We start from the raw sequence: 57671 nt of genomic DNA, 5'->3' as shown, positions 1-57671 counted from the left end.
AGGGCTCAGATGCTGCGGATCGAGGCAGCTGACACGCTCCGATCGCATCCCCGAACCCGCATGGGGATCCAGATCGCCGACGATATCGCCCTCTCCGATCTCGGAGAGGGCGCCGCCCGCCGCCGAGCGGCTGAGCGCGAGCTCGGTCCAGATCGCCGCCGGGTAGCGATCCTGCCCCTGCGCGTCATGGGTCACGCGTGCGAGCACCACCCGATCGACCAGATCCGAGACGCGGCCGAACTCATCGCGCAGCCTCGCGACGGGCTCGAGGGCGACGACGGTCCGATCGAGCCGCTCGGCGATCGAGGCGAGGGGCCCCTCCTCGCACGAAAGGGGATAGCTGCTCTGGTCCACGTCGGCGAAAAAGACGCCGCGAACCGAGCCCGGCTCAAGCAACGCGGCCTCCGCAGGCGTCACAAACAGCGCTTGACCGCGGTATCGCGTGTCGACGGCGCTCGATGCGCTCACGGAAAGCTCGACAGTGAGACCGGTGAGCACGGTCGCGGCAACGGTCTGGTTCACACCCAGATCGCCGGCCGCCATGTCGAGCGCATCTGCTGCGCGCGTCGCCATGGTCTGCTCCAGAAGCGCCCTGATCCGACCGTCCGCGGTCCCCATGGCCGAGGACGGAAGAGCGCGAGCCACCTCCGCGATCGCACGCAACGCGGATATGTATCTGCCTTCGGTGATGCGTCGAAAAACATCGGCGCAGATCGTCGGAACGCCCGACCACGGATTCGTGGACGCCAGACGGTCGCGCGCCGAGCGGGTACGGCTCTGCACACCCTGAAGATCGCGCAGGACCCTCTCGGGGTCGAGCGCCCGCTTGGATCGGATTCTCTTGTCGAAGCGACATGCCGCGTCCGCGAGGGCACCCGACAGCGGCGAGCGCAGCCAATCCGAGAGCTCCGGTGCGGGCCACCACTCCGATGCGCTCGCGATACCGCGATCGAAGTCCTCCATGCGCGATGCGAGATCGGTGAGAGCCGCGAGGTGACGTCCGACACTCGTTTCGGAAAATGCGGCGACGATTCTGGCTCTCGAAGCGATTCCCAAAGCCGCCAGTCTCGGAGCGAGAGCCTCGAAGAGGGCGCCCGGGCCGGTCGAGACCACCGCGATTCGCATCTGCTGCGCGTCCTCGGCGTCCATCATGTCCGCGATGGCGCGCGCGTATGCGGCATCGCGAGCATGAGGACCTGCGACCTCGAAAAATGTCAGCGGTGTCTCTTCGCCCGTCTGCGCAGACGAGATCGCGGCCGTCTCGATGAGCGCATCGTCTATCTCGATCCGCACCTCTGGATCCGCGCCGAGAAACGCGGGACGCAGATGCGCGATCAGGGGCTCCTGTTCTTTGTCGATCAGGATGCAGACATCGCCGTGCGCCGCGACGGCTGCCAGAAGACTCACCAGATACGCGGGGAACTCCGTCACATCCCGAAGCACGATGACGCGCGCGCGAGCCGGCAGCTCGCGGGCGAACGAGGTGCTCAGAATCCCGGCAGCCGCTGCGGGCTCGATCGAATCCAACTCGCCGAGCAGCCTGGTGTACTCTTCCATGAGGGAGCGAATGCACTCCAGGGAATTCGAGGTCGGTGCCGTATCCTCTAAGATATAGGCAGATAGATCGCACGCCATGCGCGCTATCAGATGAACGGTGCCCGCGGTGTCTGTTAGCGGCGCGAGATCAGCTGAGGTGCGCTCGCTGAAGATGCGCGCGATCAGAAACTCGCGCTCCAGAGACGTGATCGGATGGGTGCCGTCCCCGAAAACCTCCCACAGCTCGCAGATCCAGGATATGGGCGTGCTGACCTCAACGCCCATGCCGATACCCGCGCGGGCGAGCTCGCGACGACGCGCATCGCGTGCGGGGGCAGATGGGACGAGCAGCGTGATCTGAGCGTCGCTCGCCCGTCGCTCAGAGATGAATGCGAGCTCTTCAGCTGTGAGCCCTGCGCGAGCGCGTGTGCGCGAGAAACGAACAGACATGATCCTCCATCTTCGGTGCGCTTCAGTTCCCGCTCGCAGCCGCGAGCGAAGAGGCGCTGCAGCCATGTGTGGTCTCACGAGATGTCATGAGATGGTCCGGTGCATGCCGGAATCGAGGAGACCCTCGCTTCACCAGCTCCCGTCCTCGAGTTTGACCAGCAGCCTTCGATACCCTCCGCAGCTGCCGTTCAACGCCTTGGACACGCGGCAGACGGTCGTCGAGGAGGCACCCGTGCGCGCCTGCACTTCAACATAGGGGGCGCCCTCGTCAAGAAGACGGGCGACCTGAAGGCGCTGTGCGAGCTCGCAGATCTCGCGCGGCGTGCAAAGATCGATGAGCAGGGCGGCGCAGTCTTGCACGTCGCTCAAAGAGCAGAGCGCGCATGCCAGCTGCTCCACATCGGAGCGCTCAAACAACCTCTCGTTGTCCATGGAAGATACCACCGCATCTGTTCGGGAAATGACTCGACGCGATCGCCGGCACCGGCTGCACCTTGCATGCGCAATCCGCGCGAGCGCTTGCTGAAAGGCAGTTTAGCACACCGAGATGCCGACGCGGGCGCGGCAGCACCGCCGATGCCGAACCGATCTGAAACGCCGCGCCCGTCCATGGGAACAAGGCGAGTGAGAAGAAGCTGCGGAGATGCGAGCTCGTGGTCACCGGCGTTTGCCCGGGGCGGCCGGGCGCTTTGCTATAATCAAGATCCTCGATCGTTTGGAGACGACCACCTATGAGATTTCTGCTCAACTGGATCACCACCTCGCTGGCGATCGCCATCGCCGTGAACGTCGTTCCCGGCATCGTTCCGTTCGGCTCTGCCGAGCCTTGGATGAGCTTCTTGTTCGTCGGGCTGTGCCTGGGTATCGTTAACGCATTCATAAAGCCGATCGTGACGATCGTGTCGCTGCCCTTCACGCTCGTGACGCTCGGCATATTCCAGCTTTTTATCAACAGCTTCATGTTCGAGCTGGCAAGCTGGCTCTCAAAGAACCTGTTTGGAACCGGCATCATCATCTCGAGCTTCTCCGCGGCCTTTCTCGGAGCGCTCGCCGTGAGCGTCATATCAAGGATCCTGCACGCGATCATCAGAGACTGAGACCTCACCTGGTCGCGCTGTCGTCTGTCGCGCATCAGGTGCGGCGATCGCCATCTTGGGGCTGCGCATGAGATCTGCGATGGTGACACCTTCGAGGTAGGTCCTCACCAGAGAATCAAGCCCCTCCCACATCGCAAGAGTGCGACATCTCGATGCCCGATGGCAGCCTGTGGATCGCCCCTCAAGACATGGAACCGCCGAGATGCTGCCCTCGGTGAGGGTCAGCACCGACATGACCGTGCAGCGCCGAGCGTTTCGAGCGAGCCGGTATCCTCCGCCCCGACCGCGTCGACCCAACAGAAGGCCGTGCTGGACCAAGCTCGACAGGATGCTCTCGAGATACTTCTCTGAGATGCTCTGGCGATCCGCGATCTGCTTCAAGGGGATGTAGCCTGCGGCTTGATGCTCTGCGAGATCGACGAGCGCTCTGAGAGCATGGCGACCCTTCGTCGAGACCAGCATCGGCACCTCCCATCCCATCTCACCCGACGCCGCTGCGGGCGCACGCCGTTGGCGCGAACGACGAGCACAAGATGCTCGACGCGCTCGGCCGACGCCCTCGCTTGACATGTCTGCGGGGCCAGTGTTTAATCATCCGTATAAACCTATATATCTATAGAATTTATAGGTATAGATTAACGCATCGAGCAGGAGGCTGCAATGAGCGCCCTTCGCACATCTATCGACCAGCTGATCGGTCGCACGCCGATGCTGGAACTCACCCGCATCGAACAGGAGTACCACCTGAAGGCGCGCATTCTCGCCAAACTCGAGCTGTTCAACCCCGCCGGTTCAATCAAAGACCGGGTGGCTCGAGCGATGCTGGATGACGCGGAGCGCAGCGGTCGCCTGCGTCGAGGCTCAGGTGCCACCGTTATCGAGCCCACATCAGGCAACACCGGCGTCGGCATCGCTTCGGTCGCAGCGGCCCGCGGTTATCGCGTCATCATCACCATGCCCGATTCGATGAGCGTCGAGCGGCGGCGTCTCATGAGGGCATACGGTGCCGAGCTGGTGCTCACCGAGGGCGCCGCCGGAATGAACGGTGCCATCGCCAAAGCCGAGGAGCTTGCCGCGCGCATCCCGGGGAGCATCATCTGCGGACAGTTCACCAACCCGGCGAACCCCCGTGTCCACTATGAGACAACGGGGCCGGAGATCTGGCAGGATACGGATGGTTCCGTCGATGTATTCGTTGCCGGCGTGGGAACGGGTGGCACCATCACCGGCGTGGGACGCTATCTCAAGGAGCGCAACCCGCGCGTTCGCGTCGTCGCGGTGGAGCCCGCCGGATCGCCGATGCTCTCGCGGGGCGAATCCGGTGCGCATGAGATCGAGGGCATCGGCGCGGGATTCGTCCCCGAGGTGCTCGATACGAGTATATACGACGAGGTCATCACCGTAGACGACGATCGCGCTCTCTCAATGGGCCGCCGAATCGCCCGCGCAGAGGGACTGCTCGTCGGGATCTCCTCGGGCGCGGCCGCATGGGCGGCGATGCAGCTCGCGAACCGCGCTGAGAACAGCGGCAGAACCATCGCGGTCGTGCTGCCCGACACCGGAGAGCGATATCTATCGACATCGCTGTTCAGCGCTTGAGCGCTTGTCGCGCGCGCTGAGATGGAGGGCTCCGCCAACCGCAGCGGGTCACAAGCGCTTTGCGCGTCGTTCAGCGGATCGCGCATGCAAAGATGTTTTGAGGGGGATCCGAATGACCAGAAAGCAGAGCGTCCTCGTCGCGATGAGCGGCGGCGTCGATTCCAGCGTCGCCGCCCATCTTCTGCTTGAGAGGGGCTACACCTGCATAGGTGCGACCATGAGCCTCTATGACGAGACCACCATGGGACGCGATCCCGAGGGCATCTGCGGTTGCGCCGATGATGTCGCAGACGCCCGCGCGGTCTGCGCCCGCTTGGGTATCGAACACCGCGTCTTCGATTTCAAGGATCTCTTTGAGCGCAGGGTCATCGATCGGTTCGTCGAGCAGTACCTGAGCGGCAGGACACCGAACCCCTGCGCGGATTGCAATCGCGCGCTGAAGTTCGGCGCGCTGCTCGATCGCGCGCTCGAGATTGGGTGCGACTTCATCGCAACGGGGCACTACGCGCGGATCGAGACCCGTGAGGACTCCGAAGAGGGAACGGGAGAGGGCGCGCGCCTGCTGCGCTGCGCGACCGATATCTCGAAGGATCAGAGTTACATGCTCTACTCGCTGGGACAGGAGCGGCTGCGTCGCGTGCTCTTGCCCTTAGGCGAGCTGATCAAATCACGCGATGTGCGCCGCATAGCACGCGAGCAGGGATTTCCCAACGCAAGAAAAAAAGACAGCCAGGGGATCTGCTTCATCGCGGACAGAGACTTCGCCGACTTCATCGAGAGGCGGGTCGGCGCCGCCTTGCCAGCGGGAGACATCCTCGACGGTACCGGAGCGGTGCTGGGGCGTCATCGAGGCGCGATCAGATACACGATCGGCCAACGAAAGGGTCTGGGTGTCGCAGCCGGGCACCCTCTGTTCGTCACAGCGCTCGATGCGCGATGCAACACGGTGACCCTGGGAGAGCAGCGGGAGCTTCGCGCTGACGCACTCATCGCCGAGGGGTGGATCTGGACCATGCCCGCGGAGGAGATGGAGCATCGTCTCGCACGCGAGCGGGAACAAGGTCTTCATGTGCTGGCGCGAACGCGCTACCACCAACGCGCTCAAGCGGCGCGTATGAGCCGGTTGGGGCGAGACGATCTGATGCGAATCGTGTTCGATGAGGCCCAGTACGCTATCGCCCCCGGACAGGCGGTGGTCGTCTATGATGACGACATCGTGCTCGGCGGAGGAACCGTGCGCTCGACTGCGGGCTGAGTGCAGCGGAGCGGCTCAGCTGCAGTGGCGCCACTCGCTATCGGTCAACATGCGCGCCAGCGCGATTCCCATCGGCAAGAACATGAGGATCATGGATGCACGGACGATCCACTCGGTTGCCTGGAGCACCTGAAACGCTCCCATGCAATACACCGCTCGGTACATGTAGAGCCCGGGAACCATGATGACGATGGAGGGCACGGTGATCGAGATGCGCGGGAAAGATGTGCGCGAACCGATCGCAGAGGCCAAAAGTCCAGCCATCGTCGCTCCCAGCAGCGCACCCATCTCTGGAGTCACGAAGGTGTAGTCGACCAAGGTGAGGCGCACGACATTGGAGATCGCGCCGACGACGGCGGCGGTGAGCGCGATGGAGCGCGGCGAGTTGAACAGGAACGAGAACCCATATACGCCGATGAAACTCATAACCGCTCGCAGGCCGGCCTGCTGGATCGGACCGAGACCAGAGGGCGCGAAGTCATCGGGATGAAGATGCACGAGCGTGGCGATCAACCAAGCGACCATCGCTGCGACGATCATGGCCGACAAGGCGTAGAACATTCGCTCGATACCCGATCTCATGTCAAGCTTGGCGATGTCGAGACCGCTCGTGATGAGCGGAAATCCCGGAACGATGAACAGAAGCCCTCCGATGTATCCCGCCTCGTGCTCCATGGCATCGGGGATGAAAAGCGACGCCGCACTCAGACAGCCCAGATAGACCAAGCAGGCAACCGCGACGCTCATGCCGATGCAACCGAAGTGGGTTATGCGCCTATCCGTCATGATCTTGCGCGTAGCGCATCCGAGACCCGAGGCGAAGAAGGCGCAGACCGTCTCGAGCACGCCGCCTCCGAGAAGCAGAACGAATGCAGCGCAGGCGAACGCGACGACCAGGGAGATCCGCCAAGGAGCGTAGCTCAGAGGCCGGTGCTCGATACCATCCATGAGCCCATGGAACTCGTTGACTGAGAATTCCTTGCCGAGCACGGAAACCTCGTTGACGAACTTGGCCATGTACCAGATACGCTCGGTATTGATAGCCGGAGCGGGAATGTTGACCACTTCGGAGAACGCCCCGCTGGCATCGAAGCAGGTGCACTCGATCGCGGTCAGCCCCACGTTTGCCGTGCAGGTGACGCCGAGCACCTGCGCGACGCTGTTCATGGAGTCTCGGACGCGCCAGCTGCCCGCACCGCCGCCCAGGAGCAGCAACCCGACGCGGCACACGATCGAGGACTTGTCCGCGATACTCGCCTCGACAGCAAGCTGCTCGCCGTCATCGAGCACCTCATGCCACTGCACAGACATGTGATTGCTGCGCTTCGGATGATGAATTCTCTCCTCGGGCACACCGCGCATGTGGTCGAGGGCCACGCGCATGATAGCCGCCGCGTGGCCGCGTGCACCGAGGCCACCCTCGGATACGCGCGCCTGCTCGGCCCGACCGCGCTCGGAGCGCGCGGCGGCTCGTCTTCCCTGCTGCGCTGTTCTGCTCGCCTTCATCGCCATACTCCGCCCGCCATGTGTCAGCCCCCTCTGCTTTCGTGCTCTGCCATCGTCTTCGCTGATTCGTTGTGCGCCTCGGTAAATGAGATCTCCTGAAGCCTAGCGCCTTCCGCCGCCGTCACCGGGACGACGACTCGCGCCGCCCGATCGCCCGCGTGGGGAGCCGCCGGTATCCGTGCGCCCCCCGCCGCCAGAACGGCCACCGCGTCGCGTGCGCTCCTCGGGCAGATCGCGATTGCGCCAATCATGATCGCGCGAAGGCCGCTCTGCTCGCCTGGACCGGCCGGCATCGCCACCGCGAGCGCCCTCGCGACGAGTGCGCGAGCGATCGGAACGCGGCGAGCGATCGGAACGGCTGCTGCGGGCCGCGGCGTCGCCATCAGCAGCACCTGATCGCACTCGCGCCCTGCCCGGCCGCTTCGGGCGAGATGGTCTCGGTTGAGCGGACTCGCGATGCTCTCCCACCGAAGCGGCTTTGCCAGCCGACTCCGAGCGGCGGCGCGGCCGAGATTCCTCGCTGGATCCGCGTCTGCTTCTCTGCGTCTTTGCGCCTGAGCGCGATCTGCTCCGTTTCGTGCGGCGCCTGCCCCCGCGAGCGAGCGGAACGCGCTCAGGGTCGATCACGGGGGCATTGCCTCCCACGTCGATCCCTTGCGCATCGTAGATCTCCGCAGTCTTGCCCATCAGGGACTCGATGTCGTAAAACTCATCGATGTCTTGGCGGGTCACGAACGTGAGCGCCCAGCCGACCTCGCCGGCGCGGCCGGTGCGGCCGATGCGGTGGATGTAATCGATGGGCTCGCCGGGAACGTCGAAGTTAACGACGTAGCGGACGTCGCTTATGTCGATGCCGCGCGCGATGACATCGGTTGCCACCAGCACGTCGCTTCGGCCGTCTCGAAACGCCTTGAGCGCGCGCTCCCGCTGTGCCTGAGATCGATCGCCGTGGATGGCGGCAGCCGAGATCCCCGCATGGGTCAGGCGGCGGCAGCAGGAATCAGCTCGGTGCTTGGTGCGCATGAACACGATGACGCGGCTCGCGCCCTCGCGCTTGAGCACCTCGACGAGCACGTCGTTTTTAGAGTCGAATGAGACCGGCAAGACGAACTGGTCCACCGTGTCAGCGGTCGAGGTGGCAGCCGCGATCTCGACGCGCACAGGGTCGCGGACCAGATCCCTGATCGATCCCAACGTCTTCTCATCCAAGGTGGCAGAGAACAAAAGCGTCTGTCGCTCAGGCGGAGTGAGAGCAACGATCTGTTTGACCGAAGGAAGAAATCCCATGTCAAGCATGCGATCAGCCTCGTCTATGACGAGAATCTCGACTTCGCTGAGATTGCAGACACCCTGGTCGATGAGATCGATCAGGCGACCGGGTGTGGCAACCAAGATATCGCAACCACGGCGCAGCGCGCTCTTCTGCGGATTGTAACCAACACCCCCCACCACGGTCACGGCGATGTGCTTGGTACGGGTCGCGATCTGGGTGCACACGCTGTCGATCTGCTGGGCGAGCTCGCGTGTCGGGGTGATGATGAGCATCTTGGGGCCCCGCCCCTCAGCCGATCTGCGGCTGCGGCCCTGGTGGACCACATGGCCGAGATTGCTCATCGCAGGCAGCAGAAACGCCGCCGTCTTGCCCGTTCCGGTCTGGGCCGCCGCCAGTATATCCCGTTTGGCCAGCACGCTTGGAATCGAGGCGGCCTGCACGGGGGTGGGCGTCGTGTAGTGAAGGCCGCGAACAGCCTTCAGAATGATGTCGGGAAGACCCAGGTCTTCAAAACCCGGCTCCTTCTTTCCCGGTGCAGCGTCCTCGGCTCCATCGACGCCGAGCGCTTCGCTCGTCTGCGGCGAGGCGATCATCTCGTCGGCACAAGCTTGCTCGACCATCGCGGCATCGACCTCTTCGGCGATCTCCGTCGGATCGAGGGGACCTTCGTGTTCAATTTCATGCATGTAGACTGTTCCATTCCGCGCCGGGCGAAGGCGCGCATGCGCGTGCATGCGAGCGGCGATACGGCGCCTCTAGGTATATAGGGATGCTGTTCATACGCGGCGGATCACAGAGACGCGCATGCCGGTGGAGAGACGCGCACCGGTGGCGCGGGACATGCGATGGAGCAGGTTCCGCCGGAGCAGTAGTATAGGGGTTTGCTCGATCGACGTGGTGACAGTGATGTGGAGATCACCCGAATCCCATGTTTGATGAGAGGGCGCTCTGGTCAGTGCTTGCCCTTCCAACCCTGTCGTTTGCGTCCGCCGCCGAACACCGAGCCCTTGCGCGACCGTGCGCGCAGCCGCTCGATGATCTCGTCTTCCGAGCCGCCCTCCACGATAGCCCGCAGGTGCACGATGCCGTCGCGCAGCCGAGCGGCCTCCTCGAAATCCATGCCCTCCGAGGCTGTCTTCATATCCTCTTCCATCGTGGCGATGATGCGCACGAGATCATCGTGGGGAAGCTCTGCAAGCTCCTCGGCGAGCCTGCGGCCGGCCGTCTCGTCAAGCTGCTCGTCTGAGCCCTCCCCGGTCGGCGTGAAGAACTCGCCGTGTCCGAGCGAGTCGCCGCGAGAGCGATCGCGCCGACCGACGCTCTGCGCAGCCTCGGATATGAAGCTTGAGATATCGTTGATGGCCTTGCGCACGGTCTCGGGCCTGATGCCGTGCACCTCGTTATAGCGCTCCTGCAGATCGCGTCGACGCGCCGTCTCCTGAATCGCCTCGCGCATCGAGTCGGTGATTCTGTCCGCATACATGATGACCTCACCGCCGGCGTTGCGCGCCGCGCGTCCGATCGTCTGGATGAGCGATCGCCGGTTGCGCAGAAAGCCCTCCTTGTCGGCGTCGAGGATCGCCACGAGCGATACCTCGGGCAAATCGAGCCCCTCGCGCAAAAGATTGATGCCCACCAGCACGTCGATCGAACCGCGTCGGAGATCGCGCAGTATCTCGACGCGATCGAGGGTCGCCGTATCCGAATGCATGTAGTTGACCTTCACGCCGGCATCCAGGAAGTGGTCGGTCAGGTCCTCGGCCATGCGCTTGGTCAGCGTGGTCACGAGAACCCGCTCATGCCGCTCGGCGCGCTCCTTGATCTCGTCGAGCAGATCATCGATCTGGCCGCGCACCGGCCGAACGCTGATCTTGGGATCGAGCAGCCCGGTCGGTCGGATGATCTGCTCGACGTTGTTCTGGCTCACGCGCAGCTCGTAATCGCCCGGCGTCGCGGAAACGTAGACGAACTGAGGGATCCGCGCCTCGAACTCATCGAAGCGCAGCGGGCGGTTGTCGAGGGCCGAAGGCAGCCGGAAGCCGTGCTCGATCAAGGTCACCTTGCGCGAGCGATCCCCCTCGTGCATGCCGCGGATCTGCGGCACGGTCACATGGCTCTCATCGATGATGCAGAACATGTCCTTTGGAAAATAGTCGATGAGCGTATAGGGTGGCTCCCCCGGTTTGCGACCGTCCAGATGACGCGAGTAGTTCTCGATCCCGTTGCAGAATCCCATGGTCTCGAGCATCTCGAGATCGTAGTCGGTGCGCTGCTGGAGGCGCTGCGCCTCGAGCAGCTTGTCCTCGGCCTTGAGCTCGCCCACGCGCTCGGAGAGCTCGGCCTCGATCGTCTTGAGCGCGGCGGCGACCTTGGGCTTCTCGGTCACATAGTGCGACGCCGGCCACACGGGAATCGCATCGTACTCGCGTGTGATCTCACCGGTCACTTCATCGATCTCAGCGATGAGCTCCACCTCGTCACCGAAGAACTCGAACCTCAGAGGATGCTCCGCGTACGGGGGAAACACGTCCACCACGTCACCGCGCACCCGGAACGTGCCGCGCGCCAGATCGAAATCGTTGCGATCGTATTGGATGTCGATAAGGGCATGGATGAAGTCGTCGCGCTCGAGGGGCTGGGTCTTGTCCACGTTGGGCGCGAGCCCCGCGTAGTCCTCGGGGCTGCCGATGCCGTAGATGCATGATACCGAAGCGACAACGATGACGTCGCGGCGCGAGAGCAGCGAGGCGGTCGCCTGATGTCTGAGCATCTCGACCTCCTCGTTGATGGAGGAATCCTTCTCGATGTAGGTGTCGCTCGAGGGCACGTAGGCCTCGGGCTGGTAGTAGTCATAGTAGGAGACGAAGTAGACGACGGCGTTGTTCGGAAAGAACTCGCGCAGCTCGCTGGCGACTTGGGCGGCGAGCGTCTTGTTGGGCTCCATCACCAGAGCCGGCTTGCCGAGTGCCTCGATGGTCTTCGCCATCGTGTAGGTCTTGCCGGACCCGGTGACACCGAGCAGGACCTGATAGCGATCATTGTCGCGGATGCCCTCGACGAGCGAGGCGATGGCCTCCGGCTGATCGCCGGACGGCTCGAAGGGAGAGACGACTTCGAACCTCGCCGACTCGCCGGTCACGCCGAAACGGCGCAGCTCACCGCCGACTCGTTCGACCTCTGAGGATTCCATGGCCCGACCTCTCCTGTCCGTCTCGTGCGCCCCGCCGCGACCGGTGGAGCCGATGCGCGCTCGAAGGCGGCGCGGCTAATCTGCGAATTGATCCGAATGCAGATCAACGTATCTGGACTGCGCGGTTTTGACGCGGAGCAGATATGTCTGCGTTTCCGGGTAGGTGATCGCGTTGACCAGCACCGTATCCTCTTTTGCCCAAACCCTCACCTGTTCCATACCGGCATTGTATGCCAAGATCGCAAGATCGGTCGACCCATGAAAGCAAGTGATCAGATATGAGAGGTAGGCGCAGCCGAATTCGATGTTCGTCGCGGGATCATCGAGTTCGGATGCGCGATAGCTCCGGGAACTGACGATGCCGCGCTCGACCATCTCTTTCGCTGTGTCTGGCATGACCTGCATCAGTCCTCGAGCATCCTTTTGAGAGGTCACCGTGGGATTCCAGTTTGACTCAGCGCTGATGACCGCGCAGACAAGATAGGGATCGATGTTATGCGCCGCGCTCGAGCGCCTGATATACGTCTCGTATCTGATCGGGTAATAGGATCTCATCATAGACGCCGGAGCGAACGAGTACGTAGCTGCCGCCACTCCGAATATCGAGATGGCAACGAGCGGCAGCACCCGATACCAAGCGACGTTCCAAACCCACCTAAACATCACCTCTCACCTGCGCGAGAAAGCACGGCGAGCCATGCGTCGAGCTGGCGGACGAGACATCGGCCATCTTGGGAGTTGTCAAGCACGAAGCTCGCCTGCGCGCGCAACTCCGACTCGCTGGGCTGAAGGGCGCAGCGCCTATCAAAATCCCGGGGATCCATGCCCCGTCGCAGCGCGCGCGCACGTCGCACCTCCAAGGGTGCCGTGACGGCGACGACTTCATCGGCGACAGCACGGATATCACCTAGCGCGGAGGGCACCGAGACCTCGACGACCACGAGTCTGCTCGCGGCTTCATCCTCAGCAGCCGAACCCTGATCGTCGATTGTCTCAAGAAGCTCGCGGAGCCTTTCCCGAACGATTGGGTGGACGATCGCGTTGAGACGCTCCAGCTGCTCAGCTGACGCAAACGCACGAGAGGCGAGCTCAGACGTTCTGAGAGCGCCCTGCGCATCCAAGATGGCCTCGCCGAACGCACCAGCGAGCTCGGCCACGATATCCGATCCAGGACGATAGAGATCCTTTGCCACCTCGTCCAGATCGATCGTGCTCGCACCGAGATCCCTCAGATGGCGAACGACGGTCGATTTCCCCGAAGCCAGATTTCCAATGACAAAAACTTTGAACAAGTTTCATCCCTTAACGAAGCGGGCGGGCGCAGCAGCGACCAAAAAGCAGGTCATTCGTGTGTATTCTCACGCAACCCGCAAGCAAAGACCACCTCTTCGAGAGCATTCCCTCTGAACTACATGTCGGGGTCAGCAAATGAGCTCATCATGCTCTCAGGTATCTTGAGAGTTATTTCTACCCCCCGCTGCAGCTGAGCGCCGTCCTTGACCGAACGGAGATGATCTCGAGTTTCGATCAACAGCGAACAACCGCTCGGAGTGACGGAGCGGCTCTCACCGGGGAGGTCCGGCTAGCGCATGGCGCGCCGCGCGAGCGCCGCGGCGGCCACCGCGGTCCCCGCCGCCGCCAGCGCGCAGAGGCCCTGCGTCGGGACCGGTGCCGTCGCGCCGGTGCCCGGCAGCTCCGGGGCCCTCTCGTAGACCATGGTGAGGCGCACCGGGTCGCCCTCGACGGGCTGCCCGTCGACGAAGGCGTGATCGCGCTCGTCGATCACGATCTCATGCGAGCGCTCGGCTCGCTGGTAGCCCGCCGGCACCTCGGTTCCGAACAGGTGGTAGGTGCCCGGGACCAGACCGTAGAGGCGCAGCTCGCCGTCGGCGCCGGAGCGCTGCGGCCAGGACGCCCGCTCGGTCCTCGCCTCGTCGGTGTAGGCCTCGACCCCGGAGGCGGCGTCGCCGTCGCGCGAGCCCAGGACGTAGGCGGCCCCGGCCACCGGGGCGTCGCCCTCGGTGAGGCTGCGCACAATCAGAGACTTGGACACGGTGGTCTCCCACTGGGCATAGAGCACCTGGGAGCGAGCGGCGAGCACGAAGGGGTCGCCGGGGACGTAGGAGGCCCCTGAGCCGTCCGGCTCGGTGCTCCAGCGGGTGAACCGGTCGTAAGGTCGGCGAAAGCCGCACGCGGAGACGCTCACCGTGGCACCGGAACCCCCTCTGGTAGGAGCCGTGGAGCCGGCGGCGTCATCGGCGTTGGCCTCGTAGACGAGATGGAACGCCGGCTGCCACACATAGGCGTCGGCCATCGTCTTGCCATCGTAGGTCTCCATGAGCTCCTTCGCGCTGAGGACCCGCCCGAGCGGGACGGCCTCGGTGCCCTCCCCGATCGCTTGCCACATCCCGGTGTGCCCCTCGTCAGAGCGCGCCTCGCGAAGCTCGCACGACCCGCCGCTCTTGAACGCCCACCGCGCGCCGAGATCGATGCGCGACAGGGAGCGACAGTCTCGGAACATCCTAGACATGTCCGTCACCTTCGAGGTGTCGAAGTCGGTAAGGTCCAAGGAGGTCAGAAGGGAGCACCCGCAAAACATTTCGAACATGCGCGTCACCTGCGAGGTGTCGAAGCCGGAGAGATCCAGAGAGGACAGCTTGGAGCAATAGACGAACATCCAAGTCATGTCCTTCACCTTCGAGGTGTCGAAATCGGAGAGATCCAGAGAAGTCAGGGAGGAGCAGCGGTTGAACATGGATTCCATGCTCGTCACCTTCGAGGTGTCGAAGCCGGAGAGGTCCAGAGAGGTCAGGGAGGTGCAGCCGGTGAACATGGTGGACATGCGCGTCACCTGCGAGGTATCGAAGCCGGTGACATCCAGGGAGGGCAGGGAGGAGCAGTCGGTGAACATGTTGGACATGACCGTCACCTTCGAGGTGTCGAAGCCGGTGACATCCAGAGAGGGCAGGGAGGAGCAGCCGTAGAACATGAAGGACATGTCCGTCACCTGCGAGGTATCGAAGCCGGTGACGTCCAGAGAGGGCAGGGAGGAGCAGCTTTGGAACATCCGGGTCATATCCGTCACCTTCGAGGTGTCGAAGCCGGTGACGTCCAGGGAGGGCACCTTGGAGCAGCCGTAGAACATATTATCCATGGTCGTCACCTTCGAGGTGTCGAAGCCGGTGACGTCCAGGGAGGGCAGGGAGGAGCAGTCTTCGAACATGTAGGACATGCTCGTCACCTGCGAGGTGTCGAAGCCGGTGACGTCCAGGGAGGAAAGGGAGGAGCAGCCGGAGAACATGTAGGATATGTCCGTCACCTTCGAGGTGTCGAAGCCCGAAACGTCCAGCGAGGGCAGAGAGGAGCATCTGCAGAACATGTAAGACATGTCTTTCATGCTTGATGTGTCCCATCCCGACACATCCAAGGCGGTCAGCGATTTGCAATCGTAGAACATGGAGGAGGCGTCGGCGCACGCGGACATGTCCAGACCGGTGGCCTCGAATGCAACGAGTTTGCTCTTGTTGTAGTCGGTTCCCGCGAACCACTGCCGCGTGGACTCAGGGACGATGCCCTCGGTGCCGGGGTCCCCCTGAATGCGGACGCGCGTCAGACGCTGCTCGCGATAGTAAGCCCAAGGCGTCTCGTATCCCGCCTGGGTCATCCTCCCATGGCCGGAGATGGTGAGGACGCCGGCGTCATCGATGCGCCATCTCACGTCGCCCCCGTCGGAGGTCGCCATGATGCCCGAGGCGATCTCGGAGACGCTCTCTCCCCCCGGCTGTGCGTCCGGCGAGCGGTCAGCGCTCTCATCCGACTGATCGGCCCGCTCGCTCTGACCGGCGCCCGTTGCGCGCGCGGGATGCTGCGCGACGGACATGTCCACTCTCGTCTGCTCCGTCTGTCCGCTCTGAGCGGGATCGGCGCGAGCGTCGTCTCGATCCGCATCGTCGGCGGCAGCGGGCCGCGGATCCGCGTCGCTCCTCGCTTCTCGTTCGCCGCGGCGCAAATCGGAGCGCTCGATGGACGACTCTCCGCCTGCGTCCACTCCGTCGGCGACCTCAGCTGCAGCGGAACCATGCATCGAAACGATGAGGCCGACCGCCAGCACGCAGACAGCCGCGAGGACGAGCGCTCTGGCGAGCGCCCGTCTGACGCGGACGGCTCTTCTCATCATCATCGCTCCCCTCTCAGCGGCGCGCTCGCGGGTGCCCCTCCTCGATGCGCTCGACGGCGTCGCGGCATCTCCGCGATATGCTTCCTGCTCGATGGGATATTATACTATCATACAGTTCCGCTCAATCAGGACTCATCGTATCGTTCATCGCCCGAAGCTCCTCGTCCGAGCTCAGAGGGTGCGAGCTCGATTCAAGCATTTGTTGTCTTTGTGCATATGTCCATATTCATATTCCACTCATCAAGCGAGCAGCCTTTTGTCGCGCGCGCGATCCGAGCGCAGCGGCGCTGCAAAGTCGCAACAACACGGAGACGCCACCGCGATCCTGAAATCGGATTGGGTTCCTGCTGAGCAAATGATTGTAAAGATCGGTGAGTTGCGCGCGGAACGCGCTGGTATTCGATTTGAAGCATGCTGTAAACTTGACCGAGAAATGATACGTCGCCGTCGGCCGCACGAGCAACGCGAGAGCGGGCGGCGCAACGACCGCATCGATGGCCGCGCGCGCTCTGCGCCCGCGAACGGACGCGAAACGAGAAAAAGGGACCTCCCGCGATGCGGGAGGTCCCATCCTCTTCGGCTTCCGGCGTCGGTGCCGTCCACCGGTCAGCGGCGTCCTGCTCTCCCACGGGCTGACCCCGCAGTACCATCGGCGCTCGGGGGCTTAGCTTCCGGGTTCGGAACGGTTCCGGGCGTGCCACCCCTGCTGTGACCGCTGACCGGTGGGCGGCGCCCCGCCCGATCGGTCTGTCCGGGGATCTCCCCCGCGCCCCCCTGGGGGCCGCACAGCACATGAGAAGGGAGACCCGATCGGGATCTGATGGTGTATCGCGGCACCCTCGGGCGTGGCGCCCTCGGGGCCCTTGTGAGGGATGCGGGTAAGAGCTCGGGCGATTAGTGCCGCTCGGCTGAGGGGCTCGCGCCCCTTGCACCTGCGGCCTATCGACCAGGTGTTCTGCCTGGGCCCTTACCATAAGGAGAACTCATCTCGGGAACGGCTTCCCGCTTATATGCCTTCAGCGGTTATCCGTGCCGGACGCGGCTACCGGGCGATGCCGTTGGTCGACAACCCGTGCACCGGAGGTCCGTCCACCCCGGTCCTCTCGTACTGGGGGCAGCCTCCCTCGATTCTCCTGCGCCCGCGGAGGATAGGGACCGAACTGTCTCACGACGTTCTGAACCCAGCTCGCGTACCGCTTTAAACGGCGAACAGCCGTACCCTTGGGACCTGCTCCAGCCCCAGGATGCGATGAGCCGACATCGAGGTGCCAAACCTTGCCGTCGATGTGGACTCTTGGGCAAGATCAGCCTGTTATCCCCGGAGTACCTTTTATCCGTTGAGCGACGGCCCGCCCACATGGGGCCGCCGGATCACTAGAGCCTGCTTTCGCATCTGCTCGACGTGTCCGTCTCGCAGTCAGGCCCGCTTGCGCTCTTGCACTCTCAAGGACGGTTGCCGACCGTCCCGAGCGGACCTTCGCGCGCCTCCGTTACTCTTTAGGAGGCGACCGCCCCAGTCAAACTGCCCACCTGGCACGGTCCCTGCGCCGGATCGCGGCCGCAGGTTAGGACGCCGGGCGCGCGGGGGTGGTATTCCAAGGGCGGCTCCGCCGGGGCTGGCGCCCCGGCATCGATGCCTCCCACCTATCCTCTACGCGCGCGCTCGGCGGCCAATGCCAAGCTGCAGTGAAGGTTCACGGGGTCTTTCCGTCCTTCCGCGGGAAGGTCGCATCTTCACGACCAGTGCAATTTCACCGGGACCATGGTCGAGACAGCGCCCAAGTCGTTGCGCCGTTCGTGCAGGTCGGAACTTACCCGACAAGGAATTTCGCTACCTTAGGACCGTTATAGTTACGGCCGCCGTTTACCGGGGCTTGGCTTCGGGGCTTCGCGCTCGCGCGCTGACCCCTCCGCGTGACCTTCCGGCACCGGGCAGGCGTCAGACCCTATGCGTCGCCTTTCGGCTTGTGCAGAGTCCTGTGTTTTTGGTAAACAGTCGCTTGGGCCTCTTCACTGCGGCCGCCTCTCGCTCGGGGGGCTGAGCCCCTCCACGATGACGCGGCACCCCTTCTCCCTAGGTTACGGGGCCATTGTGCCGAGTTCCTTGACCATGGTTGACCCGATCGCCTCGGTATGTTCTACCCACCCACCTGTGTCGGTTTGCGGTACGGGCGCGCGCGCGCCTTCCTTAGGGGTTTTTCTCGGGACCCGGGCTCGCTCGCTTCACTCAGTCGCTTCGTCCGGAGCCTCGCCCTCATGACGGGGGGATTTCCCTCCCCGTCGGGCCGCGCTCCATCACGGGGACGTCCAGAACCCCGCCGAGCTACCCCGATCCGTCGCCCCGTCGGTCACGCGGCGCGCGCGCGGTGCAGGAATATTCGCCTGCTGCGCATCGGCTACGCCTTCCGGCCTCGCCTTAGCCCCCGACTGACCCTGGGAGGATTAGCCTCGCCCAGGAAACCTCGGGTTTACGGCGGACGAGTTTCTCTCTCGTCTCTCGCTACTCATGCCAGCATTCTCGCTCCCGGGCGGTCCACCGGCGGTCGCCCGCCGGCTTCGCCCCGCTCGGGACGCTCCCCTACCACGACGCCACGTCAGTGGCGCCGTCCGCCGCTTCGGTTCCCGGCTTAGCCCCGTGTATTGTCGGCGCATGTCCACTCGACCAGTGAGCTGTTACGCACTCTTTCAATGCGTGGCTGCTTCTGAGCCAACATCCTGGTTGTCTGCGCGGACGCACATCCTTTGCCACTCAGCCGGGAATTGGGGACCTTAGCGGGCGGTCTGGGCTGTTTCCCTCTCGAGCGCGCGGCTTAGCCCACGCGCTCTGACTGCCGCGCTCGCGGCCGCCGGCATTCGGAGTTCGGTTCGGCTCGGCAGGCGGTGAGGCCCCCTCACCGATCCGGTGCTCTACCTCCGGCGGCGATCGCGCGACGCTAGCCCTAAAGCTATTTCGGGGAGAACGAGATATCTCCGGGTTTGATTGGCCTTTCACCCCTATCCGCGGGTCATCGCCGCCGTTTTCAACCGACGTGCGTTCGGCCCTCCACGGGGTCTTACCCCCGCTTCAGCCTGCCCGCGGATAGCTCACCCGGCTTCGCGCCTGCGGCGCGGGACTTCACGGTCGCCCTGTTCGGACTCGCTTTCGCTGCGGCTCGCTTCAAAGCTTCGCCTCGCCCCGCGCCGGCAGCTCGCTGGCTCATTCTACAAAAGGCACGCCGTCACGGCTCCCGAAGGGGCCGCTCCGACTGCTTGTGGGCGCACGGTTTCAGGTGCTGTTTCACTCCCCTCCCGGGGTGCTTTTCACCTTTCCCTCACGGTACTCGTTCGCTATCGGTCACAGGGGAGTATTCAGGCTTGGATGGTGGTCCACCCAGATTCGGACCGGGTTTCACGTGCCCGGCCCTACTCAGGGACCGCGTTCGGGGGACATCCGAGGGTGCGCCTACGGGACTCTAACCCTGTGCCGTCGGCCTTCCCATGCCGTTCGGCTCCCCTCGATGCCTCCCCGGGCAGGGCGGAAGGCCCTGCCGCGCGCGGCCCTGCAACCCCCGGGGCGCCGGGCCCCTCCGGCCCGTCGGCGCTCCCAGGTTTGGCCTAGGCCCCCGTTCGCTCGCCGCTACTTGGGGGATCTCGAAATTGATTTCCTCTCCTCCGGGTACTTAGATGTTTCAGTTCCCCGGGTTGTCCTCCCGGGCCCTATGTGTTCGGGCCCGGGATGCATGGACTGCTCCATGCGGGTTCGCCCATTCGGAGATCCGCGGGTCGCAGGGCATGTGCCCCTCACCGCGGCTTATCGCAGCTTGTCGCGTCCTTCGTCGGCTCCCTGTGCCAAGGCATCCGCCGTGCGCCCGTGACATCTTCCCGTCCCTCGGACGGGCCCTGGCCACGTTCGCGCCATCATCGGCGCCTCGTCTCGTCTCTCGGCCGGCTCCCGCCGGCCGCTCAATCGAATCTTGGGCGCCCCTCGTCGGGGCGCCCGGGTGTCGCATACCGCACCCCCTCTCGGGGGCGCGATCAGATCTCTCTCAATTCCTGATGAATCATAAGTCGAAGATGATCTTCCACTCGCTTTTCAAAAAAATGGAGAATCGATCGGGTCCGATGCCTCTCGGGCATCGGCCCTTCTCGTGCTATGCGGCTCTCAGGGTGCGCGGGGTCGACCCCCGGGGACCGGACACCGCGAGGATGCTGCCAGGACAGAACCGGCCGGGCGCGCTGCGCCGAGAAACGGTCCTGAGTATCGAGTATCTGTCTTCTAGTTCGAGGTCTCTCCCTAGAAAGGAGGTGATCCAGCCGCACCTTCCGGTACGGCTACCTTGTTACGACTTCACCCCCCTCGCCCTCCACACCTTCGACGCGTCCCCCCATCGCTGGTCGGGCCCGCGGCTTCGGGTGCAGACGACTCGGGTGGTGTGACGGGCGGTGTGTACAAGGCCCGGGAACGCATTCACCGCGGCATGCTGATCCGCGATTACTAGCAACTCCGACTTCACGGGGGCGGGTTGCAGCCCCCGATCCGAACTGGGGCCGGCTTTGTGGGATCCGCTCCGGCTCGCGCCATCGCATCCCGCTGTACCGGCCATTGTAGCACGTGTGCAGCCCAGGGCATAAGGGGCATGATGACTTGACGTCGTCCCCGCCTTCCTCCGGCTTGACGCCGGCGGTCCCGCATGGGTTCCCAGCATTACCTGATGGCAACATGCGGCGGGGGTTGCGCTCGTTGCGGGACTTAACCCAACATCTCACGACACGAGCTGACGACAGCCATGCACCACCTGCGCAGCCTCCTTCCGGCCACCGGGTCTCCCCGGCTTCAGCTGCATGTCAAGCCCTGGTAAGGTTCTTCGCGTCGCTTCGAATTAAGCCACATGCTCCGCTGCTTGTGCGGGCCCCCGTCAATTCCTTTGAGTTTTAGCCTTGCGGCCGTACTCCCCAGGCGGGACGCTTAATGCGTTGGCTGCGGCACGGGGGGATCGTCCCCCCACACCTAGCGTCCATCGTTTACGGCTGGGACTACCAGGGTATCTAATCCTGTTCGCTCCCCCAGCTTTCGCGCCTCAGCGTCGGTACCGGCCCAGAGGGCCGCCTTCGCCACCGGTGTTCCTCCCGATATCTGCGCATTCCACCGCTACACCGGGAATTCCACCCTCCCATACCGGACCCGAGCCGGGCGGTTCCGGGCGCGAGCGGGGGTTGAGCCCCCGGATTTGACGCCCGGCCTGCCTGGCCGCCTACGCGCGCTTTACGCCCAATGAATCCGGATAACGCTTGCCCCCTACGTATTACCGCGGCTGCTGGCACGTAGTTAGCCGGGGCTTCTTCTGCAGGTACCGTCTGATCTCTTCCCTGCTGAAAGCGGTCTGCGACCCGAAGGCCTTCCTCCCGCACGCGGCGTCGCTGCGTCAGGGTTCCCCCCATTGCGCAAGATTCCCCACTGCTGCCTCCCGTAGGAGTCTGGGCCGTGTCTCAGTCCCAATCTGGCCGTTCGGTCTCTCAACCCGGCTACCCGTCGTCGGCACGGTGGGCCCTCGCCCCGCCGTCTACCTGATGGGCCGCGACCCCATCCCGCGCCGCCGGAGCTTTCGCCGGGCCGCCATGCGGCGGTCCGGCGCATCCGGTATTACCCGCGGTTTCCCGCGGCTATTCCGGAGCGCAGGGCAGGTTGGTCACGTGTTACTCAGCCGTTCGCCACTCGCTTCCGCCCGAGGGCGGGTGCCGTTCGACTTGCATGTGTTAGGCGCGCCGCCAGCGTTCATCCTGAGCCAGGATCGAACTCTCCGTCCAATGAGCGGCCCCCGAGGGGGCCGCGATTCGGCGAGGCGCCCGACCGGCCAGCGATGAGTTCTCGCTGATCGGATCCATCTCGTAAAGTCTCATCAGTCCCTGGAAAGGAATCGTTGCGGGGCCGCCCCGTGGGGCGGCTCGCAAAGATCTTCTCACAGTTCATAACATTTGAACAAAATGGTCTGTCTGTCCTGGCGGGACCGGCATCTCGCCGTGTCCCACCTCGCAGTATCCGGTTCTCAGGGTACCCGCCGCGGTCTCCCTCGCGTCAAGCTCGGGGCCACGCGGCAACGTAATACTCTACTGGAGCGCGCGACCTGAGTCAAGAAGAATCTTTCAACTCATGTCGTTCACATCGAGGGACATACGCGTCATCTGAATCTTCTGAAACGCGATCGAATCTCTTCGTGAACTCCAGCGGCTGCTTATAATAAGCCATCGCGCACCGTTTTCAAGCGTCAATTTCATTTTACAAAAAAATAAATCCCCCAAAGGGCGCATCGGTGCGCTTAAACCGCTGCGATGGGTCGCTCAATATGAAACAGGGCGCCCTCGGCGCCCTGTCGCATGCAGATCCCGCTGATTCGAAAGCTGCTCTAAACCTCGAGCGCCTTCTTCGCGATGCCGGTGAGCTCACTGAAGGACTCCGGGTCCTCATAGGCCATCTGAGCCAGGACCTTGCGATCGAGCTCGATGCCAGCGAGCTTGAGCCCGTGCATGAACTGCGAGTACGACAGGTCGTCCATGCGCGCCGCCGCGTTGATGCGTGTGATCCACAGACTGCGGATGTCGCGCTTCTTGGTGCGCCGATCGCGGTACTGGTACTGGAGCGAATGCTGAACCTGCTCCTTGGCGTGCTTGTATGTGCGCGAGGCCGCACCGTAGTAGCCCTTCGCGCGACTCATTACGGTCCGGCGCTTCTTCTTGGCAGAAACTGCGCGTTTGACACGTGCCATATCTCATCAACTCCTACTCGGTGATTGGAACGATCGGGAAGCGTCGCCTAGGCCAGACGAGCCTTTATGACTTTGCGGTCAGCAGGGGAAACCTCTGTCTCCTGCCGATACCCGCGTTTGCGGTTCTGGCTCTTTTTGCCTGTGAGGTGGCTCTTGAACGCCTTGGCACGCATGATCTTTCCGGTGCCGGTGAGACGGAAGCGCTTCTTGGTTCCGCTATGGGACTTCATCTTGGGCATGATCATTACTCCTTATCGGTTGCGAAACGTTACTCGTTGCCGCCTGCCTCGGCCTGCTCCTCGTCAAACGCGCCCTTGATGGGAGCAAGGACCATGAGCATGTTTCGGCCCTCGAGCTTGGGTGCGGACTCGACCACAGCGCAGCTTTCAAGATCCTTGGCGAGTCTCTCCAGCACGTTCAGGCCCTGCTCGGGATGGGCCATCTCGCGGCCTCGGAACATGATGGTGATCTTCACGCGGGCGCCCTTTTTGAGAAACCTCAGGACATGGCCCTTCTTCGTCTCGAAATCGCCGACGTCGATCTTGGGACGAAACTTCATCTCCTTGACCTCGACCCTGGACTGGTTCTTGCGGGCGGCCTTGGCTTTCATAGCCTGCTGATACTTGAACTTGCCGTAATCCATGACCCGGCAGACCGGGGGCTCCGCGTTGGGAGCGATCTCGACCAGATCGAGGCCCTGTTCATCAGCGATGCGCTGAGCGTCGCGGATGCCGAAGACCCCGAGCTGGGATCCGTCGACGCCGATCAGCCGACATGTCGTCGCCGTGATGTCCTCATTGATGCGCGTGTCGTCAGACTTAGCTATTTTCCTTACCTCCTTTTGATGGCCAATAAAAAAACCCGGGGCCATGAGCGGCGTCCAGGTTCTCACAGATCCTCGAAGGCGAGGCATACGGCCCGCCCTCGATCCTCAATTGTGAAACCAGCCAGCTGCCCGATAGCGCCGAAAGGTGGAGACCGCACGGATCTCGCTTCGATTGCCTCGCATGAGCGATGCGGATGCATCATAGCACAACATCTGTGAATTCATGCGTTCATCACGGATATGCGCACCAGAGGGTCAATTGCGCGGGTGAGACGCGCGGGTGAGACGCGCGGGTGAGTCGATCGGGACTCTGCGCGCATGGTGCCCGAGGTGAGATTTGAACTCACACGATGTCGCCATCGGAGGATTTTGAGTCCCCTGCGTCTGCCGTTCCGCCACTCGGGCCGCATTTCCGCGCCGGACCATAGTAGCACAGATCGAAGCTCGCCACGAGTCCGGATGCAGCCCGCATCCGTTTCAAACGGATGCGGGCTGCGCGCATGACGTACGATCCGCCGATGCCGTTACGCCTTGCCCACAGAGCCGAACTCGCCCATGAGCTCCTTGGTGCGCTCGACTATCGCATCGCGACCGGGCTTGAGAAGCTTTCTGGGGTCGAAGCCCTTCTCTCGCAGATCATCTCCCGCCTCGATATAGCCCCGGGTGGCACGAGCGAACTCAACCTGCAGATCGGTATTGACATTGATCTTGGCCACGCCCATCGTGATGGCGCGCTTGACCTGGTCGACCGGGATGCCGGTGCCGCCATGAAGCACGAGCGGCAGATCGCCGACCTTCTTTTTTATAGCCGCGAGCGTGTCAAACGACAGACCCTGCCAGTTGGCCGGATACAGTCCATGGATGTTGCCGATGCCGCAGGCGAGGAAATCGACTCCCAGCACGGCGATCTGAGCGCAGCGCTGCGGATCGGCGATCTCGCCCATTCCGGTGACGCCATCCTCGGTGCCGCCGATGCCGCCGACCTCAGCCTCGACCGAGATGCCCTTGGCATGGGCTATCTTCACGATCTCGGCCGTGCGATCGAGGTTGACCTGAAAGTCTTTTTCGTGGCTGCCGTCATACATGACCGAAGTGAAGCCCGCTTCGATGCATTTGAAGCAGTTCTCATAGGTGCCGTGATCAAGATGCAGAGCGACCGGCACGGTGATATCGAGCGTCTCCATCACATCGACGACCATATCCCGGCAGACCTTGAAGCTCGACATCCATTTTGCCGCACCGGAGGTGCACTGGATGATCAACGGTGATTTCGCCTGCTGCGCCGCCGTCAAGATGGAGATGGTCCACTCCAGGTTGTTCGTGTTGAAGGCACCGAGTCCGAAATGGCCCTCCTCAGCCTTCTTGAGCATGTCCGTTGCATTGACGAGCATAGAAAACCTCCCATGATAAGGTTGCACCCATAACTCATCCAGCATACCACGCACCGATGTTTTCCGCTGCCGGGGCGGCAAGGGGCGAAGGCGGCTTCAGACGGATCAGGAGGCTGACATGAACGGGTTGAACTCGAGTTCCTCGGCCATCGTTGTACTGCGACCGTGTCCGACCAGACAGTGGGTGTCGGCAGGCAGCAGCCGGGCGAGCTTCGTCAGCGAGTGCAGCATCGCGCACTCGTCGCCCCCCTCGAGATCCGTGCGACCGTGGCTGCTCGGAAACAGCGTGTCGCCGACGAAAGCGATATCGCCCTGATCGGTCGCCGTGAACAAAACGATGCCGCCGGGCGTGTGACCGGGTGTCTCGATCACTTGGAGGACCGCGTCACCGAACTCTATGGTGTCGCCCTCGGCGAGCAGACGAGAGGGCTCACCGGGATCCTCCACGGTCACGCCCCAGCGCTCCTTCATGCTCTTGATGGCAGTCCCTATCAACGCGGCATCGGCGGCCGATATCAGAAACGCCACGTCAGCCCCCAGCTCCTTGCGCATCGCGGCCACACCGCCCACGTGATCGGCATGACCATGCGTCGAGATGATCGCGCGAATCGTGACGCCCGGGTAGCCCTTCTCGAAATCACGGGTGAGCTTCGCGCCATCCCAAGCCGGATCGATGACCACCGCCTCAGCGCCCGAGATCACGAAATACGTGTTCGTCTCGATGGGACCGTTCACCACAGTCTCAATTTGGATGCTGCCTTTCGGATCGGTATCGAGCTCCATGCTAACTCCTCCGTTTCATCTGCTCGCCGCCTTCTCCGGGCATGATCCGGCGAGCATCGTATACGCTTTCTACCCGTGTGATCGCCGCAAACAGAGGGTCGAGGCCACTCGCGTCAGAAATCTCCACCAAATAGCGGAGCACGGCTATCCCTTCTCTGGTCGTCGATGTGGAAGCAGACAAGATGTTGCCTCCCGCGTCGCCGATGGCGATGGTGACGTCCTTCAGCAGACCCATGCGATCGAGACATTCGACGACGACTTCCACGCGGAACAGCGCATCGGCCGCGCAGTCCCACTCCACTGCCGTCATACGCTCGGCGTGCTCCATCAGACCCTTCACATTCGGGCAGCTCGCACGGTGCACGGAGACGCCCCTGCCGTGCGTGATGAATCCCACGATATCGTCTCCGGCGACGGGGTTGCAGCAATGCGCCAGATGAATGAGGATGTCGCCGCTATCGGAACCCTTCATGCGAACCCCGCAGCTTCTATGTTGCTCCTGCTGAGGGGAACGCCGGGACCCGCGGGAGGGCGCGGGAGTGCTCAAGGCCCCTCCCGAGGCCGTCTTCTCGCCGAGCGGTTTGGGATCGAGCAGGCGCTCCACCTTGTTGCCGACCGAGCGCGCAGCGAGCTTTCCTGCGCCGATCGCCGCGAACAGGTCTGCAAGCTGCTTGTACTTGAGCTGTTCGGCGATCTGCGTGAGCGCTCGAGTCGATCGTGCCGTGGATATGCCATAGCCTCGACGTCGCAGATCACGCGCCAGGATATCCCTGCCCGAAGCCGCGTCGTCGTCTTTGGTGGCCATCGCGAAGTAACGTCGGATCTTCGACTTCGCAGAGGGGGTGTTGACGATCGCCAGCCAATCCCGTGAGGGCTTGGCCGACTTGTTCGTGAGTATCTCGACGCGCTCGCCCATCGAGAGCCGATGCGTGAGCGGCGCCACGGCTCCGTTGATCTTTGCGCCTACGCAGTGATTGCCCACCTCGGTGTGGACGGCGTAGGCGAAATCGAGCGGTGTGGCACCGGCGCGCAGGCTCATGACCTCGGCTTTTGGCGTGAAGACGAAGATCTCCTGATCAAACAGGTCGGCCTTGAGGGTGCGCAGGAACTCCTTGGCGTCCTCGATGTCGTCGGAGGCCGCCCAGTCGAGCGAATGCCTGAGGGTGTTTATCTGCTCGTCTTGCCGCTGCGCCTCCTTCGATTTGAGAGAGGCGCAACCTCCCGACTTCTTGTAGAGCCAGTGCGCGGCGATGCCGTATTCCGCCTGCTCGTGCATCTCGGCGGTGCGGATCTGAATCTCAAGCGGACGCGCCGTGGGGCCGATGACGGTGGTGTGGAGCGAGCGGTAGTTATTGAGCTTCGGCGTGGCGACGTAATCCTTGAAGCGGCCGGGCATCGGATGCCACAGCGAGTGGATCGCACCGAGCGTGAGATAGCAATCATTCATGGAGGGCGCGATGACCCGGAGCGCGACGAGATCGTATATCTCGGAGAACTCCTTGCCCTTGCGTCTCATCTTCTGATGGATGGACCAGTAGTGCTTCGAGCGACCGCTGATTTGATAATCGCCCATCCCCATCTTCTTGAGCTCGTCGGTAAGCGTCTTTATCGTCTCGCTGAGAAAGCGCTCCCGCACCTCGCGTGACTCCGCGACCATCCGAGAGATGCGCTGGTAGGCCTCAGGATCGAGATAGAAGAACGACAGGTCCTCGAGTTCCCATTTGATCGAGGACATACCGAGCCGATCGGCGAGGGGCGCGTAGACATCCATGGTCTCGCGCGCCTTGAACAGACGCCGATCCTCGCTCAGAGCGGCCAGCGTGCGCATGTTGTGCAGGCGATCAGCGAGCTTCACGATGATCACGCGGATGTCGCGACTCATGGCGAGAAACATCTTGCGCAGATTGAGCGCCTGCTTCTCATCCATTGAGCCGACCTCGATATTCGTAAGCTTGGTCACCCCGTCGACGAGCTCGGATACGGTCGAGCCGAACAGACTCGCGACCTCATCGAGCGAGGTCTGCGTGTCCTCGACCGTGTCGTGCAGCAGCGCCGCGCACAAAACGTCGCAGTCCATCTTGAGCTCCGCTAAGATTATGGCGACTTCGACGGGATGGTTGATATACAGCTCGCCCGAACGGCGCTTCTGGTTCTCATGCCGCTCGGCGGCGAAGCAGTAGGCGCGCTCCACGAGATCGCTGTCCTCGACGCTCATATACCTTCGACAGAGCTGAATTAGCTTCTCGCAGTTGTCTGCTATGATCTCGGGCGGCAGATCATCCGCGCGCGTGTAATTCATCATCTCCGAGAAGGGTTGCAGCGACGCATCATGCTCGGCGCGTGTCTTCGCATCCATAGTGCCCCTCCCTATCCGATCGCATGTTCCGCCCGAGGGGTGATCGGGCGATTCATTCGAGCCAGCATATCACGTGACGGCGCATCGAGCGCCCATTTCATGAATGAGGAGAACGCCAGCCGCGCATGAAGACCCTCGAGATAGAGAATCGAGCGCGTGAGTTCGACGCGCACGGACGCCGAGCCCATCTCGATGGCGCGATGCTCGTCGAATCCGATGACGCGCAGAAGACCGAGCTCCTCGAAGATGGAGATGCCCGCGTCGACGCTGCGTTCATCGATGCGGCATGTTGACCGAATGGCATGGCACATCTGCGCGATCTCCCCGTCAGGCGCGCGAACGCTGACCCCGTCGGCTCCCCCCCGGCCGCTCTGTCGCAACGTCTGAAGCGCCCGATACAGCACCGCGAGCTCTTCTCGAGGGGGCGCTGCGGCATCGAGCAGGTTCTCGTTTATGCGCGCGTCGCGGCGCGTATACAGCAGATGGATGCAGGCCGTCTCCCCATCGCGACCGGCTCGTCCGCTCATCTGATTGAACTCCACGGCGCTGAACGGCATGTGATACAAGACGACATGGCGGATGTCGGGCAGATTGACGCCCTCGCCGAATGCGGAAGTCGAGACGATGCAGACGAGCGTTCCCTCGCGAAAGGCGTCCTCGACGCGGCAGCGATCAAGACGCGAGAGACCGGCGTTGTAGTACGCGATGGCGACAGCGATGTCCGGAACGCGCTTGCGCAACATGCGCGTCAAGGCGACGGAGCGATCACGTGAGTTCACATAGACCACGCACTTCTCGCCGCGAGCGACGATCGAGACGAGGCGATCCTCTCGGCATGCCAGGTCGCGTCCGTCCTCGAGCCGCAGGTTGGCGCGGACCGACTCATCGACGACGACGCGCTCGATGTGCAGCAGCGAGCAGATCTCGGAACTCACGTCGGCATCAGCCGTCGCAGTCGTCGCCAGAACGGTCGGCGCGTCCATCTGATCGAGAGCCCTTGGCATATCGAGATAGGCGCTGCGCTGCCCCGACTTCGCGAGACCGGCGTGATGCGCCTCATCGATGACGACGAAACCGATCCGCCCTGAGGCCGCGAAGCGCTCTGCATGGATGGTGAAAAACTCCGGCGTGGTCAAGACGATATCGAGTCCGCCGGAGGCCAATGCGTCAAACGCGCTCTCACGAGCAGAGGAATCGGTCTCACCGGTGAGGACTCCGACGGTGAGACCGAACGACTCGCATGCCCCGACGAGATGGAAGGCCTGGTCTGCCACGAGCGCCCGCAGCGGATAGACCAACACGCTCGCGCGACCGCGGCGCAGCGCCTCCCTGACGGCATGCACCTGGAATACAAGCGACTTGCCGCGGCCGGTGCCCATGATCGCAAGACAGCTCTGCGCCTGCGACAGCGCATCGAGCGCTTCGCGCTGCGCTCGGTGGAGCCGGCCGTCGCCGATGAACGCCTGAAGCAAGGCGGTCGTGAGCTCCTCCTGCGTCAGCGCTGCGAATCGCGCCCGCCGCGCGGACGCCTCCTCAGCGTCTGCGCGAGGCGCGACCGACTCACCCGTTTCGACGACGAGCGGCGAGCGCGGCTCCGCGGTCGGTGCGCTCGACCGAATCGGCGCGGGTGAGCGCACCAGGATATCCTTTACGAGCAACTTGGTCTTGACCTGACCGCGCCACCGCTCGGCGATCGCCTGAAACACGAGGTCGACGGCGCTCTCACATGCGCACAGCTCCTGCACGTCCGGAGCCCTGAACATGATGGCCGGCACCGTCGCGATCCCGTCGGTCGCCCGGAAACGCATGTGATCCGCGCTCCTGCCGACTCCGGCTCGATCGATCATCGTGACTCCGCGCGCCGCGAGCAGAGGCGCCGCGTTGCCGCGACCGAACGGCTCGAGCACCGATATCTGCGCCACCGTCTTGACATCGAGTTCGGAGAGAGCAACCTCCGTCGCGATCTCAGCTCGATCCTCAAAGGCCTCAGCTGGCAGCTCATCGAGAATCTCCGCGAGACGCTCGCGAAGGTCGGGCAGTCGGGCGGCATCCAGGGTGGCGCCGACGGCACCCGCATGGCCGCCGAACCGGATCAGCAGATCCGCGCAGCGACTCATCGCATCGAACAGGTTCACGGAACCGACTGAGCGCCCCGATCCGCGTGCGATGCCACCCTCGATCGAGAAGAGCACGACGGGAACATGGAAACGGTTGACGAGCCGACTCGCCACGATGCCCTTCACGCCTTCGTGCCAGCCCTCCTTGCCCGCGACGATGACGCGGCCGATACAGGAGGCCCGTCCCACCAGGGCGAGGGCGTCCTCAGCGAGCTCCGCCTCGAGTTCACGGCGGCGGGTGTTGATCTTCTCCAGCTCAGCGGCGCGCCGACCCGCCTCGACGGGATCCCACTCGAGCAGGAGATCGAGCGCGAGCGCGGGATCGGCGAGGCGACCCGCTGCATTCAGGCGCGGGATCAAGGAGAAGGAGAGCGCCTCGGCCGTCATGGCGCTCAGATCGACTCCGGCCAGCGACGCGAGCGCGCTGAAGGCTGGTCGCGACGAGTCGCGCACGCGGGCGATCCCGTCGGCGACGAGAGCGCGATTCTCGGGCGTGAGCTCCATCATATCCGATACGGTCCCGAGCGCGGCGAGATCGGTGAGCCCTCGCCACAGGTCGGGAGCACCCGATCTGTCGCCGAGGGCCTGCACGAGTTTGAGAGCGACGCCCGCCCCCGCAAGCTCATGCGAGCAGCCGCTCGCTTCGAGCTTGGGATCGACCACGGGCACCCCCTGGGGCACCGACTCACCCGGCTCATGGTGATCGGTCACGACCAGATCGATGCCGCGCTCGCAGAGGTAGTCCACCTCCGCTCCGGCGGCGATGCCGTTGTCAACGGTGACGATCAGGCTGGGCGCGCACGCTCGGATCACGCGCTCGAGCGCGGTCTCGGTGATGCCGTAGCCCTCGCCGAAACGGTTGGGGATGAACGGTTGGACGCGCGCACCGAGCGCGCGCAGGCCCTCGGTGAGCAGACAGGTCGATGTGATGCCGTCGACGTCGAAATCGCCGAATATCGCAATGGACTCATGCTCCTCGATCGCTCGGGCGAGGCGCATCGACGCATCCGCCATGCCCGGGATCGCGAGGGGATCGCCCCAGTCACGATCGAGCGAGGGCTCGAGAAAGCGCTTCGCGGCGCGCACCGAGCTGATACCGCGTGCGACCATGATTCTGGCGACGAGCGGGGCGACTCCCAGCTCCTCAGCAAGCAGTCCGGCGGATCGGCGATCGCCGGAAACCATTGTCCAGCGCCTGCATCCCTCAAGCGATGCCATGGGCGGCCCCCTTTTGAGATGAGTCGGGACCGATCAGCACCTGATAGCCGAGACGGCCCTCAGGTGCGAAGGATAAGAGCTTCATAGTCGAGTCCTCGCATTGGCCCGCTTCGGCGGGCTGATTTCGTATCCAGAGCCATTATACGCGAACCCGTCTCACGCAGATGACGAGGCTTCGCCCATCACGTTCGCGTCAAACACCTGCGCCTCTCGCCGCGAGACCGATATCTCGGCGCGCTCGCCGAGAGAGACCGTCGTCATCAGCCGCCGAGATATGCCCTGCGCACGTCATCGTTGTTCATGAGCTCGGAGCCGGTACCCGAAACCGTGACCCTGCCGGTCTCGATCACATAGCCGCGCGTCGCGATCGAAAGCGCCATGCGCGCGTTCTGCTCGACGAGAAGCACCGTGGTGCCAGCTCGGTTGAGCTCGCCGATGATATCGAAGATCTGCTGGATGAAAATGGGCGCGAGCCCCATCGAGGGCTCATCGAGGGCGAGAAGCCTCGGGTCCGCCATGAGCGCGCGCCCCATCGCAACCATCTGCTGCTCGCCACCGGAGAGCGTGCCCGCCATCTGGTGGCGGCGCTCCTTGAGCCGCGGGAAATGGAAGAAGACGCGCTCGAGGCCGGAGGCGATCGAGCTTCTGGGACGGGTGAAGGCGCCCATCTCGAGGTTTTCCTCGACGGTCATCTCAAGAAATACGCGTCGTCCCTCCGGGACCTGCACGAGTCCACGGCGCACGATCGTCTCAGGCGGCGCGTGCATGATGTCCGCACCGAGAAACTCGATGGAACCGGTCATGGAGCGCATGAGCCCGGACAGGGTCCTGAGCGTCGTTGACTTGCCGGCGCCATTCGCCCCGATAAGCGCTACGATCTCGCCCTCACCGACCGAAAACGAGATGCCCTTGATCGCGTGGATCGCCCCGTACCACACGTTGATGTTGTAGACGCTCAACATGGCTGCGCAGATTCCTTTCCGCATCCACCGAGATACGCCTCGATGACCTCATCGTTGCTCTGGATCTGCTCAGGCGTGCCCGTCGCGATGATGCGGCCGAAGTTCAGCACGCATATGACCTCGCAGATGTTCATCACAAGATTCATGTCGTGTTCAATGAGCATGATCGCTATACCGAATGCGTCCCGTATCTTGGCGATGCTCTCCATCAGCTCGGTCGTCTCAGATGGATTCATGCCCGCTGCGGGCTCATCGAGCAGAAGCAGACTCGGACCGGTCGCGATCGCCCGGACGATCTCGAGGCGGCGCTGGAATCCGTAGGGCAGCGAACCGGCGGTACGGCCGGCAAGAGTCTCCATATCGAAGATCGAGAGCAGCTCGCGGGCGCGCGCGGCCGCGGCGCGCTCGCGCATCCAAAACGAAGGCAGTCTGAGAACACCGGACACCGCGCCATAGCGCTGCTCGTTGTGCAGGCCCACCATGACGTTCTCCTCGACGCTCATCGTGTCGAAGAGGCGGATGTTCTGAAACGTGCGCGCGATGCCCATGCGGTTGATCTGCGCGACGCTTCTGCCGCGCGTATCCGCTCCGTTCAGAAGGATCGTGCCGCGCGTGGGCTGGTAGACCCCCGTGAGCAGATTGAACACCGTGGTCTTTCCCGCGCCGTTGGGGCCGATGAGACCGGTGATGCGTGTCGCGCCGACGCTGAGCGTGAAGTCCTCTACAGCGCTGAGTCCACCGAAATCGATCCCGAGGTGAATGCATTCGAGCGCCGCCGCGGACGTCGGATCGCACGCAGAGACAACGGGACGACCGAGATCGGGTGCCATCTTGTTCATGTCGCAGTGAAATCTAGACATGGCGCACCGCCCGGGTGCGCGCGACCCTGTGCTTCAGCCGAGCGACGGCCCAGCGAACGCGATCGCTGTTCCTGATGATCATGACCGCGATGAGCACCACGGCGTAGGCGAGCATGCGATAGCTGGAAAACTCGCGCAGCGCCTCAGGCAGAACGGTCAGAACCACGGCGGCTGCCATGGAGCCGCGCATGCTGCCCAACCCTCCGAGCACCACGAAGACCAATACCAGAATCGAGGTGTTGAAGCCGAACTTCGAGGCGGACAGCTGAGTGAAGTTGCAGCCGAACAGCGCTCCGGAGGCCCCGGCGAGCGCCGCTGCGACCACGAAGGCGATCATGCGGTACTTCGTCACCGAGATGCCGACGCTCTGCGCGGCGATGCGATTGTCTCGCACGGCCATGATAGCGCGACCCGTGCGACTGCGAACGAGGTTCTGGATGACGACGAGCGCGACCATGACGAGAACGAAACCGGCTGCGAACGTCGCGATCTTTTCGGTTCCCGAAGCACCCTGGGCGCCCTTGATGATCGCTTGACCGCCTGCGGCCAGATGCAGATCTCTGACACCGAGGGTCCCCGAGACGTTGATCAGAACGTGTACGCCGTCTGAATCGACGCCGACGAGAAGGCAGTTGATGAGCTCCTTGATGATCTCACCGAAGGCGAGCGTGACGATTGCCAGATAGTCTCCACGAAGGCGCATGACGGGGATTCCGATGAGAAATCCGGCGATACAGGCGAAACCGGCACCGACGACCATGGCCAGTGCGAGACGAATCTCAGGTGCCGGTATGGCCCGGGCAAGTCCGGCGGCGCACATGATGCCCGTGAAGGCGCCGATGCTCATGAAGCCCGCGTGACCCAGGGACAGCTCACCCGAGATGCCGACGACGAGGTTGAGCGAGACCGCCATGACGATGTAGCAGCTGATAGGTACGAGCTGGCCGGCAAGGGAACGCGGAACCATGTGCGCGGCCTGAGCCGCGGTCGTGAGCGCGAACGCGACCACGACTATCGCGTAGGTGAGAAGATCAGACGCCGTGCGCCTGTTGTTGAGAAATCGCACAGCTCCCACCTAGACCTTTTCCGGAACGCGGCGACCGAGCAGTCCGGCGGGCCTCACGAGCAACACGATGATCAGCACACCGAATACGATTGAGTTCGCGAGGCTGCTCGAGAGATACGCCTTTGCCAGAGCCTCGACGACACCGAGCAGGATGCCGCCGATGAATGCACCCGGCAGAGAGCCGATGCCCCCGAACACGGCCGCCGTGAACGCTTTGATGCCGGGCATGGAGCCCGTCGTCGGCTGCAGCACCGGTGAATAGGAGCACAGCAGCACGCCGGCGATCGCAGCCAGCGCCGAGCCGATGGCGAACGTGGTCGAGATGGTGCGATTCACATTGATTCCCATGAGCTGGGCCGCCTGGGCATCCTGAGAGCATGCCCGCATGGCCTTGCCCGTCCGCGTTCGAGAGATGAACCACATGAGGCCGATCATGATCGCAACGCAGGTGAAAACGGTTATGAGCGACACCTCGCTGATCGGCAGGCCGGTGAGGTGGGTCAGAACGGGAACGCTCGCGAGCGATGTGAAGTGCTTCGGAGCCGCACCCCAGATGAGCTGCGCGGAATTCTGAAGGAAATAAGAGACGCCGATAGCGGTGATGAGCACGGCGAGCGGGGCGGCGTGCCGCAGCGGGCGGTACGCCAATCCCTCGATGAGCATGCCCAGAACCGCGCAGAGCGCGATCGCCATCAAATAGGACACCCACCCGGGCGCACCCAGATAGGTTGTTGCGGAGAACGAGACATAGGCACCGACCATGATGATATCGCCGTGAGCGAAGTTGAGCATCTTGGCGATGCCGTAGACCATCGTATAGCCCAAAGCGATGATCGCGTAGACGCTGCCCAAGCTGATGCCGCCGAGCAGATATTGGCTGAACGCGCTCACGCGCCGCACCTCCTCTCTGAGCGCCGCGCGCCCGAGCTGACGATCATCGCCAAGCGAGCAGCATGCGCCACCTCGGTAGATTTCCTGAACACGGCGCGCGATGCGAGCCTACTCGACCGCGACATAGGCACCGTCTCTCACGACATAGGCGGTCGGCTCCTTGGAGACCTGTCCGCTGCTCTTCCAAGTGAGCTTGCCGGTCAGACCATCGACCTCGATCTCGGTCATCGCCACGCGCAGACTGTCGCACACGTCTTCGGCGGATGCGTCCGCATCGATGTCTGCATGCGCCAGCGCCTCATGAATGGCGTGGACCGCATCATAGGCATCGGCGGCGAACTGATCGGGGACGGCGTCGAACTCCTTGCGAAAAGCGTTCACGAACTCGGCGCTTCGCGCATCGTCGGCCGAGAACGGTGTGAGCAGGCAGACGCCTTCAGCGAGACGGGCATCGAAGTTCTCGACGGACAGGATGCCATCCATGCCGTCCACACCGAAGACCCTGACGGAAAAGCCCATCTCGTGCGCCTGAGTCAGCAGCACGGAAGCCGGTGTGTAATAGATCGGAGCGAAGATCATCGTCGCGCCCGAGCTTCGCGCAGAGGTCAGCTGAACCTTGAAGTCGCTTTGTGTGTCCTCGGTGAACGTCAGCTCGCTCTTGACGATATCGAGCCCCGAGACCTTCGCCTGCTCGAGAAAGGCGGTCGCGATGCCTTGCGAATAGGAGTCATCGTTTCTATAGAATACCGCGATCTTCTCGCCCGGGAAGTGATTCGAGATGAAGAGCGCGGAGTTCTTGCCCTGAGCGGGATCGGTGAAGCAGACCTGGTATACGTTGTCCTTGCCGGATGTGACCTCTTCTGAGGTCGCTGACGGAGTGAGCATGAAGATGCGCGCCTCATAGGCCTCCGAGGAGACGGCCAGCGCCGCACCGGTCGTGGTGGGACCGACGAGCGCCTGCATCCCCCAATCGTAAAGAGCGTTGAACGCGTTGACCGATGTCTCCGAGTCCGCGATGTCGTCCTCTGCTCTGATCTCGTAGGTGCGCTCATCATCTTGGAAATCTCGTGCGGCGAGCTTCGCGCCCCTCGCAACAGAGATCCCATACGAGGCGCTATCGCCGGTGAGTGGACCGATGACCCCGATCTTGAACGCACGCCCATCCGTATCGGTGGAGTGGCCGGATGGGTCGTTGCCCGAGCAGCCGACGAGAGCTGCTGCGGCTGACAGACCGAAAAGTCCCGCGAAAACCCTCCGATCGATTGTCGGACCGAATCGGCTGTCACCTTGACATGGCATGCGGCTCCCCTCTCACTTCATCTCGGTTTGACCTAGATTACCCTCTCGAAGCGCGAAGCGCACAGGTTCGTCCCGCGCCTTCACCGGTTGCAGCGCCAACACAACGCGATTCGATCTCGTCTGATATGGTTGACCTGACGGTATCCCATTTAGCGCCGATGTCTGCAGCATGTTAAATCTCTGTTACGCAAACCGCAGGTCCACTGAGATGGCGCGGAACCCTTCCCGCTCGAAGGCGAGACAGCGCGGAGGTGGATCTGCCGCAAAAAGATCAACCGGCGATCGCGATTGACGCGAATCTGCCTCTCGCGGCTCCGATGAGCCGCGAGAGGCGATGCGCTCCAATCAGATATCGGTTCCGGGCGCGGCGTTCGCGTCGGTCTCATTTGCCTCGGTCTGCCTGCGCGTGGCGAAAATAGACTGGCCATGGTCGAACAGGGCGCGATACTGCATCGCGGCGTAATTCTCGCGCGCTTCGCTTGCGTCGCTCGTCTCCTCTGAGAGGTGCCAGGCGGCTGCGGCATCCCGATACCCCACCACGTTGATCGCCGGCATCTCTTTTCTGAGCGCGAGATGGGCGCGCTGATAGGAGCTCAGCGGGGCGCCTATCGCCTCCAGGGCGAGCGCGCCGACGTTGTTGATGCTCGTATCCAAGACATCGCTGTGCTGTCGCGCGCCAGCGACGTCGTAATTCGCCCACACCATGTACTTCGTCTGCCAGATCCGTTCTGTGTGATCCGCGTTCGGCTCGCCCTTGAAATAGCTGTCGTTGAAGGCGTCGGTGAAGAACGGCTGGTGATCGCCGTACATGACCACGACCACGGGCCTGCTGAGCTTGGACAGCGAATCCAAGAAGGATCTGAACGCGACATCGGAGGCCTCGATGAGGGCGAGGTACTCATTCGTCCATCTGATGTGATCCGCGTCGACGCCCGCCGGGACATAGCTCAGTCGCTGAGCCGGAGGGATCAGACCGGTGTCGTATCCGGAATGGTTCTGCATCGTGACGTCGTGGATGAACACGGGCTCATCCTGCGAGCGCAGCAGGTCCAGACACTTGTCATAGGTCGCAGCATCGGTTACCTTGCGGCACAGCTCCTCGGCGCCGACGAAGTCCTTGATCGAGTAGAAGTGCTCGAAGCCCATATCATTGAAGACATTCACGCGATTCCAGTTCGAGGCATGGTTTGGATGCATGGCGAGGGCATGATAGCCCTGCTTGGCGAATTGCCGCGCGAGGTTCTCGGTGGGAGCGAGATTGTAGGTCATGAACGGATAGACGCCTGAACCAAGAAACGCCATGGAGTGGCCGGTCAGAAACTCGAACTCGCTGTTGCAGGTGCCTCCGCCGAACGCGCTCATGTAGCTCGTTCCGCAAAACAGCGCATCGCTGACGCTGGCGAACCGCTGGGGGCCCTTGTAGCCGCAGCGAAGTCCGTCGAAGATCGACAGATCGGAGAACGACTCGTTCATGATGCAGATGATGGAGGGTTTCAGCTCCTCGAACTGCTGCTCGGCTGCGGCGCGTGCCGGAAGCAGTCCCCCGTTCGCATCGCTGTCCCATGATGCGGCGTAGCGCTTGATCAACTTGTCGGCGTCTTCGCTGTTGAAGTGCTTGGGCTTGGGCGGAATCATCATCTGCGCGGTCGAGATGAACGTCGGCAGGAATCCCTGGTCGTAGTAGCTGCCAAGCGGCCGCCAGGTGTAGAGACGGACGTCGAGGGTGTTGTAGTAGTCCACGAAAGCCTGTCCCGCCAGAAACGCGGCAGACAACACAGCGGTCCGGCGATCCACGGTGAGCGGCAGCTTCAAGCGGAAACCCTCCTCGTGTCGCTCGTCGTCGGACGCCTCGGCGGGACCGCGCTGGTCCCGCGCGTCCTCGGGAGCGGCATCGCACTTCTCCGCCTCATCGGCGAGCGCGCGGCCAGCTCGTATCGTCGGCAGCGGGGCGCATGAAGTCGACGACGGGTTGAGACTGCCCTGAGTCAGGGGGAAGGACAACGAGAAAAGGCAGATCGCCACCGCCGCGAAGGCGATGCCGTACAGGCAGTATGCCGAAACCACATAGATGTAGGAGTCCGCCACCGACGCCGCCGTGGAAAGCGCGAACAGGTCCCCGGGCTGAATCGGCATCTGTCGAAACGTCACGACGAAATACTGCGCGACGCCGATACCGGCCAGCACCGCGACGGCCGCGGCGGCGAGAACGCCGTGTCGTCTGGGCAGGTAATACAAAAACGACAGGAGCGCCGCGATGAGCAGGTATTCCAGTATCGCGGTCATCATGACCATATTCCAGATCTCATGGTTCCAGGGGATCTCGAGAGCCATCATCGCCAGCAGCGACGCGATGAGCACGAGCGCGAGCGAGCGGACATAGGGGTGGCGCGGCACGGAAACGAAACGCGCGATCGATTCCGCGCGCGTCTGCGCCGCGACGCATCCGACGAGCACGACGCTGAGCACGATCAGGGAAAGCGGATCGGCGGAGAGCATACCGCGGGCGCACAGCCCGCCCACGACGATCGAGACGACGGTGAACGTGCAGCACCAAGCTGTCCGCGAGCGCAGAGCCGGCGCGCCTGTCTGGCGACCCGCAATAAGAAATCTTGCGATCATGATTGCCATCAAAACCGTTGCAACAGCAGAGATGCAGGTCATAACTATAGTGCCCATCTCGTCCCCGTTCGTTATGACGTGCGCGGCCGATATTTGAGGCCGCACCCGTTTTTCATTCGACACTCGATTCTAGTTCCGACCAAAGGCGCGCGAGCGATCAGGATAAAAACATCATTCTTGACACAAATCCCCGATGCGCAGAGCCTCGAGTGCGCGAGGACGACGCGTGCTTCTCAACATGGCGTGCAACGCGGCCCGCCCGGCAACGATAATGTCATATCATAGGAAAGTCATCACAGCTCGCCGCCGATCCGGGCGAGCCCCAGCAGAAGGGCGAGGGCACCATGGTCTGCCGTATCTATGTTGAGAAGAGAACAGGCCTCGATATCGAGGCCCAGCGGTTGGGAGACGAGTTGCGCGCCACCCTCGGCGTGCCCGGTCTCAGGCGCGTCCGCATCGTGAACCGCTATGACGTCGAGGGCATCAGCGAGGAGCTGTTCCGCTACGCTGTCACCACGGTCTTCTCCGAGCCGCAGGTAGATGTCGCGACCCGCGAGCTGCCCCGCGCCGAGGAAGCGACGGTGTTCGCCGTCGAGTTTCTTCCCGGCCAGTTCGATCAGCGCGCCGAGTCCGCAAGCGAGTGCATACAGCTCATATCCCAAGGCGAGCGACCACAGGTGCGCTCGGCCAGGGTCTACGTGCTCGAAGGGCATCTGAGCGCCGGCGAGGCGGCCGCTATCGAGCGATATGTCGTGAATCCCGTCGAGGCGCGCCCGGCCCGCCTCGAGCTGCCCGAGACGCTTGCCGCCGAGTCTTCGATCCCAGAATCCGTCGAGATGCTGAACGGCTTTCGCGACCTCGATGCGGACGGGCTCGACAAGCTGATCGCTGAGCGCGGGCTCGCCATGGACGCCGCCGACATCTCCTTTTGCCAGACGTACTTTCGAGGGGAGCACCGGGATCCCTCCATCACCGAGCTGCGCGTCATCGACACCTACTGGTCGGATCACTGCCGCCATACGACGTTCGGCACGCAGCTGGCCGATATCGAGATCGAAGACGATGACGTGCGCGACGCATACGAGCGGTATCTGAGAATTCGACGGGATCTGGGGCGCGCGGAGCGACCCGTCACGCTCATGGACATGGGCACGATCGGCGCGCGCCATCTGAAGGCGAGCGGTGAGCTGCGCGGCGTCGACGAGTCCGAGGAGATCAATGCCTGCAGCGTGCACGCGGCTGTCGACGTGAACGGTCGCGATGAGGACTGGCTCTTGCTGTTCAAGAACGAGACGCACAACCATCCCACCGAAATCGAACCCTTCGGAGGGGCAGCGACCTGCATCGGAGGGGCGATTCGAGACCCCTTGTCCGGGCGCTCCTACGTCTACCAGGCCATGCGCGTCACCGGAGCGGCGGACCCGCTGGCACCGGTAGCCGACACGCTGCCCGGCAAGCTGCCGCAGCGAAAGCTCGTGACGGCGGCGGCCCAGGGATACTCGAGCTACGGCAACCAGATCGGTCTGGCGACCGGTCAGGTCACTGAGATCTACCACCCCGGCTACGTCGCAAAGCGCTTGGAGATCGGAGCCGTGGTGGGCGCGACCCCGGCGTCTCACGTGCATCGCGAACGGCCGTGTCCTGGCGACAAGATCATCCTGCTCGGTGGGCGGACGGGTCGCGACGGCATCGGCGGCGCCACCGGTTCGTCCAAGACTCATAGCGCCGAGAGCATCGAGACATGCGGAGCAGAGGTCCAGAAGGGCAACGCACCGGTCGAGCGAAAGCTCCAGCGGCTGTTCCGCGGCGAGCGCGCCTGTCGTCTCATCAAGCGCTGCAACGACTTCGGCGCCGGCGGGGTCGCGGTGGCCGTGGGCGAGCTGGCAGACGGACTCGCGATCGATCTCGACCGGGTGACGAAGAAATACGAGGGTCTCGATGGCACCGAGCTCGCGATCTCTGAAAGTCAAGAGCGCATGGCCGTTGCCGTCTCGGCCGAAGATGTCGAGGAGTTCATGTCGCTGGCGCGCTCGGAGAATCTGGAAGCGACCGTCATCGCCGAGGTCACCGACGATGAGCGCGTGCGCATGATCTGGCGCGGAGATGTCATCGTCGACATCGCTCGCGCGTTTCTCGCGAGCAACGGTGCGCCGAAGCACGCGCGAGCGCGGGTGGAAGCCCGCCGGATCTGGCAGCCGACATGGCCGGGCGAGACGTTGGCCGAACGGCTGAGCTCGCTTGTCAGCGATCTCAACGTGTGCTCGAACAAAGGACTCGCCGAGCGCTTCGACTCCACGATCGGAGCTGCGACCGTACTCATGCCGTTCGGCGGATCGAGCCAGCTCACCCCGGCCCAAGCTATGGTCGCGAAGTTTCCCGTCGACGGCGAGACTCGCACAGCGAGCGCCATGGCATTCGGCTTCAATCCCTTCCTCATGGAACTCGATCCGTTCGCCGGAGCGTATCTCAGCGTCGTCGAGAGCATCTCGAAACTCGTGGCCTCCGGCTTCACGCGCGCGAGCGCCTATCTCTCGTTTCAGGAGTACTTCGAGCGGCTGCGATCCGACCCGAAGCGGTGGGGCAAGCCGGTCAGCGCGCTGCTCGGCGCCCTCATGGCTCAGATCGATCTCAAGGTGGCGGCGATCGGCGGCAAGGACTCGATGAGCGGCAGCTTCGAGAACCTGGATGTGCCACCGACGCTCGTCTCGTTCGCCGTCTCGACCGGCCCGGCCGACCGCGCGGTCTCTCCGGAGTTCAAGGCCGCCGGTCACAGAATCGTACGCATAGCCCCCGCCGCATACGGGACCGATCGCAGGCCCGCCCCGCAGGCGCTTCTGAGCGCGCTTCGAATCGTCGAGGACATGACCGGGGCCGCCTCGGCGCTCGCGATCGCGACGCCGGGCTACGGCTGCGGCGCGGAGGAGCTGTTCAAGATGTCTGTGGGCAACCGCGTCGGCGTCGCCCTCTCACGCGATGTCGACATCGACTCGCTGTTCGAACCGATGTACGGCAGCTTCATCGTCGAGGTCGCCGATACGGCGGATCTGCCGCAGGGGCCAGACGATGTCGTCATCGAGCCGCTCGGGACGACGCTCGAGGCCTTCGAGCTCCGCGGGGCCGGCGAGACGATTGATCTCGATGAGCTCCAGCAGCGCTGGGAGAGCGCGCTCGAATCGGTGTTTCCATATCGCGCGGCGGGCGAGGAGCAGCAGGGGCTCGAATCCGTCGAGCGGCTTATCTGGCACGCGTCCGCAGATCGAGCGAGACCGGCGAAGCGCCGGCGCGGTCGGATCGCCAAACCGCGCGTCGTGATCCCGATCTTCCCAGGGACCAACTGCGAATATGACAGCGTTCGCGCCTTCGAGGCGGCGGGTGCCGTCTGCGATGCGCTCGTGCTCGGAAACCTCACCCCGTCCGACGTCGCCGAGAGCACCGCGGAACTGGCTCGACGAATCCGCTCGAGCCAGATCGTCATGATACCGGGTGGGTTCTCAGGCGGCGATGAGCCGGACGGATCGGCGAAGTTCATCACGGCGTTCTTCCGCGCCCCCGAGGTCGCCGATGCCGTGCGCGAGCTCCTGGGAGAGCGTGACGGGCTCATGCTCGGGATCTGCAACGGATTTCAAGCCCTCATCAAGCTCGGGCTCATCGCCCACGGCGACATCGTGACCGCAACCGCGCAGGACCCCACGCTCACGCTCAACACCATCGGGCGTCATCAAAGCAGGCTCGTTCGCGTCCGCCTGGCGAGCGACCTGTCCCCCTGGGTGAGCGCGTGCGATTCGGACACGATCTATACGGTGCCCGTCTCGCACGGCGAGGGCCGCTTCGAAGCTCCGGCCGAGGTGCTCTCCGAGCTCGCCAGCTCCGGGCAGATCGCCGCGCAGTACGTCGATGAGGACGGCGCGCCGTCGATGGCGCTCGACGTCAACCCCAATGGCTCGCTCATGGCGATCGAGGCGATCTCGAGCCCCGACGGGCGCGTGCTCGGCAAGATGGGCCATACGGAGCGCCGAGGTCGGAATCTGTATGCGAACGTCCCCGGCAACACCTGGATGCCGATCTTCGAAAGCGGAGTCTCCTACTTCTCGGCATGATCCAGACCAGATCTTTGGTGCCGCGCCCGCCTCGCCACGTTTGCGTCAGCCGCATGCGAACCGGAGGGAATATGCGCTTTCCCTGCGAAGCGAACATGTGTTTGCCTGTTATGCTATGATACCGAATCGCGGGCGCGAGGAGAGGAGCAGGCGATGTCGGATGCCCAAGAGCTCATAGCGCGCATTCTGAGCGATGAGCGCTGGCACGGCACCTCCCATTTCTCTGAGACCATCCACGGCGAGGAGCCGATCCTCATGACGGGCCGGCAGATGTCGACCTATCTTCCCGATCGCTACCGTCGCATGCGTGCGATCTCGCGCGTACGACAGGTGGACTCGCGGCCTCGATGGCTATCGGACGGCGAGCTGTTCTGCCTTCAGGGCGATTTCATGGCCGACGTCGTCGACGAGTGCCCCTATCACGGCGCGTTCAAGTCGTACTTTCCCACCTACAGCGCAATGAGCGACCGCCAGCTGCGCGGTTACTTCACATGGCGCTCGGCGGTGCGCGCAGGCCGCGTCGAGGACGCATCGCTCTCGTTTGCCTACGTCTACCTGTACGAACTCATCAACGGCATCGGTGTGGACGATCCGCTTGAGGCGTTCTCCCGATTCGATTCCTTCTGGCGCGCGTGGCGCGCCCTCAACTCGAATATCGATCGCTACGCGCGCATCTGGCGGCGGGATATGGTTGTCTATCATGATCTCGATCCCGGGCTCATAGCGGGATGCCGAGAGGTCATCTTCGATGGCGCGCTCGCCGAGCTCGATCGCATCGAGCCCCGCCCCCTCCCGCTGCCGCCCGACGTCGAACGCGAGAGGCGGCTGCTCGGCGCCATCGAGACGCTGTCCACGTATCGCATCACCGCCTCGAGACTCTTTCGAGACCACCCCGAGGACATGCGGCGCTGCGCATGCGCCGTCTACGCGCGCTTGGCGCAGCACTGCGACCGCCGCTGCAAGCTGAGTCTGAGCGAGAACCTTTTCGGAAGAGCCTCCGAGGAGCCATACGAGATGTTTCGATCCGCGGTCTTCTTCGAAAGGAACCCGCACAGGCGCGCCTGTTTTGAACTTGACGGAGTCTGCAGCTACCGATGCGAGCGGGGCCGCTGGACCTGTTCGCGGAAGCATGCCAGCCGGTCCAGGAGCGCAAAGCTCGGACGCATCATGCGCGCACTCGACTGCAGGCTGCGGCTGAAGCTCGACCCGGCCCATCCCCTCAAGGAGGGGAGCACACCGAAGTACCTGGCGAAGATCATCGATCGGGAGATCGAGACCTGGCTGGGCTGGAAGCGCGACCACGCCCCTCGAGTGATCGATATAGATCTGTCCAAGCTCGCAAGGATCCGCAAGGCAGCCGAAGGGGTCTGCGAGGCGCTGCTCGTGGATGAGGAGCGCGCGCCCGGGCCCTCAGAGGGTCTCGACCCCGACGAGACGACCGCGACGAAAGACGCGCCCAGCGACCCCCTCCTCTCGCGAGTGCCCGCGGCTCCGCAGGACGGTGGCGCCAGAATCAGTCGGGCTCCAGCCCAAGCGGCGGGAAGCGGACCGCTCAGCGCGGAGGAGGCCGATTGGCTGCGTGCGCTGCTCGATCGAGACGAGCGCGCGCGCTCGGTTGCGCAAGCCGCAGCGAGAATCAGCCAGGATATGCTGATCGACGCTATCAACGAGAAGATGCTCGAGATCCTCGGCGACACCGTCATCGAGTGCGTCGACGGCAGCCCGCGAGCCATCGACGATTACGAGAGCGACCTTAAGGAGATCGTCCGAATATGAGTGAGTCCGCAAGCCAGCCGCCACGCGTTCCGAAGCGCGTCGCCGCCGTGATCATCAATTCCTTGAAGGGAGGAGTGGTGCCGCGGATAGGTCTGCCCTACATAACCGTGGGGCGCGAGGTCGAGATTCGCGCGCTGCTCTGCGATCTCGACCTCATCGCAGAAGGTGGCGCATCCTTCCGCTTCCTCGTCGGACGCTACGGCTGCGGCAAGTCGTTTTTGCTCCAAACCATCAGAACCCATGCCATGGGCCGCGACTTCGTGGTCGCCGATGCCGACCTCTCACCGGATCGCCGCCTTCAGGGTGGTCAGGGACAGGGTTTGGCCACCTATCGCGAACTCATGCGAAACCTCTCCACGAAAACGCGGCCGGAGGGCGGAGCGCTGCCCCTCATCTTGGATCGATGGATCTCGTCGGTCGAGGCCGAGGTCGCCTCCGAAGAGGACGCGCACTCCGGCGCGCTGACCCCGGCAGCGACAGCGGCAGGCAAGGTACCCGATGCCGACGATCCTCGATTCGCGGCGATCGTCGAGCGGCGAATCCGCGAGCGGATCGCCATGCTCTCGGATATGGTGCACGGCTTCGACTTCACACAGCTCCTTATCAAGTATTACCGAGCGCATGCGAGCGGTGAGACCGAGATCGGATCGCTGGTGATCAAATGGCTGCGCGGCGAATATCGAACGAGAACCGAGGCGCGCGACGAGCTGGGGGTCACCGCCATCATCAGCGAGGACAACTGGTACGACTATATCAAGCTCTTCGCTCAATTCATGGTCGGCGCGGGCTATCGGGGCATGCTCGTGCTCATAGACGAGCTGGTCAACCTTCACAAGATCCCGAACGCTGTCACGCGCCAGTACAATTACGAGAAGATCCTGACGATGTACAACGATACCCTTCAGGGCAAAGCGCGCCACCTTGGCATCATCATGGGCGGCACGCCCCAAACCGTCGAGGACCGTCGTCGCGGGGTGTTCAGCTACGAGGCGCTGCGCAGCCGACTCGCGCAGGGTCGATTCGCGCGCGAGGACGCGGCTGACATGCTCGCACCGATCGTGCGCCTGCACCAGCTCACCTATGAAGAGCTGTTGGTGCTCGTCGAGAAGCTCGCCGGTATCCATGCGGGCTATTTCGGATATCCAACGCGACTCGATGAGCGCGATCTGGCTGAGTTTCTGAAGATCGAGTTCGCTCGCATGGGAGCCGAAACGCATCTGACGCCGCGCGAGGTGATTCGCGACTTCATCGAACTGCTCGACATCTTGTATCAGAACCCGCAGCTCGATCTTTCAGAGGCCCTGGGGGCTTCACAGGCGACGATGCCGTCGGGCGGATCGGACGGCATCGAGATAGGCACCGAGCGCAATCGCCGCCTCTTCACCGAATTCGAGATATAGTTCATCATGAGCACCTTTGATCGCTACGCACCGTTCATCCAAGATTTCATCTACGCCCACGATTGGGAGAACCTTCGCTCCATTCAGGTCGCCGCCGCCGACGCCATCTTCAACACCGACGAGAACGTCCTGCTCTGCGCCTCGACCGCATCTGGCAAGACCGAGGCGGCCCTCTTCCCGATTCTCACGCTGTTCTGGCAGGATCAACCTACCTCGATCGGCGCGGTCTACATCGCTCCGCTCAAAGCCTTGATCAACGACCAGTTTCTGCGGCTGGGCGATCTTTGCGATGAAGCCGATATCCCGGTTTGGCGCTGGCACGGAGACGTCTCGGCCTCGCACAAGAGCAAGATGCTCAGACATCCCCAGGGCATCCTCCAGATCACGCCCGAATCGCTGGAAGCTCTTCTCATGCACAAACATGGTTGCGTTCCCAGGGCCTTTTGCGATTTGCGGTTCGTCATCATCGACGAGGTCCACTCGGTTCTTCGCGGTGAGAGAGGCGCTCAGACGCTCTGCCTGATCGAGCGGCTGTCGCGCATGGCGGGCGCGCGGCCGCGGCGCATCGGACTTTCGGCCACGATCGGCGATCCGCGGCGCTGCGCGGAGATGCTCGGAGCGGGCACGGGGCGGGCCACGATCGTGCCGCGCTTCGAGGAACCCCGACGAACCTGGCGACTCTCGATGGAGCACTTCTATATCAGCGGGCCCCAGGCCTCCGAAGCCGCGGTCGAGAGCTTGCTCGCGCGGCAGACCGAGGTGGTGAGCTGCGAGCGCATCGAGAGCCGTCCCATCCGACCCGAGGACGGGACAGGCGGGTGCGCAGCGGGTGCCAGCGCGGATGGCGCGAAGATCGAGGAGGAGTCATCGATCTCCCGCGCGCAGGTGAGCGGGCGAGGCGATCCGGCATCCGCTGCCCCGGTCGACGCCGATCCCGGCATCGGCTACATCTTCGAGCATACGCGGCGCCGCAAGTGCCTCGTCTTCGTGAACTCGCGGGAGGAGGCAGAAGCCGTCTGCACGATGCTTCGATCCCTCGGCGAGGCGCTGCGCGAACCCGATCGCTTCCTCATCCACCACGGCAACCTTTCCTCATCCTTCCGCGAAACCGCCGAGCAGCTGATGCGAGACGAAGAGCAGAACCAGACGACCGTCACGACCGCGACACTGGAGCTGGGTATCGATATCGGCCGACTCGAGTGCGCCTTCCAGATCGATGCGCCCTGGACCGTTTCATCGTTTCTGCAGCGCATGGGCCGGACCGGGCGTCGAGATCTGCCACCCGAGATGCATTTCGTCATGCGCGAAGAGCAACCGCAGGCGCGAGATCCGATGCCGCAGACCGTTCCCTGGAAGCTCATCCAAGGCTGCGCGCTCATCCAGCTCTACCGCGAAGAGCGCTGGGTCGAGCCACCGCGTGCAGACAGGCTCCCCTACAGCCTGCTCTACCATCAGACCATGGCGACGCTCGCCGGCACAGGGGAGCTCTCCTGCGCCGCTCTGGCCGAGCGGGTCCTCACCCTGAGCCCGTTTCATCGCGTGAGCCTGGATGACTACCGGACGCTGCTCACCCATCTGCTTCAGACGGATCATCTCGAGCGGACCGAGGGCGGCGGGCTCATCATCGGGCTCGCTGGCGAGCGGGTGGTCAACTCCTATAAGTTCTACGCGGTCTTTCAGGAGAATGAGGAGTTCACGGTCAGGTGCGCGTCCTCGGAGCTGGGAACGATCGTGAATCCCCCGCCCCCCGGGGAGCGCATCGCGATCGCAGGTCATTGCTGGATCGTCGAGGAGATAGACTGGAAGCGCCATCTCGTCTACTGCACGCAGGTCAAAGGACGGGTGCCCGCTTACTTCGGCGAGTGCCCGGGAGATATCCACACTCGCGTGCTCGAGAGGATGCGCGGCGTGCTCGCCGAGCGAGATGTCTACCCGTATCTGCTCGACAACGCCCGCGCTCGACTCGATCAGGCCAGACGCGCCGCGCAGCTCTCGGGAGCGGTGAGCGAACCTCTGATCTGTCTGGGTGGCGACACATGGTGTTTGATGCCGTGGCTCGGCAGCTACGCATTTCTCGCTCTCGAGCGGCTGCTCAAGATCAGATGCGCGCGACGACTCGGCTTGTCCGGCATGGATGTGTCAAGGCCGTACTTCCTCCAGTTCAAGATGAAGGCGGATGCCGCGTCGTTCATCTCGGTCGTGAGCGAGGCGGCCGAGGCGGACTTCGAGCCGATCGATCTGCTCTACCCGACCGAGACGCCCAACTTCAACAAATATGATAGATTTCTACCGGCGCAACTCGTGCGCAAGGGATTCGCGGAGGGCGTGCTCGACATCGAGGGGATGAGACAGCGCGTGCGTCAATGGGCGGCCGGCGCCTCCGCATCGAGGAGCACCTCACCCAGAAAGCTCTCGTCGTAGGCTATGCTCTCGCTCCATACATGATCGCCGTCGCCGGCGATCACGAGATAGGTGCGCTCTGCGGCCAGCTCCTCATCGGTCGCGTCGATGATGCGCACATGATCGAAGACGGGCGCAAGGGTTGCGCACACCCGCCGCAGGAAGGCGGGGTCCGCGCCATCGCACTCGGTGGACACGTTGGCGAGATAGACCCCACCCGGATTCAGCCGCCGGCTCACTGCTCGCGCGGCCTCGAGCGTCGCCAGATCGCGCGCGGGCGCGCGTCCGATGAACGAATCGTTGATGATGGCGTCATAGCAGCGCCCAGCGGACTCCAAGAAGGATCGTCCGTCTGCGGTGATGCAGCGCAGACGCGACCCGGTGAGGGAGATGAGCCGATCCAGATAGAACCAGCGTCGGGCGAGTCGCTCGATGCGCGCATCGATCTCGACGACATCCATGCGTATCTCGGGATGCTCCAGAAGGGCATGTTTGGGATAGGCATAGCCACCGCCGCCGATCATGAGCACATCGCGCACGGCGTGACCGCTTGCCGCGATCAGATCCTCCTCTGCTGCGAACAGCGCGTCAAGTGCGCGATGATAGGCGAACACCGGCTCGGCCCACCGCTTGCCGATATAGGTCGCCGATTGATATGCGCCTCCCTGGCAAAGCACCCTGATCGGCTCTCGGCCGACCCGCCGCAGCGTTCGGATGACGGCTGCGTCGGCATCGGTGCTGGCGAGACGCGCAGCGCGGATCACGGCGATCAGAGCCGAGATCGCGCCGAGACCCGCGCAGCCGGCCAGCAGAGCGGACGCTGAAGCTGCGCGCCGCGGACCCCGCCTGCTCATATAAGCGTCCTTTGCTGGTAGAGACCGGCGTCGACAAAGCCGAGGCGTCGATAGTAGGCGCGGGTCCCCACTGCGCTGATCACGTTCATCTTCGTGTAACCCTGCTCGCGCGCGATGTCGCAGGCCCGCTCGATGAGGCGGCGCCCGAGTCCTCGGTGCTGAGCGGAGCCCCCTTGAGCGGCGATGCGCGTTGCCACGCCGTAGATGTGCACCTCGCGAATCATCGCCTCGCCGGGCCCGATCGGCAGCTCATCGCCTCGCTCGCCGACAGATTCAAGATGCGGCAGGGACAGTCTGAGAAAGCCCGCGATCGCGCCGCCAGGCGTGACCCATTGCAAGAACCGCTCGGAGGAGACCGTCGTCTCGTAATCGACGACATCGACAGCGAGCTCCTCGATGTCGATGTCTGCGGCACCGATCTCGCGATAGCGAATCTCGCGTACCGGACGTCCGGCGAGCGAGGCCTCGACGAGCTGTCTGAGATTCGAACGCTTGCTGCCAGCCAGTATATCATTGGCTGAGAAATCACGGATCATCCTGGAGACGCGAACGAAGGCCGGGGTCGCAAGCACATCATCGGAAAGCACACCGATCAGCTCATCTTCGGTGTAGGGCCTCCATGAACCGTCAGCATAGCATGAGGCGAGACGAGCCCCCTGCACCAGAACGCACGGGTACAGTTTCACCTCGTCGGGCAGAAATGCCGGATCGCCGACAAGACGCTCGTAATCGCGCCGGTCGCGCTCCGGGGTTGCTCCCATGAGATTGACCATGAAGTGGACGTGGGTCTTGAAGCCGAACAGCCGCAGCAGAGAGCAGGCGCGCTCGATCCTGTCGACCGTGATCCCGCGTCCGTTGGCATCCAGAATGCCCTGGTCGAGGCTCTGGATCCCCATCTGCACCTTTGTGCAACCAAGCCGCCGAAGAAGACGCAGGCTTTCAGCTGTGACGGCATCAGGACGCGTCTCGATCACGAGGCCCACGGCACGGCAGCGCGCGGACTCATTGCTGTGCTGCAGAGTCTCGAGACCGTCGAGGTCGGCCAGCTCGCCTCGGCCGATCGGCGGAACAGCGGCAGCCGTGCCGTACACCCGCTCCACTGCCGCGTTATAGCTCAGCTCTGCGCGATCGATGGCGAGCTGAGCCGAGCGCACGCGCTCGGCGTCGGCGGGCGCGCCGAAGCCGAATCCCCGCGCGGAATACCATTCGCGTCGCTGTCGCACCCCCACCGGAGTCGGATCGATCCCCGGGCCCGCCGTCGAGAGGAGATCAGTCTGTGCGGCGCCGCCGATGGTGCACTCATTGAGGGCTCGAAAGAGCTCGGAGATGAACCAGACCTGATAGTCAAAAGGATAGTCGCTCCAGGTCCCACCGAGCACGATGAGCTCGATCTTGTCGATAGCGTGGCCCATCTGCGCCAGCGAAACGAGACGAGAGGATACCTGCAGGTAGGGATCGAACATATTCTGCTCGGCGCGAGCGCAGGCGGGTTCATCGTGGAGATAGCTCTTGGGCATGCGAATATCGCTCGGACAGAACACACACGAGCCCGAGCACGCCCAGGGCTTCGTTATCACCGTTATCGTGGAAACCCCCGAAGCGGAGCGTCTGGGTTTCATGCGAAGCGCGGCGATGAGGGATCGCTCGAGCTCCGGTGAGACATCCCAGCTCTTCCAGCGCGCCGGCTGCTCGCGTTTGATCTGAAAATAGAAGGGCAGCAGCCGACGCTTCGAGAACCGCCTCTTATCTTGATGCGCGAGCTTGGCCTGAGCGTTGACGAGCCTTCCGAGATCGCGCTCGGATGGTTCCTCGCCGCGTCTCAATGCGTTGAGTATCTGCAAGATGATCTGCTCCATGCACATGCATTCTATACTATGAGGATGAAGATGCGGATGCGAGGTTTCGATAAGAGGAGATAACAGATGGACGATGCGACCGCCCGGGCGCTCATCTCGCTCGACAACGCCTTCTACCGCGAGCATGCGAAGTCGTTCTCCGCGACGCGGCAGGCACCTTGGCCGGGATGGAGGCGTCTCATAGAGCTGATCGAAGAGGATCTCTCGCTGCGCGCGGCGGGCGCGAGCCTCAGCGTATTCGATCTCGCCTGCGGAAATCTGCGCTTCGAGCGCTATCTGCGCGAGGAGCTACCGTCTGCGGATCTGACGTTTCATGCTTGGGACAGCTGTACCCAGCTCGCAAGGGTTACCGCGGAGACGCCACGCGTCGACTTCGTGCGCATCGATGTACTCGATGCGCTCATGAACCCGAGCTGCGCCCCGTGCTGCACGGTAGCGGGCCCGACGTGCGATCTGACGGTGTGCTTCGGCTTCATGCATCACGTGCCCGGGATGCGGCTGCGCGAAGCGGTGATCGATCTGCTCATCGAGAGGACGCGGCCGGGCGGCATCATAGCGGTGTCCCTGTGGCATCCGCTTTCGAGCGCGCGGATCCGGCGGCGCGCGCGGGCTTGCATCGAGGCGGCGCGCACGCAACCTCCGTTCGCAGGCTATCGGGCCGAGAGCATGGACGAGGGCGATCTGCTGCTCGGATGGGATACGGACTTGGGCCCCAGACGCTTCTGCCATCATTTCTCCCAAGAGGATATCGCGGCGCTCACCTGCGATCTCGCACGGCGCGGAGCGATTCTGCGACATCGCTTCACAGCAGACGGGCGGCAGGGCGATCTCAATACCTACCTCGTACTCGAGAGATGCCGCGCCGTATCGCATCGGTGCCCTCGGTCGGAATGAGCCGGAGCCATCATGGGATCGACACATATTCGCGTGCCGAAAAACTTCGTGCTCGAGGAGCGACTCGAGCGCTTCGGGGACCTGATCGAGCAGCGTCCCGAGAAGCTGATCGGCAGATGGGCGAAGGCATGCTGGCCTATCGGCGATAAGATCTGCACCGGAGCATTCGATCGCGTGCACCTCGATCTGGGTTGCGGAAAGGGAGCGGGTATCGTCGAGCTCGCGCGACGGTCGAGAGAAACCTTGTTCATCGGTATGGACACCGAACCGATCTGCATCGCCTATGCCGCCCAGCATGCAACCGAGAGCGGATTGCGCAACATCGTGATCGTTCCACGCGGCGCGGAATCGATCGACGCGCTCTTCGCGCCCGGTGAGCTCTCGCGCATCGAACTCAACTTTCCCACACCGCACCCGAAGCGCCGCCATGCCCACCTGAGGCTCACAAACGTCGATCATCTCATCTCGTATCGCCGATCTCTCGGCCCGAACGGTCTCATAGCTCTGCGAACGGACAGCCTTCCGCTCAGAGACTACTCGCTTCTTCAACTCGATTGCGCCGGCTACGAACTCGTGTGGATCTCCGACGATGCCGCTTCCGAACGAAGCGACTTCGCCCGAACGGAGTACGAGAGCCGCCTGATCGAGCGCGGAGCGCCCGTATACGGCATATGCGCTCGGCCCGGCCGCGCCGCGAGATCGGAGCGGATCGAGGCGGCGCGACGGCTTGAGCAGAGCCTCGTCGGATATCTGCCGAGCGATCTGTCCTCTTTGGGCTACGTTCCGCTCGGGATGGAGGCAACCGTGCGCAATCTGCTCGGCGAACGCCGGAATCTGTCGCGCTGAGCGGACTCGATCGGGCTGGACAGTGAGAATCTTTCTGTCGGTGGCAAGATGTGCCTCGATGCGGGCATAGTGATACATGCCCCCAGATGAACCCGTCGAAGGGCGATGGCAGATCCGCTTCGCATGAAGCTGAAAGGAGTCAATCGGATGGATATCAAACATGTCACGGTGGCCGGCGCGGGCGTGCTCGGCAGCCAGATCGCATTCCAGATCGCCTACAGAGGATTCGATGTGACCGTGTGGCTGCGCAGCGAGGAATCCGTCGATCGCGCGCGACCCCGTCTCGAGCGGCTGCGCCGGACCTATCTGGAGACGCTGGAGGCCATGAAAACCGATACGAATGCCTATTCCCGGGGTCTTGTGGACTCGCCCCACGTCACAGCCTCGCAGCTCGACCAATTGAAGGAGCGCGTCGAGCGCGCCGCTGGATCCATTCGGCTCACCACGAGCTATGAGGAGGCGGGCCGCCAAGCTGATCTGCTCATCGAGGCGATCTCGGAGAATCCCGATGACAAGATCGCGTTCTACGAAAAGATGGCTAACCATCTGCCGGAAAATGCGATCATCGCCACGAATTCGAGCACCATGGTGCCGAGCCGGTTCGCGAAATTCACGGGAAGACCTGAAAGATACCTCGCGATGCACTTCGCGAATCAGATCTGGCGACGCAACACCGCAGAGATCATGGGACATCCCGGCACCTCGAAGGAGGTTTTCGATGAGATCGTCGAATTTGCAAAAGCCATCGCCATGATCCCGCTCGTATTGCACAAGGAGCAGCCTGGCTACATCCTGAACACCCTGCTCATCCCCTTTCTCGCTGCAGCGGAGCAGCTCATCGTCGACGAGGTCGCGGACATCGAGACCATCGACAAAACGTGGATGCTGGCGACGGGCGCACCCGTGGGCCCGATTCGCAGCATGGATATCATCGGGCTGCGAACCATGTTCGAGATCGGCAATCTGGACAAGCGCGCCAAGGATCCGGGCTCCGTACAGGGCAGGATCCAGAGAATGCTGAAGCAGCACATAGATCGAGGCGAGACCGGCGTCGAGTCGGGCAAGGGCTTCTACTCGTACCAAAAACGCGTCTGATCTCGTCTGCTCGACACCGTTGTCCGCCACAGCGCTAACCGACCGGGGGATTTCGCTTGCGTTCCCGATCTTGACCGGCGAGAGCCGCTCCGATGCGCGCTTGGCTCATAATGGTTGCAACTATGAGCGAACAGAAGTGCAGATCTCTGGAGGCCCCTCGCATGGAAGCAGATCGAGTCGGACGTTTCCCCTTGGACGGCGGTGCGGCGAGCGCGTTTGCCGCGGGCGGATCCGGCGAGCGAGAGCCCGCCTCGCTCGGTGCCCTCGCCCCGAGCTGGTGGGAGCCCGAAGTCGGTGAGAGCGCCGAGGAATGGCTCACGGCCGATGAAGCATATGCGCGCTTCAGCCAATGGACGGCCGACAGTGGCATCGTGCTGTGGTCGCATCAGGAGGAGGCGCTGATCGATCTCGCGGCGGGAGACCATGTGATACTCGGTACGCCGACCGGCTCGGGCAAGTCGCTCGTCGCGCTCGGCATGCTTTTTATGGGACTCGCGCGCGGACGGCGATCGTACTATACGGCACCCATTAAGGCGCTCGTGAGCGAGAAATTCTTCGATCTGGTGCGCATCCTCGGTCGTGACAGCGTCGGCATGATCACCGGCGACATCCATATCAACACGGATGCGCCCGTCATCTGCTGCACCGCCGAGATCCTCGCCAATCAGGCGTTGCGCGAGGGATACCGCTGCGACATCGGCTGCGTGTGCATGGACGAGTTCCATTATTTCACCGATCGCGACAGGGGATGGGCTTGGCAGGTGCCCCTGCTTTCTATGCCGCGAACACAGTTCATGCTCATGAGCGCCACACTCGGCGACACGCGCGATCTTGCCGCAGCTCTCGCCTCATGGACCGGTACCGAGGTCGACATCGTCGCCGAGGCTGACCGTCCTGTACCTCTCAGCTGGGAGTATGTTGAAACTCCCCTAGAAGGTACCGTTGAGCTCGCCCTTCGACGCAATGAGGCACCGCTCTACATCGTCCACTTTTCTCAAGACAGCGCGTTGAGATCGGCTCAGGCACTCGCGAGCTTCGGTGTCGCGAGTCGCGAGCAGCGAGCGCGCATCAGAGAGGTCGCGCGCGATACGCGCTTCACGACCGCGTTCGGCAAGATCCTGAGACGCCTGATCACCTCGGGAGTGGGTGTCCACCATGCCGGTATGCTCCCCCGCTATCGCCTGCTCGTCGAGAAGCTCGCGCAGCAGGGGCTTCTGCCCGTCATCTGCGGAACCGATACGCTCGGCGTCGGCATCAACGTCCCGATACGCACCGTCATCCTGACCGCTCTCACAAAATACGACGGACACCGGGTCCGTCGGCTTCGAGCCAGGGAGTTCCAGCAGATCGCCGGCCGCGCCGGACGAGCGGGCTTCGACACCGAGGGGATGATCATCGCCGAAGCCCCGCCGCATGACATCGAGAACGCTAGGCTGCTGGCGAAGGCGGGCGATGATCCGAAGCGGTTGCGCCGAATAAAGCGGAAGAGGCCGCCGGAGGGCTTCGTGAGCTGGAACCAGCAGACATTCGAGCGGCTCATCGAGACGCGCCCGGAGATCATGAGACCCCGCATGCGGATCACCCACTCGATGGTTCTGTCGATGGTCGAGCAGGGCGGTGACGCTCTCGAACACGTACACGAACTCATAGAACGCAGCCTTCAGACCGATGAGGAGAAGGCCCATCTGGCGATTCGCGCCGACGAGATCATGCAGACGCTCATCGACACCGGCGTCGTGGTGCGTCAGATGAGCGAAACGGGCGAGGTGGACTACGCCCTCATGATAGATTTGCCCGAGGACTTCGCTCTCGACCAGCCCCTATCACCGTTTCTGCTCGCCGCGCTCGAGCTGCTCGATCCGGACAGCGAATCCTATACGATGGATCTCATCTCCATGGTCGAAGCCACGTTGGAAGATCCCCGGCAGGTGCTGCGCGCGCAGGAGCGCGCTGCGCGAGATCGCGCCATGGCCGAACTCAAGGCCGACGGGGTGGGATATGAGGAGCGGCTCGAGAGACTTGCGGATATAACCTATCCGCAGCCGCTCAGAGACATGCTCGACGTCGCCTTCGCCCGCTACTGCATCAGCGTGCCCTGGGCCAACGACTACTCCCTGTCGCCGAAATCGGTGCTGCGCGACATGCTCGAGTGCGCCTCTGATTTCAAGGACTATATCCAACGCTACCGGATCGCCCGATCCGAGGGGGTCCTGCTTCGCTATCTCGCTGAGGCATATCGTTCACTCGGCCGGACGATCCCACATGAGAAGCGCACGGAGCAACTCGACGACATCATCTCCTGGCTTGGCTTCGTCGTGCGCTCCATCGATTCGAGCCTCATGGACGAATGGGTGGCAGCCGGCGATCCCACCGCGCTGGATGCGGCGCCGCCCGCAGCGAGCGATATGGTCGTTGCGGACCGGCGGGGGCTCACGTTGCTTGTGAGAAACGCCCTGTTTCGCCGAGTGCGACTCGCGGCACGCGGGCGCGCCGAGGCGCTCGGTGAGCTGGATGGCGCCTGGGGCATGCCCGAGCTGCGCTGGCGCCGCGCCATCGCGGCGTTCTTCGACTCCCATGACGAGATGCTCATCGACGCCGATGCGCGCTCCTCGGCGTTCCTCGAGATCGATGAGTCCGACGAGCACGCGACGCACCGCTGGCATGTGCATCAGATCTTTTCGGACTCAGACGGCGATCGCGATTTCGGCATCATGGCCGATGTCGATCTGGACGCCTCGCAGGAGGAAGGCGAGGCCGTCTTCGAAAACATGCGCGCCGGAGCGTTTGAGGATCTGGTTGATCCGGAGCAGCGATGAACTCGCCTGTGTCGATTCGATCCTGAAACACGCGGGGACCGGCGTCGCCGCAGTCGATATGGACGACGGCGAAGACAGCCAGCGCTATAATAAGATCCTTCTTGCGCCGGCGCTCGGAGCGGTGCAGCGCGTGGATCTCGCGTTCGTTTATCTCGATCGTGCGAAACTTCGCGCGCATCAGCAGAGAAAGATGACATCATGGCTATGGGGCTCGTAGCACCGACAGCGGTCGCAGCGCTGTTCAACCAATGGGACGATACGCTGATCTGGTCGTGTCTGGATGAGACGATGGGTGTGCTCATCGCCGATGATGCAGACCGGCCGTCCGCAGCCGCAGCGCTGCTCGGCGACTTCCGGTTCTGCGCGGGCGCGCCGTGCGAAGGGCTGCTGCGCTTCGATCCCACCGGAGCGGCGCACGACGTCGAG

General features: G+C 63.3%; 37 protein-coding genes, 1 tRNA gene and 3 rRNA genes (2 of these 41 running past the window's edge). 13 read left to right on the top strand and 28 right to left on the bottom strand.

The window, feature by feature from the left end; genetic code table 11:
- Positions 1–1986: the 5' portion of a PD-(D/E)XK nuclease family protein gene (locus CORGL_RS03215; protein ID WP_013708484.1), read on the bottom strand. 1011 nt of this gene lie to the left of the window's left edge; only the first 1986 of its 2997 coding nucleotides appear in the window; the start codon lies at positions 1984–1986; its stop codon lies beyond the left edge, outside the window.
- 129 nt (positions 1987–2115) lie between these two features.
- A complete protein-coding gene (locus CORGL_RS03210; protein ID WP_013708483.1) occupies positions 2116–2418 on the bottom strand; it encodes a YerC/YecD family TrpR-related protein in 303 nt (100 codons plus the stop codon).
- A gap of 299 nt (positions 2419–2717) precedes the next feature.
- On the opposite strand from CORGL_RS03210, the gene CORGL_RS03205 reads away from it, so the two are divergent.
- Positions 2718–3083, top strand: a complete 366-nt coding sequence (locus CORGL_RS03205) for a phage holin family protein (protein WP_013708482.1) — start codon at positions 2718–2720, stop codon at positions 3081–3083.
- Here the strand turns inward: CORGL_RS03205 and CORGL_RS03200 are convergent.
- Positions 3051–3545 (bottom strand): RrF2 family transcriptional regulator, encoded by a 495-nt coding sequence (locus CORGL_RS03200; protein ID WP_013708481.1) that lies wholly within the window; start codon positions 3543–3545, stop codon positions 3051–3053. The genes CORGL_RS03205 and CORGL_RS03200 overlap by 33 nt on opposite strands.
- A gap of 198 nt (positions 3546–3743) precedes the next feature.
- On the opposite strand from CORGL_RS03200, the gene cysK reads away from it, so the two are divergent.
- Together cysK and mnmA are read left to right on the top strand one after the other, a co-directional pair.
- Entirely contained in the window at positions 3744–4682 is a 939-nt protein-coding gene (gene cysK, locus CORGL_RS03195; RefSeq protein ID WP_013708480.1) for a cysteine synthase A, read from the top strand.
- 112 nt (positions 4683–4794) lie between these two features.
- Positions 4795–5937: a tRNA 2-thiouridine(34) synthase MnmA gene (mnmA, locus tag CORGL_RS03190; protein WP_013708479.1), complete on the top strand. Its 1143-nt coding sequence runs from the start codon at positions 4795–4797 to the stop codon at positions 5935–5937.
- A gap of 15 nt (positions 5938–5952) precedes the next feature.
- Here mnmA and CORGL_RS03185 read toward each other — a convergent pair whose 3' ends face one another.
- The 23 genes from CORGL_RS03185 to CORGL_RS03070 all read right to left on the bottom strand — a co-directional run bounded on the left by CORGL_RS03185 (position 5953) and on the right by CORGL_RS03070 (position 39211).
- Positions 5953–7443 (bottom strand): threonine/serine exporter family protein, encoded by a 1491-nt coding sequence (locus CORGL_RS03185; RefSeq protein ID WP_013708478.1) that lies wholly within the window; start codon positions 7441–7443, stop codon positions 5953–5955.
- A gap of 102 nt (positions 7444–7545) precedes the next feature.
- Positions 7546–9402 (bottom strand): DEAD/DEAH box helicase, encoded by a 1857-nt coding sequence (locus tag CORGL_RS03180; protein WP_013708477.1) that lies wholly within the window; start codon positions 9400–9402, stop codon positions 7546–7548.
- A 266-nt stretch (positions 9403–9668) separates the two neighbouring features.
- Complete coding sequence (uvrB, locus tag CORGL_RS03175) at positions 9669–11906, bottom strand: excinuclease ABC subunit UvrB (protein WP_013708476.1); 2238 nt, start codon at positions 11904–11906, stop codon at positions 9669–9671.
- Positions 11907–11981: 75 nt separating this feature from the next.
- Positions 11982–12569, bottom strand: coding sequence for a lytic transglycosylase domain-containing protein (locus CORGL_RS03170; RefSeq protein ID WP_013708475.1), 588 nt, complete (start codon positions 12567–12569; stop codon positions 11982–11984).
- Positions 12569–13198 (bottom strand): dephospho-CoA kinase, encoded by a 630-nt coding sequence (gene coaE / locus CORGL_RS03165; RefSeq protein ID WP_013708474.1) that lies wholly within the window; start codon positions 13196–13198, stop codon positions 12569–12571. Before coaE ends, CORGL_RS03170 begins: the two co-directional genes overlap by 1 nt.
- Positions 13199–13488: 290 nt before the next feature.
- Entirely contained in the window at positions 13489–16086 is a 2598-nt protein-coding gene (locus CORGL_RS09340; RefSeq protein WP_049777676.1) for a BspA family leucine-rich repeat surface protein, read from the bottom strand.
- Between the two features lie 601 nt (positions 16087–16687).
- Positions 16688–16803 (bottom strand): 5S ribosomal RNA (gene rrf, locus CORGL_RS03150).
- A 153-nt stretch (positions 16804–16956) separates the two neighbouring features.
- Positions 16957–19947 (bottom strand): 23S ribosomal RNA (locus CORGL_RS03145).
- A 413-nt stretch (positions 19948–20360) separates the two neighbouring features.
- A 16S ribosomal RNA gene (locus CORGL_RS03140) occupies positions 20361–21867 on the bottom strand.
- Together the 16S, 23S and 5S rRNA genes form the textbook arrangement of a ribosomal RNA operon.
- Positions 21868–22463: 596 nt before the next feature.
- Positions 22464–22823 carry a 50S ribosomal protein L20 gene (gene rplT, locus CORGL_RS03135; RefSeq protein WP_013708472.1) on the bottom strand — a complete coding sequence of 120 codons (360 nt, stop codon included), beginning with the start codon at positions 22821–22823 and terminating at the stop codon, positions 22464–22466.
- A 47-nt stretch (positions 22824–22870) separates the two neighbouring features.
- The gene (rpmI, locus tag CORGL_RS03130) at positions 22871–23062 is read right to left on the bottom strand and encodes a 50S ribosomal protein L35 (protein ID WP_013708471.1); all 192 of its coding nucleotides are present in this window, start codon (positions 23060–23062) and stop codon (positions 22871–22873) included.
- Between the two features lie 29 nt (positions 23063–23091).
- Complete coding sequence (infC, locus tag CORGL_RS03125) at positions 23092–23694, bottom strand: translation initiation factor IF-3 (RefSeq protein WP_041738558.1); 603 nt, start codon at positions 23692–23694, stop codon at positions 23092–23094.
- Positions 23695–23968: 274 nt separating this feature from the next.
- Positions 23969–24054 (bottom strand) — tRNA-Leu (locus CORGL_RS03120).
- A 119-nt stretch (positions 24055–24173) separates the two neighbouring features.
- Positions 24174–25040, bottom strand: a complete 867-nt coding sequence (fba, locus tag CORGL_RS03115; RefSeq protein WP_013708469.1) for a class II fructose-1,6-bisphosphate aldolase — start codon at positions 25038–25040, stop codon at positions 24174–24176.
- Positions 25041–25145: 105 nt separating this feature from the next.
- Positions 25146–25823: an MBL fold metallo-hydrolase gene (locus tag CORGL_RS03110; protein WP_013708468.1), complete on the bottom strand. Its 678-nt coding sequence runs from the start codon at positions 25821–25823 to the stop codon at positions 25146–25148.
- 1 nt (position 25824) lies between these two features.
- The gene (locus CORGL_RS03105) at positions 25825–28179 is read right to left on the bottom strand and encodes a RelA/SpoT family protein (RefSeq protein ID WP_013708467.1); all 2355 of its coding nucleotides are present in this window, start codon (positions 28177–28179) and stop codon (positions 25825–25827) included.
- 11 nt (positions 28180–28190) lie between these two features.
- Positions 28191–31514: a single-stranded-DNA-specific exonuclease RecJ gene (gene recJ, locus CORGL_RS03100; protein ID WP_013708466.1), complete on the bottom strand. Its 3324-nt coding sequence runs from the start codon at positions 31512–31514 to the stop codon at positions 28191–28193.
- Positions 31515–31774: 260 nt separating this feature from the next.
- Positions 31775–32476, bottom strand: coding sequence for an ABC transporter ATP-binding protein (locus tag CORGL_RS03095; protein ID WP_013708464.1), 702 nt, complete (start codon positions 32474–32476; stop codon positions 31775–31777).
- Positions 32470–33306 (bottom strand): ABC transporter ATP-binding protein, encoded by an 837-nt coding sequence (locus tag CORGL_RS03090; RefSeq protein ID WP_245526960.1) that lies wholly within the window; start codon positions 33304–33306, stop codon positions 32470–32472. Before CORGL_RS03090 ends, CORGL_RS03095 begins: the two co-directional genes overlap by 7 nt.
- Before the next feature lie 22 nt (positions 33307–33328).
- A complete protein-coding gene (locus CORGL_RS03085) occupies positions 33329–34402 on the bottom strand; it encodes a branched-chain amino acid ABC transporter permease (protein ID WP_013708462.1) in 1074 nt (357 codons plus the stop codon).
- Positions 34403–34411: 9 nt separating this feature from the next.
- Positions 34412–35293 (bottom strand): branched-chain amino acid ABC transporter permease, encoded by an 882-nt coding sequence (locus tag CORGL_RS03080; protein ID WP_013708461.1) that lies wholly within the window; start codon positions 35291–35293, stop codon positions 34412–34414.
- A gap of 108 nt (positions 35294–35401) precedes the next feature.
- Positions 35402–36592: an ABC transporter substrate-binding protein gene (locus tag CORGL_RS03075; protein ID WP_013708460.1), complete on the bottom strand. Its 1191-nt coding sequence runs from the start codon at positions 36590–36592 to the stop codon at positions 35402–35404.
- Positions 36593–36937: 345 nt separating this feature from the next.
- The gene (locus CORGL_RS03070; RefSeq protein WP_172633522.1) at positions 36938–39211 is read right to left on the bottom strand and encodes an LTA synthase family protein; all 2274 of its coding nucleotides are present in this window, start codon (positions 39209–39211) and stop codon (positions 36938–36940) included.
- Between the two features lie 344 nt (positions 39212–39555).
- Between CORGL_RS03070 and CORGL_RS03065 the strand changes: the two genes are divergently transcribed.
- From CORGL_RS03065 to CORGL_RS03050, 4 genes are all read left to right on the top strand, one after another.
- Entirely contained in the window at positions 39556–43308 is a 3753-nt protein-coding gene (locus CORGL_RS03065; protein WP_013708458.1) for a phosphoribosylformylglycinamidine synthase, read from the top strand.
- A 153-nt stretch (positions 43309–43461) separates the two neighbouring features.
- A complete protein-coding gene (locus CORGL_RS03060; RefSeq protein ID WP_013708457.1) occupies positions 43462–45084 on the top strand; it encodes a TerB N-terminal domain-containing protein in 1623 nt (540 codons plus the stop codon).
- On the top strand, positions 45081–46484 hold the full coding sequence (locus CORGL_RS03055) for an ATP-binding protein (RefSeq protein WP_013708456.1): 1404 nt from the start codon (positions 45081–45083) through the stop codon (positions 46482–46484). Before CORGL_RS03060 ends, CORGL_RS03055 begins: the two co-directional genes overlap by 4 nt.
- A gap of 6 nt (positions 46485–46490) precedes the next feature.
- On the top strand, positions 46491–48905 hold the full coding sequence (locus CORGL_RS03050; RefSeq protein ID WP_013708455.1) for a DEAD/DEAH box helicase: 2415 nt from the start codon (positions 46491–46493) through the stop codon (positions 48903–48905).
- Here the strand turns inward: CORGL_RS03050 and CORGL_RS03045 are convergent.
- Positions 48845–49738, bottom strand: coding sequence for a spermidine synthase (locus CORGL_RS03045; protein WP_013708454.1), 894 nt, complete (start codon positions 49736–49738; stop codon positions 48845–48847). The two genes, CORGL_RS03050 and CORGL_RS03045, sit on opposite strands and share 61 nt — an antisense overlap.
- Positions 49735–51594, bottom strand: a complete 1860-nt coding sequence (locus CORGL_RS03040) for an elongator complex protein 3 (RefSeq protein WP_041738555.1) — start codon at positions 51592–51594, stop codon at positions 49735–49737. The genes CORGL_RS03045 and CORGL_RS03040 overlap by 4 nt, the downstream gene beginning before the upstream one ends.
- A gap of 66 nt (positions 51595–51660) precedes the next feature.
- Here CORGL_RS03040 and CORGL_RS03035 point away from each other — a divergent pair, with 66 nt between their 5' ends.
- From CORGL_RS03035 to CORGL_RS03010, 6 genes are all read left to right on the top strand, one after another.
- Positions 51661–52488 carry a class I SAM-dependent methyltransferase gene (locus CORGL_RS03035; protein ID WP_013708452.1) on the top strand — a complete coding sequence of 276 codons (828 nt, stop codon included), beginning with the start codon at positions 51661–51663 and terminating at the stop codon, positions 52486–52488.
- 12 nt (positions 52489–52500) lie between these two features.
- Entirely contained in the window at positions 52501–53334 is an 834-nt protein-coding gene (trmB, locus tag CORGL_RS03030; protein ID WP_013708451.1) for a tRNA (guanine(46)-N(7))-methyltransferase TrmB, read from the top strand.
- 147 nt (positions 53335–53481) lie between these two features.
- A complete protein-coding gene (locus CORGL_RS03025; protein ID WP_013708450.1) occupies positions 53482–54429 on the top strand; it encodes a 3-hydroxyacyl-CoA dehydrogenase in 948 nt (315 codons plus the stop codon).
- Between the two features lie 161 nt (positions 54430–54590).
- The gene (locus CORGL_RS03020) at positions 54591–57245 is read left to right on the top strand and encodes a DEAD/DEAH box helicase (protein ID WP_013708449.1); all 2655 of its coding nucleotides are present in this window, start codon (positions 54591–54593) and stop codon (positions 57243–57245) included.
- On the top strand, positions 57214–57462 hold the full coding sequence (locus CORGL_RS03015) for a hypothetical protein (RefSeq protein ID WP_172633521.1): 249 nt from the start codon (positions 57214–57216) through the stop codon (positions 57460–57462). Before CORGL_RS03020 ends, CORGL_RS03015 begins: the two co-directional genes overlap by 32 nt.
- A protein-coding gene (locus tag CORGL_RS03010; RefSeq protein ID WP_041738553.1) for a GNAT family N-acetyltransferase crosses the window boundary here: on the top strand, positions 57450–57671 show its start. The gene runs 543 nt beyond the window's last position; the window shows 222 of its 765 coding nt (coding positions 1–222); it begins with the start codon at positions 57450–57452; its stop codon lies beyond the right edge, outside the window. The genes CORGL_RS03015 and CORGL_RS03010 overlap by 13 nt, the downstream gene beginning before the upstream one ends.

The sequence above is a fragment of the Coriobacterium glomerans PW2 genome, from assembly GCF_000195315.1.
Classification (GTDB): domain Bacteria; phylum Actinomycetota; class Coriobacteriia; order Coriobacteriales; family Coriobacteriaceae; genus Coriobacterium; species Coriobacterium glomerans.
The sequence above is the reverse complement of the archived record's forward strand: the minus strand, read 5'-3'. Positions and strand labels throughout refer to the sequence as shown.

Bases quoted from the DNA above. Each gene is read 5' to 3' on its own strand.
- uvrB (WP_013708476.1), bottom strand. From the start codon at position 11,906: ATGGAATCCTCAGAGGTCGAACGAGTCGGCGGTGAGCTGCGCCGTTTC.
- CORGL_RS03065 (WP_013708458.1), top strand. From the start codon at position 39,556: ATGGTCTGCCGTATCTATGTTGAGAAGAGAACAGGCCTCGATATCGAG.
- rpmI (WP_013708471.1), bottom strand. From the start codon at position 23,062: ATGCCCAAGATGAAGTCCCATAGCGGAACCAAGAAGCGCTTCCGTCTC.
- CORGL_RS03055 (WP_013708456.1), top strand. From the start codon at position 45,081: ATGAGTGAGTCCGCAAGCCAGCCGCCACGCGTTCCGAAGCGCGTCGCC.
- CORGL_RS03185 (WP_013708478.1), bottom strand. From the start codon at position 7,443: ATGAAGGCGAGCAGAACAGCGCAGCAGGGAAGACGAGCCGCCGCGCGC.
- CORGL_RS03210 (WP_013708483.1), bottom strand. From the start codon at position 2,418: ATGGACAACGAGAGGTTGTTTGAGCGCTCCGATGTGGAGCAGCTGGCA.
- CORGL_RS03205 (WP_013708482.1), top strand. From the start codon at position 2,718: ATGAGATTTCTGCTCAACTGGATCACCACCTCGCTGGCGATCGCCATC.
- CORGL_RS03075 (WP_013708460.1), bottom strand. From the start codon at position 36,592: ATGCCATGTCAAGGTGACAGCCGATTCGGTCCGACAATCGATCGGAGG.
- CORGL_RS03180 (WP_013708477.1), bottom strand. From the start codon at position 9,402: ATGCATGAAATTGAACACGAAGGTCCCCTCGATCCGACGGAGATCGCC.
- CORGL_RS03105 (WP_013708467.1), bottom strand. From the start codon at position 28,179: ATGGATGCGAAGACACGCGCCGAGCATGATGCGTCGCTGCAACCCTTC.
- CORGL_RS03070 (WP_172633522.1), bottom strand. From the start codon at position 39,211: ATGATCGCAAGATTTCTTATTGCGGGTCGCCAGACAGGCGCGCCGGCT.
- CORGL_RS03200 (WP_013708481.1), bottom strand. From the start codon at position 3,545: ATGCTGGTCTCGACGAAGGGTCGCCATGCTCTCAGAGCGCTCGTCGAT.
- CORGL_RS03045 (WP_013708454.1), bottom strand. From the start codon at position 49,738: ATGAGCAGGCGGGGTCCGCGGCGCGCAGCTTCAGCGTCCGCTCTGCTG.
- cysK (WP_013708480.1), top strand. From the start codon at position 3,744: ATGAGCGCCCTTCGCACATCTATCGACCAGCTGATCGGTCGCACGCCG.
- CORGL_RS03050 (WP_013708455.1), top strand. From the start codon at position 46,491: ATGAGCACCTTTGATCGCTACGCACCGTTCATCCAAGATTTCATCTAC.
- CORGL_RS03090 (WP_245526960.1), bottom strand. From the start codon at position 33,306: ATGGCACCCGATCTCGGTCGTCCCGTTGTCTCTGCGTGCGATCCGACG.
- rplT (WP_013708472.1), bottom strand. From the start codon at position 22,823: ATGGCACGTGTCAAACGCGCAGTTTCTGCCAAGAAGAAGCGCCGGACC.
- CORGL_RS03040 (WP_041738555.1), bottom strand. From the start codon at position 51,594: ATGGAGCAGATCATCTTGCAGATACTCAACGCATTGAGACGCGGCGAG.
- infC (WP_041738558.1), bottom strand. From the start codon at position 23,694: ATGGCCCCGGGTTTTTTTATTGGCCATCAAAAGGAGGTAAGGAAAATA.
- CORGL_RS03035 (WP_013708452.1), top strand. From the start codon at position 51,661: ATGGACGATGCGACCGCCCGGGCGCTCATCTCGCTCGACAACGCCTTC.
- CORGL_RS03020 (WP_013708449.1), top strand. From the start codon at position 54,591: ATGGAAGCAGATCGAGTCGGACGTTTCCCCTTGGACGGCGGTGCGGCG.
- trmB (WP_013708451.1), top strand. From the start codon at position 52,501: ATGGGATCGACACATATTCGCGTGCCGAAAAACTTCGTGCTCGAGGAG.
- mnmA (WP_013708479.1), top strand. From the start codon at position 4,795: ATGACCAGAAAGCAGAGCGTCCTCGTCGCGATGAGCGGCGGCGTCGAT.
- CORGL_RS03170 (WP_013708475.1), bottom strand. From the start codon at position 12,569: ATGTTTAGGTGGGTTTGGAACGTCGCTTGGTATCGGGTGCTGCCGCTC.
- recJ (WP_013708466.1), bottom strand. From the start codon at position 31,514: ATGGCATCGCTTGAGGGATGCAGGCGCTGGACAATGGTTTCCGGCGAT.
- CORGL_RS09340 (WP_049777676.1), bottom strand. From the start codon at position 16,086: ATGATGATGAGAAGAGCCGTCCGCGTCAGACGGGCGCTCGCCAGAGCG.
- CORGL_RS03060 (WP_013708457.1), top strand. From the start codon at position 43,462: ATGTCGGATGCCCAAGAGCTCATAGCGCGCATTCTGAGCGATGAGCGC.
- fba (WP_013708469.1), bottom strand. From the start codon at position 25,040: ATGCTCGTCAATGCAACGGACATGCTCAAGAAGGCTGAGGAGGGCCAT.
- CORGL_RS03095 (WP_013708464.1), bottom strand. From the start codon at position 32,476: ATGTTGAGCGTCTACAACATCAACGTGTGGTACGGGGCGATCCACGCG.
- CORGL_RS03025 (WP_013708450.1), top strand. From the start codon at position 53,482: ATGGATATCAAACATGTCACGGTGGCCGGCGCGGGCGTGCTCGGCAGC.
- CORGL_RS03110 (WP_013708468.1), bottom strand. From the start codon at position 25,823: ATGGAGCTCGATACCGATCCGAAAGGCAGCATCCAAATTGAGACTGTG.